This window comes from Paracoccus jiaweipingae (assembly GCF_044335505.1).
Classification (GTDB): Bacteria; Pseudomonadota; Alphaproteobacteria; order Rhodobacterales; family Rhodobacteraceae; genus Paracoccus.
On record NZ_JBISBS010000003.1, the window covers coordinates 110,578 to 164,668 of the forward strand.

The 54,091-nt window shown below is 65.7% G+C and carries 58 protein-coding genes and 1 tRNA gene; 27 read left to right on the forward strand and 32 right to left on the reverse strand.

What is annotated here, in order from left to right; genetic code table 11:
- Positions 1-46 precede the first annotated feature (46 nt).
- From ACFXP9_RS06655 to ACFXP9_RS06675, 5 genes are all read left to right on the forward strand, one after another.
- Positions 47-679, forward strand: coding sequence for an ATP-dependent Clp protease proteolytic subunit (locus tag ACFXP9_RS06655; protein ID WP_397207252.1), 633 nt, complete (start codon positions 47-49; stop codon positions 677-679).
- Positions 680-802: 123 nt separating this feature from the next.
- Positions 803-2,071: an ATP-dependent Clp protease ATP-binding subunit ClpX gene (gene clpX, locus ACFXP9_RS06660; RefSeq protein WP_397207250.1), complete on the forward strand. Its 1,269-nt coding sequence runs from the start codon at positions 803-805 to the stop codon at positions 2,069-2,071.
- Between the two features lie 108 nt (positions 2,072-2,179).
- Positions 2,180-2,554, forward strand: coding sequence for an NADH:ubiquinone oxidoreductase subunit NDUFA12 (locus tag ACFXP9_RS06665; RefSeq protein ID WP_397207248.1), 375 nt, complete (start codon positions 2,180-2,182; stop codon positions 2,552-2,554).
- 10 nt (positions 2,555-2,564) lie between these two features.
- The gene (gene mlaD, locus ACFXP9_RS06670; RefSeq protein WP_397207246.1) at positions 2,565-3,023 is read left to right on the forward strand and encodes an outer membrane lipid asymmetry maintenance protein MlaD; all 459 of its coding nucleotides are present in this window, start codon (positions 2,565-2,567) and stop codon (positions 3,021-3,023) included.
- Positions 3,020-3,439, forward strand: coding sequence for a DUF2155 domain-containing protein (locus ACFXP9_RS06675; RefSeq protein ID WP_397207244.1), 420 nt, complete (start codon positions 3,020-3,022; stop codon positions 3,437-3,439). The genes mlaD and ACFXP9_RS06675 overlap by 4 nt, the downstream gene beginning before the upstream one ends.
- Here ACFXP9_RS06675 and aat read toward each other — a convergent pair.
- From aat to ACFXP9_RS06715, 8 genes are all read right to left on the reverse strand, one after another.
- The gene (aat, locus tag ACFXP9_RS06680) at positions 3,352-3,981 is read right to left on the reverse strand and encodes a leucyl/phenylalanyl-tRNA--protein transferase (RefSeq protein ID WP_397207242.1); all 630 of its coding nucleotides are present in this window, start codon (positions 3,979-3,981) and stop codon (positions 3,352-3,354) included. The two genes, ACFXP9_RS06675 and aat, sit on opposite strands and share 88 nt — an antisense overlap.
- A gap of 48 nt (positions 3,982-4,029) precedes the next feature.
- Positions 4,030-5,382 carry an acetyl-CoA carboxylase biotin carboxylase subunit gene (gene accC / locus ACFXP9_RS06685; RefSeq protein ID WP_397207240.1) on the reverse strand — a complete coding sequence of 451 codons (1,353 nt, stop codon included), beginning with the start codon at positions 5,380-5,382 and terminating at the stop codon, positions 4,030-4,032.
- Between the two features lie 7 nt (positions 5,383-5,389).
- Entirely contained in the window at positions 5,390-5,899 is a 510-nt protein-coding gene (gene accB / locus ACFXP9_RS06690) for an acetyl-CoA carboxylase biotin carboxyl carrier protein (protein ID WP_397207238.1), read from the reverse strand.
- 131 nt (positions 5,900-6,030) lie between these two features.
- Complete coding sequence (locus tag ACFXP9_RS06695; RefSeq protein ID WP_397207236.1) at positions 6,031-6,351, reverse strand: phosphoribosyl-ATP diphosphatase; 321 nt, start codon at positions 6,349-6,351, stop codon at positions 6,031-6,033.
- Entirely contained in the window at positions 6,348-7,109 is a 762-nt protein-coding gene (hisF, locus tag ACFXP9_RS06700; RefSeq protein ID WP_397207234.1) for an imidazole glycerol phosphate synthase subunit HisF, read from the reverse strand. The genes ACFXP9_RS06695 and hisF overlap by 4 nt, the downstream gene beginning before the upstream one ends.
- A 21-nt stretch (positions 7,110-7,130) precedes the next feature.
- Positions 7,131-7,493 carry a cell division protein ZapA gene (locus ACFXP9_RS06705; protein ID WP_397207232.1) on the reverse strand — a complete coding sequence of 121 codons (363 nt, stop codon included), beginning with the start codon at positions 7,491-7,493 and terminating at the stop codon, positions 7,131-7,133.
- 3 nt (positions 7,494-7,496) lie between these two features.
- Positions 7,497-8,114, reverse strand: coding sequence for a hypothetical protein (locus ACFXP9_RS06710; protein WP_397207230.1), 618 nt, complete (start codon positions 8,112-8,114; stop codon positions 7,497-7,499).
- Between the two features lie 107 nt (positions 8,115-8,221).
- A complete protein-coding gene (locus ACFXP9_RS06715) occupies positions 8,222-9,922 on the reverse strand; it encodes a BCCT family transporter (RefSeq protein ID WP_397207451.1) in 1,701 nt (566 codons plus the stop codon).
- Positions 9,923-10,117: 195 nt separating this feature from the next.
- On the opposite strand from ACFXP9_RS06715, the gene hisB reads away from it, so the two are divergent.
- A complete protein-coding gene (hisB, locus tag ACFXP9_RS06720) occupies positions 10,118-10,705 on the forward strand; it encodes an imidazoleglycerol-phosphate dehydratase HisB (RefSeq protein WP_397207449.1) in 588 nt (195 codons plus the stop codon).
- Positions 10,705-11,340 carry an imidazole glycerol phosphate synthase subunit HisH gene (gene hisH, locus ACFXP9_RS06725; RefSeq protein WP_397207228.1) on the forward strand — a complete coding sequence of 212 codons (636 nt, stop codon included), beginning with the start codon at positions 10,705-10,707 and terminating at the stop codon, positions 11,338-11,340. Before hisB ends, hisH begins: the two co-directional genes overlap by 1 nt.
- Positions 11,341-11,425: 85 nt before the next feature.
- On the opposite strand, the gene ACFXP9_RS06730 is transcribed toward hisH, so the two are convergent.
- Positions 11,426-11,809 carry a DUF2147 domain-containing protein gene (locus tag ACFXP9_RS06730; RefSeq protein WP_397207226.1) on the reverse strand — a complete coding sequence of 128 codons (384 nt, stop codon included), beginning with the start codon at positions 11,807-11,809 and terminating at the stop codon, positions 11,426-11,428.
- Between the two features lie 146 nt (positions 11,810-11,955).
- Here ACFXP9_RS06730 and hisA point away from each other — a divergent pair, with 146 nt between their 5' ends.
- Positions 11,956-12,672 carry a 1-(5-phosphoribosyl)-5-[(5-phosphoribosylamino)methylideneamino]imidazole-4-carboxamide isomerase gene (gene hisA / locus ACFXP9_RS06735; RefSeq protein WP_397207224.1) on the forward strand — a complete coding sequence of 239 codons (717 nt, stop codon included), beginning with the start codon at positions 11,956-11,958 and terminating at the stop codon, positions 12,670-12,672.
- A gap of 189 nt (positions 12,673-12,861) precedes the next feature.
- Here the strand turns inward: hisA and purF are convergent, their stop codons facing one another.
- The 3 genes from purF to radA all read right to left on the reverse strand — a co-directional run bounded on the left by purF (position 12,862) and on the right by radA (position 16,562).
- Positions 12,862-14,412, reverse strand: coding sequence for an amidophosphoribosyltransferase (gene purF, locus ACFXP9_RS06740; RefSeq protein ID WP_397207222.1), 1,551 nt, complete (start codon positions 14,410-14,412; stop codon positions 12,862-12,864).
- 136 nt (positions 14,413-14,548) lie between these two features.
- Positions 14,549-15,145 carry a CvpA family protein gene (locus tag ACFXP9_RS06745; protein WP_397207220.1) on the reverse strand — a complete coding sequence of 199 codons (597 nt, stop codon included), beginning with the start codon at positions 15,143-15,145 and terminating at the stop codon, positions 14,549-14,551.
- Positions 15,146-15,194: 49 nt separating this feature from the next.
- Positions 15,195-16,562, reverse strand: a complete 1,368-nt coding sequence (gene radA / locus ACFXP9_RS06750; RefSeq protein WP_397207218.1) for a DNA repair protein RadA — start codon at positions 16,560-16,562, stop codon at positions 15,195-15,197.
- A 147-nt stretch (positions 16,563-16,709) separates the two neighbouring features.
- Between radA and ACFXP9_RS06755 the strand changes: the two genes are divergently transcribed.
- The 3 genes from ACFXP9_RS06755 (at position 16,710) to ACFXP9_RS06765 (ending at position 19,132) form a co-directional block, all read left to right on the forward strand.
- Positions 16,710-17,996, forward strand: a complete 1,287-nt coding sequence (locus tag ACFXP9_RS06755) for a lipoprotein-releasing ABC transporter permease subunit (protein ID WP_397207215.1) — start codon at positions 16,710-16,712, stop codon at positions 17,994-17,996.
- The gene (locus ACFXP9_RS06760) at positions 17,989-18,648 is read left to right on the forward strand and encodes an ABC transporter ATP-binding protein (RefSeq protein ID WP_397207213.1); all 660 of its coding nucleotides are present in this window, start codon (positions 17,989-17,991) and stop codon (positions 18,646-18,648) included. The genes ACFXP9_RS06755 and ACFXP9_RS06760 overlap by 8 nt, the downstream gene beginning before the upstream one ends.
- A 79-nt stretch (positions 18,649-18,727) precedes the next feature.
- Complete coding sequence (locus ACFXP9_RS06765; protein ID WP_397207211.1) at positions 18,728-19,132, forward strand: c-type cytochrome; 405 nt, start codon at positions 18,728-18,730, stop codon at positions 19,130-19,132.
- Positions 19,133-19,186: 54 nt separating this feature from the next.
- Here ACFXP9_RS06765 and parE read toward each other — a convergent pair whose 3' ends face one another.
- Positions 19,187-21,145 carry a DNA topoisomerase IV subunit B gene (gene parE, locus ACFXP9_RS06770; RefSeq protein WP_397207209.1) on the reverse strand — a complete coding sequence of 653 codons (1,959 nt, stop codon included), beginning with the start codon at positions 21,143-21,145 and terminating at the stop codon, positions 19,187-19,189.
- Between the two features lie 65 nt (positions 21,146-21,210).
- Positions 21,211-22,473 carry a phosphoribosylamine--glycine ligase gene (gene purD / locus ACFXP9_RS06775; RefSeq protein WP_397207207.1) on the reverse strand — a complete coding sequence of 421 codons (1,263 nt, stop codon included), beginning with the start codon at positions 22,471-22,473 and terminating at the stop codon, positions 21,211-21,213.
- A gap of 63 nt (positions 22,474-22,536) precedes the next feature.
- Here purD and xseA point away from each other — a divergent pair, with 63 nt between their 5' ends.
- The gene (xseA, locus tag ACFXP9_RS06780) at positions 22,537-24,189 is read left to right on the forward strand and encodes an exodeoxyribonuclease VII large subunit (RefSeq protein WP_397207205.1); all 1,653 of its coding nucleotides are present in this window, start codon (positions 22,537-22,539) and stop codon (positions 24,187-24,189) included.
- Positions 24,190-24,234: 45 nt separating this feature from the next.
- Here the strand turns inward: xseA and ACFXP9_RS06785 are convergent, their stop codons facing one another.
- The 7 genes from ACFXP9_RS06785 to ACFXP9_RS06815 all read right to left on the reverse strand — a co-directional run bounded on the left by ACFXP9_RS06785 (position 24,235) and on the right by ACFXP9_RS06815 (position 32,868).
- Positions 24,235-25,446 carry an MFS transporter gene (locus ACFXP9_RS06785; RefSeq protein WP_397210098.1) on the reverse strand — a complete coding sequence of 404 codons (1,212 nt, stop codon included), beginning with the start codon at positions 25,444-25,446 and terminating at the stop codon, positions 24,235-24,237.
- Entirely contained in the window at positions 25,446-26,090 is a 645-nt protein-coding gene (gene eda, locus ACFXP9_RS06790) for a bifunctional 4-hydroxy-2-oxoglutarate aldolase/2-dehydro-3-deoxy-phosphogluconate aldolase (protein WP_397207201.1), read from the reverse strand. The genes ACFXP9_RS06785 and eda overlap by 1 nt, the downstream gene beginning before the upstream one ends.
- 185 nt (positions 26,091-26,275) lie before the next feature.
- Positions 26,276-26,926: a DUF1190 domain-containing protein gene (locus tag ACFXP9_RS06795; protein WP_397207199.1), complete on the reverse strand. Its 651-nt coding sequence runs from the start codon at positions 26,924-26,926 to the stop codon at positions 26,276-26,278.
- Positions 26,927-26,948: 22 nt separating this feature from the next.
- The gene (locus ACFXP9_RS06800) at positions 26,949-28,172 is read right to left on the reverse strand and encodes a glutathionylspermidine synthase family protein (RefSeq protein WP_397207197.1); all 1,224 of its coding nucleotides are present in this window, start codon (positions 28,170-28,172) and stop codon (positions 26,949-26,951) included.
- An 85-nt stretch (positions 28,173-28,257) separates the two neighbouring features.
- On the reverse strand, positions 28,258-30,294 hold the full coding sequence (locus ACFXP9_RS06805; protein WP_397207196.1) for a capsular polysaccharide biosynthesis protein: 2,037 nt from the start codon (positions 30,292-30,294) through the stop codon (positions 28,258-28,260).
- Complete coding sequence (locus tag ACFXP9_RS06810) at positions 30,294-31,385, reverse strand: polysaccharide biosynthesis/export family protein (RefSeq protein ID WP_397207448.1); 1,092 nt, start codon at positions 31,383-31,385, stop codon at positions 30,294-30,296. Before ACFXP9_RS06810 ends, ACFXP9_RS06805 begins: the two co-directional genes overlap by 1 nt.
- Positions 31,386-31,554: 169 nt before the next feature.
- The gene (locus tag ACFXP9_RS06815) at positions 31,555-32,868 is read right to left on the reverse strand and encodes a capsule biosynthesis protein (protein WP_397210100.1); all 1,314 of its coding nucleotides are present in this window, start codon (positions 32,866-32,868) and stop codon (positions 31,555-31,557) included.
- Between the two features lie 203 nt (positions 32,869-33,071).
- Here ACFXP9_RS06815 and ACFXP9_RS06820 point away from each other — a divergent pair, with 203 nt between their 5' ends.
- From ACFXP9_RS06820 to ACFXP9_RS06850, 7 genes are all read left to right on the forward strand, one after another.
- Positions 33,072-33,668, forward strand: a complete 597-nt coding sequence (locus ACFXP9_RS06820) for a riboflavin synthase (protein WP_397207192.1) — start codon at positions 33,072-33,074, stop codon at positions 33,666-33,668.
- 62 nt (positions 33,669-33,730) lie between these two features.
- A complete protein-coding gene (ribB, locus tag ACFXP9_RS06825) occupies positions 33,731-34,852 on the forward strand; it encodes a 3,4-dihydroxy-2-butanone-4-phosphate synthase (protein WP_397207190.1) in 1,122 nt (373 codons plus the stop codon).
- 4 nt (positions 34,853-34,856) lie between these two features.
- A complete protein-coding gene (locus ACFXP9_RS06830) occupies positions 34,857-35,369 on the forward strand; it encodes a 6,7-dimethyl-8-ribityllumazine synthase (protein WP_397207188.1) in 513 nt (170 codons plus the stop codon).
- A gap of 42 nt (positions 35,370-35,411) precedes the next feature.
- Entirely contained in the window at positions 35,412-35,888 is a 477-nt protein-coding gene (gene nusB, locus ACFXP9_RS06835; RefSeq protein ID WP_397207186.1) for a transcription antitermination factor NusB, read from the forward strand.
- A gap of 108 nt (positions 35,889-35,996) precedes the next feature.
- Positions 35,997-36,305, forward strand: a complete 309-nt coding sequence (locus ACFXP9_RS06840) for a hypothetical protein (RefSeq protein WP_397207184.1) — start codon at positions 35,997-35,999, stop codon at positions 36,303-36,305.
- 425 nt (positions 36,306-36,730) lie between these two features.
- The gene (locus ACFXP9_RS06845; protein WP_397207182.1) at positions 36,731-37,663 is read left to right on the forward strand and encodes a DUF481 domain-containing protein; all 933 of its coding nucleotides are present in this window, start codon (positions 36,731-36,733) and stop codon (positions 37,661-37,663) included.
- Between the two features lie 463 nt (positions 37,664-38,126).
- Positions 38,127-38,603 (forward strand): MmcB family DNA repair protein, encoded by a 477-nt coding sequence (locus ACFXP9_RS06850; protein ID WP_397207446.1) that lies wholly within the window; start codon positions 38,127-38,129, stop codon positions 38,601-38,603.
- On the opposite strand, the gene ACFXP9_RS06855 is transcribed toward ACFXP9_RS06850, so the two are convergent.
- Positions 38,584-38,799 carry a DUF6324 family protein gene (locus ACFXP9_RS06855; RefSeq protein ID WP_397207180.1) on the reverse strand — a complete coding sequence of 72 codons (216 nt, stop codon included), beginning with the start codon at positions 38,797-38,799 and terminating at the stop codon, positions 38,584-38,586. The genes ACFXP9_RS06850 and ACFXP9_RS06855 overlap by 20 nt on opposite strands.
- Before the next feature lie 112 nt (positions 38,800-38,911).
- On the opposite strand from ACFXP9_RS06855, the gene ACFXP9_RS06860 reads away from it, so the two are divergent.
- The 3 genes from ACFXP9_RS06860 (at position 38,912) to ACFXP9_RS06870 (ending at position 40,168) form a co-directional block, all read left to right on the forward strand.
- Positions 38,912-38,988: transfer RNA gene (locus tag ACFXP9_RS06860), tRNA-His, on the forward strand.
- A 144-nt stretch (positions 38,989-39,132) separates the two neighbouring features.
- Entirely contained in the window at positions 39,133-39,522 is a 390-nt protein-coding gene (locus ACFXP9_RS06865) for an ElaB/YgaM/YqjD family protein (protein WP_397207177.1), read from the forward strand.
- A gap of 4 nt (positions 39,523-39,526) precedes the next feature.
- Positions 39,527-40,168 carry a phage holin family protein gene (locus ACFXP9_RS06870; RefSeq protein WP_397207175.1) on the forward strand — a complete coding sequence of 214 codons (642 nt, stop codon included), beginning with the start codon at positions 39,527-39,529 and terminating at the stop codon, positions 40,166-40,168.
- A 74-nt stretch (positions 40,169-40,242) separates the two neighbouring features.
- On the opposite strand, the gene ACFXP9_RS06875 is transcribed toward ACFXP9_RS06870, so the two are convergent.
- From ACFXP9_RS06875 to ACFXP9_RS06900, 6 genes are all read right to left on the reverse strand, one after another.
- Entirely contained in the window at positions 40,243-40,620 is a 378-nt protein-coding gene (locus ACFXP9_RS06875; RefSeq protein WP_397207173.1) for a hypothetical protein, read from the reverse strand.
- A 128-nt stretch (positions 40,621-40,748) separates the two neighbouring features.
- Positions 40,749-41,117, reverse strand: coding sequence for a DUF1850 domain-containing protein (locus ACFXP9_RS06880; protein ID WP_397207170.1), 369 nt, complete (start codon positions 41,115-41,117; stop codon positions 40,749-40,751).
- Positions 41,114-43,201 (reverse strand): TRAP transporter permease, encoded by a 2,088-nt coding sequence (locus ACFXP9_RS06885; protein ID WP_397210102.1) that lies wholly within the window; start codon positions 43,199-43,201, stop codon positions 41,114-41,116. The genes ACFXP9_RS06880 and ACFXP9_RS06885 overlap by 4 nt, the downstream gene beginning before the upstream one ends.
- Positions 43,202-43,266: 65 nt before the next feature.
- On the reverse strand, positions 43,267-44,223 hold the full coding sequence (locus ACFXP9_RS06890) for a TAXI family TRAP transporter solute-binding subunit (protein ID WP_397210104.1): 957 nt from the start codon (positions 44,221-44,223) through the stop codon (positions 43,267-43,269).
- A gap of 151 nt (positions 44,224-44,374) precedes the next feature.
- A complete protein-coding gene (gene grxD / locus ACFXP9_RS06895) occupies positions 44,375-44,737 on the reverse strand; it encodes a Grx4 family monothiol glutaredoxin (RefSeq protein ID WP_397207164.1) in 363 nt (120 codons plus the stop codon).
- Positions 44,738-44,747: 10 nt separating this feature from the next.
- The gene (locus ACFXP9_RS06900; RefSeq protein WP_397207162.1) at positions 44,748-44,990 is read right to left on the reverse strand and encodes a BolA/IbaG family iron-sulfur metabolism protein; all 243 of its coding nucleotides are present in this window, start codon (positions 44,988-44,990) and stop codon (positions 44,748-44,750) included.
- A 194-nt stretch (positions 44,991-45,184) separates the two neighbouring features.
- Between ACFXP9_RS06900 and ACFXP9_RS06905 the strand changes: the two genes are divergently transcribed.
- The 3 genes from ACFXP9_RS06905 to ACFXP9_RS06915 are packed head-to-tail and all read left to right on the forward strand — an operon-like array spanning position 45,185 to position 46,865.
- Positions 45,185-45,736: a thioredoxin family protein gene (locus ACFXP9_RS06905; RefSeq protein WP_397207160.1), complete on the forward strand. Its 552-nt coding sequence runs from the start codon at positions 45,185-45,187 to the stop codon at positions 45,734-45,736.
- On the forward strand, positions 45,733-46,383 hold the full coding sequence (gph, locus tag ACFXP9_RS06910) for a phosphoglycolate phosphatase (RefSeq protein ID WP_397207158.1): 651 nt from the start codon (positions 45,733-45,735) through the stop codon (positions 46,381-46,383). Before ACFXP9_RS06905 ends, gph begins: the two co-directional genes overlap by 4 nt.
- A gap of 53 nt (positions 46,384-46,436) precedes the next feature.
- A complete protein-coding gene (locus tag ACFXP9_RS06915) occupies positions 46,437-46,865 on the forward strand; it encodes a protein tyrosine phosphatase family protein (RefSeq protein WP_397207156.1) in 429 nt (142 codons plus the stop codon).
- 78 nt (positions 46,866-46,943) lie between these two features.
- On the opposite strand, the gene ACFXP9_RS06920 is transcribed toward ACFXP9_RS06915, so the two are convergent.
- From ACFXP9_RS06920 to ACFXP9_RS06930, 3 genes are all read right to left on the reverse strand, one after another.
- Positions 46,944-47,291 (reverse strand): arsenate reductase family protein, encoded by a 348-nt coding sequence (locus ACFXP9_RS06920; protein ID WP_397207153.1) that lies wholly within the window; start codon positions 47,289-47,291, stop codon positions 46,944-46,946.
- 79 nt (positions 47,292-47,370) lie between these two features.
- Positions 47,371-50,865 carry a transcription-repair coupling factor gene (mfd, locus tag ACFXP9_RS06925; RefSeq protein WP_397207151.1) on the reverse strand — a complete coding sequence of 1,165 codons (3,495 nt, stop codon included), beginning with the start codon at positions 50,863-50,865 and terminating at the stop codon, positions 47,371-47,373.
- A gap of 41 nt (positions 50,866-50,906) precedes the next feature.
- Positions 50,907-51,473, reverse strand: coding sequence for a hypothetical protein (locus ACFXP9_RS06930; RefSeq protein ID WP_397207149.1), 567 nt, complete (start codon positions 51,471-51,473; stop codon positions 50,907-50,909).
- A 200-nt stretch (positions 51,474-51,673) separates the two neighbouring features.
- On the opposite strand from ACFXP9_RS06930, the gene hemB reads away from it, so the two are divergent.
- A complete protein-coding gene (gene hemB, locus ACFXP9_RS06935) occupies positions 51,674-52,669 on the forward strand; it encodes a porphobilinogen synthase (protein ID WP_397207147.1) in 996 nt (331 codons plus the stop codon).
- A gap of 58 nt (positions 52,670-52,727) precedes the next feature.
- Positions 52,728-53,360 (forward strand): lipid-binding SYLF domain-containing protein, encoded by a 633-nt coding sequence (locus tag ACFXP9_RS06940; protein ID WP_397207145.1) that lies wholly within the window; start codon positions 52,728-52,730, stop codon positions 53,358-53,360.
- Between the two features lie 55 nt (positions 53,361-53,415).
- On the opposite strand, the gene ACFXP9_RS06945 is transcribed toward ACFXP9_RS06940, so the two are convergent.
- Positions 53,416-54,060, reverse strand: coding sequence for a lytic transglycosylase domain-containing protein (locus ACFXP9_RS06945; RefSeq protein ID WP_397207444.1), 645 nt, complete (start codon positions 54,058-54,060; stop codon positions 53,416-53,418).
- Positions 54,061-54,091: the final 31 nt, after the last annotated feature.

Here is a 54,091-nt window from a genome sequence, read left to right on the forward strand (position 1 = left end):
TGGGCCCGAATCGCGAAGGACACAAGTTGCAGGCAGGAAGCGCAGAATGACCAATCCGGCAGAATTTTATATGAACACGCTTGTTCCCATGGTGGTCGAACAGACCTCGCGCGGGGAACGGGCCTATGATATTTTTTCGCGCCTGCTGAAGGAACGCATTATCTTCTTGTCGGGTCCGGTTCATGACGGCATGGCGACGCTGATCTGCGCGCAATTGCTGTTTCTTGAGGCGGAAAACCCCAACAAGGAAATCAGCATGTATATCAACAGCCCCGGCGGCGTGGTGACCGCGGGCCTGTCGATCTATGACACGATGCAATACATCCGCCCGCGTATCTCGACACTTGTCGTGGGGCAGGCGGCGTCAATGGGGTCGCTGTTGCTGGCGGCGGGCGAAAAGGGGATGCGCTATTCACTGCCCAACAGCCGGGTGATGGTGCACCAGCCCTCGGGCGGTTTTCAGGGCCAGGCCACCGACATCATGATTCACGCGCGCGAGACCGAAAAGCTCAAGCGGCGCCTGAACGAGATTTACGTCAAACATACCGGTCGCACCCTGCCCGAGGTCGAGGAGGCGCTGGAACGCGATCGCTTCATGTCCCCCGAAGAAGCCATGGACTGGGGCCTGATCGACGAGATCCTGTCATCGCGCGGCAAGGCCGAGGCGGAAAAGAAATAAACGGACCGTATTGTGACAGCGCCGCCGCCCCTTTAAACTGGGCGGGTCCGGCGCATGGCGCGGAACGGAACTGGGCCGGTGGGGCGCGCAGCGACGCGACGATCCGGCAAGCGAGGTAAATAGATGGCGGAAAAAAGCGGTGGCGACAGCAAGAACACGCTGTATTGCAGCTTTTGCGGCAAAAGCCAGCATGAGGTCCGCAAACTGATCGCGGGTCCGACGGTGTTCATCTGCGATGAATGCGTCGAATTGTGCATGGACATTATCCGCGAGGAAACCAAGTCCAGCGGCATCCGTTCGGGCGAAGGTGTGCCCACCCCGCGCGAGATCAGCCAGTTTCTGGATGATTACGTGATCGGGCAGGAACATGCCAAACGGGTGCTGTCGGTTGCGGTGCATAACCACTATAAGCGCCTGAATAACAGTTCGAAAAACGATATCGAACTGGCCAAGTCCAACATTCTGCTGATCGGCCCGACCGGGTCCGGCAAGACGCTGCTGGCACAGACGCTGGCGCGGATTCTGGATGTGCCCTTTACCATGGCCGATGCGACCACGCTGACCGAGGCCGGCTATGTCGGTGAGGATGTCGAGAACATTATCCTCAAGCTGTTGCAGGCCAGCGAATATAATGTCGAACGGGTGCAGCGCGGCATCGTCTATATTGACGAGGTCGATAAGATCACCCGCAAGTCTGACAATCCCAGCATTACCCGCGACGTCTCGGGCGAGGGGGTGCAGCAGGCGCTGCTGAAAATCATGGAAGGCACGGTTGCCTCGGTGCCACCGCAGGGCGGGCGCAAGCATCCGCAGCAGGAATTCCTGCAAGTCGACACGACCAATATCCTGTTTGTCTGTGGCGGTGCCTTTGCCGGGCTGGACCGGATTATCGCACAGCGCAACAAAGGCTCGGCCATGGGGTTCGGGGCCGATGTCAAGGATAATGACGATCGCGGCGTGGGCGAGCTGTTCAAACAGCTTGAGCCTGAGGATCTGCTGAAATTCGGTCTGATCCCCGAATTCGTCGGTCGCCTGCCGGTCATTGCCACGCTGACCGATCTGGATGAGGACGCGCTGATCACCATCCTAACCAAGCCTAAAAACGCGCTGGTCAAGCAATATCAGCGTCTGTTCGAGCTTGAGGACGTGAAGCTGACCTTTACCGAGGACGCGCTGAAAGCCATCGCCCGGCGGGCCATCAAGCGCAAAACCGGGGCGCGGGGCCTGCGGTCGATCATGGAAGACATCCTGCTGGATACCATGTTCGAGCTGCCTGGTATGGACAGCGTCGAAGAAGTGGTCGTCAACGAAGAGGCGGTCGATATGACCGCCGCCAAGCCGCTGATCATCCACGCCAAGACCGGCGCCAAGGAAAGCGCGTCGGCAGGCTGACCATGCATTTCCCGGCAGCGTTCACGCGCTGCCGGATCATCCGCGATGCTGGACCTTTCCATCCGGTTGGGGCATATCGCGGACAGCTAGCACTCGGAGGGCGTTGCCATGTTTCTCGTTGACCGTATCCTGACCTGGTGGAACAGCCAGACGCTGAACACGCAGGTCTGGACCTGGCTTTATGGCACCAGGGTCGGTGAGGACGCGCAGGGCAATATCTTTTACCAGAACAAAGACGCCACACGTCGCTGGGTGATCTATAACGGCGAGGCCGAGGCCAGCCGCGTGTCGCCAGACTGGCATGGCTGGCTGCACCACACGTTCGATCAGCCCCCCAGCAAGGAACCGCTGGCGCATCAGCCGTGGGAACAGCCGCATCACGAAAACCTGACCGGCAGCACCGCCGCCTATCGTCCCGAAGGCTCGCTGTATTTCGCTGAACCCAAAGCCCGCAAGGATTACGAAGCCTGGCAGCCGGAGTAAGCGGGTGTCGATGCCCGGACATCGTGCCGAGCTGATCACCGGCGGGCTGGTTCTGCTGGTGGCGGGCGGGTTTCTGGCATGGGCGCTTGGCGGGCCATCGGCCCTTGGCGGCGCGCGTTATCAGTTGCACGCGCGTTTTCCCGATGTGGACGGGATCGAACGCGGCACCGATATCCGCATCTCGGGCGTGCGCGTAGGCCGGGTGGCGGATGTGGTGCTGGACCCGGCGCAGAATTATCTGGCCGACGTGGTGCTGGACCTGCCGGCGGAGATTGTGCTGGCCTCGGACAGTGCCGCCATCATCGAAAGCGACGGCCTGCTTGGCGGCGCCTATATCGCGCTGCAACCGGGCGGCGCCCCCGACGATCTGAGGCCCGGTGACGAGATCGAGGATGTGCAGGGCGCGGTCAGCCTGATTTCGCTGATGATGAAATTTGTCGATTCCAAATCCGCCGGTGACGAATCATGAAAACCCTGTTCGCCAGTTGCCTGACGCTGACCCTTCTGCTTGTCCCGGCCCTTGGCCAGTCCGGGCTGACTGCGCGCGGGCAGGGGGCGATACTGCGCGGGCTGGACAAAGTGTCGGGTCAGACCACCGATCTGGCGCTGGCGGTCGGGGATACGGTCGATTACGGCCGGCTGCGGGTGCATCTGGCCGAATGCCGCTTTCCTGCCGACGACCCCAGCAGCGACGCCTTTGCGGAACTGACCATTGATGACCGCGCCGCGAACAAGACCGTGTTTTCGGGTTGGATGATCGCGTCATCCCCGGCCCTGTCGGCGCTGGATGATGCGCGTTATGACATCTGGGTAATGTCGTGCAGCAACGATTCCGCATCCGGTACTTCTGCTGCAAACCCCGCTGGCGACAGCGTCAGCGAATAGGCCAGCCGCGCGCGATAGGCATCGCGGCTGATCTGTTGCCCGCCAAGGCTGGCCAGATGCGGGGTCAGAAACTGGGTGTCGCACAGGGCGAACCCCCGCGCGCGCAGATGCTGCGACAGCCACAGCAGCGCCAGTTTCGAGGCATCGCTGCGGCGCGAAAACATGCTTTCGCCAAAGAAGGCGCCCCCTAGCGTGACCCCGAACAACCCGCCCGCCAGCGCGCCATCACGCCAGATTTCCAGCGAATGCGTATATCCGGCTGCGTGTAACTGGCGATACAGATCGGCCAGCGGCGCGTTGATCCAGGTCTCGGGGCGGTCGGCACAGCCCGCCAGCACCGCGTCAAAATCGCGGTTGATGCTGGCCGACCAGCCGCCCCGCCGCAGACTGCGCCGTAGCGAGCGCGAGGCATGGACACCCCCCACCGGCAACACCCCGCGCAGCGGCGGGTCATACCATGACAGGTCCGGGTCATCGGCGGAATCGGCCATCGGGAACACCCCGGCGGCATAGCCCGCCAGCATCTGCCGCGCCGTCAGCATGGGCAGACCGGGACGAAAAAGCCCGCCGTGCAGGCGGGCCGTTTCAGATCATTTTGCGGCATTCTGCGCGGCCAGCCAGCGTTCCAGCCAGTGGATCGAATAATTGCCGCTCAGGATATCGGGTTCCTCAAGCAGGGCGCGGAACAGCGGGATCGTGGTGTCGACGCCATCGACGATGATCTCGCCAAGGGCGCGGCGCAGGCGGGACAGGGCCTCGTCGCGGTCGCGGCCATGTACGATCAGCTTGCCGATCAGGCTGTCGTAATAGGGCGGGATCATATAGCCGTCATAAATGGCGCTGTCGATGCGCACCCCAAGACCGCCCGGTGCGTGATACTGGCTGATGCGGCCGGGGCAGGGGGTGAAGGCGGGAACTTTTTCGGCATTGATCCGCACCTCGATGGCGTGACCGCGAATCGACAGCTTGTCCTGATCGAATTCCATCGGCAGGCCAGCGGCAACGCGGATCTGCTGGCGCACCAGATCGACGCCATAGATCGCCTCGGTCACCGGGTGTTCGACCTGAAGGCGGGTGTTCATCTCGATGAAATAGAACTCGCCATCCTCGAACAGAAATTCGATCGTGCCCGCCCCGGAATAGCCGATCCGGGCCACCGCGTCGGAACAGATCTTGCCGATCCGGGCGCGCTGTTCCTCGGTGATGCAGGGGCCGGGGGCCTCTTCCAGCACTTTCTGGTGGCGGCGTTGCAGCGAACAGTCGCGTTCCCCCAGATGAACCGCGCGGCCCTGCCCATCCCCAAAGACCTGAATTTCAATATGACGCGGGCGGGTCAGGTATTTCTCGATATAGACATCGGGGTTGCCAAAGGCGGCCTTGGCCTCGGCGCGGGCGGTGCGGAAGGCAACCTCCAGCGCGGCCTCGTCCTGCGCAACCTTCATGCCGCGCCCGCCCCCGCCGGCAGTGGCCTTGATGATCACCGGATAGCCGATCGCAAGCGCGACGCGTTTGGCGGTGTCGATATCGTCCACCCCGCCATCGCTGCCCGGCACGCAGGGCACGCCAAGCGCCTTCATCGTGTCCTTGGCGGTGATCTTGTCGCCCATGATGCGGATATGTTCCGCCGAGGGGCCGATAAAGGTGATGCCGTGATCTTCCAGCATCTGCGCGAAACCGGCATTTTCGGACAAGAAGCCATAGCCGGGATGGATTGCCTGCGCGCCGGTGATCTCGCAGGCCGAGATCAGCGCCGGCATCGACAGATAGCTGTCGGTCGAGGGCGCAGGCCCGATGCAGACCGATTCATCGGCCATGCGCACATGCATCGCGTCGGCATCGGCGGTGGAATGCACCGCGACGCTGGCAATGCCCATTTCACGGCAGGCGCGGATCACCCGCAGCGCGATTTCGCCGCGATTGGCGATCAGGATCTTGTCGAACATCTGTGCCTCACTCGACCACCATCAGGGGGGCGCCGAATTCGACCGGGCTGCCATCCTCGACCAGGATGCGGCGGACGGTCCCGGCACGCGGGGCGGGGATGTGGTTCATGGTTTTCATCGCCTCGACGATCAGCAGCGTGTCGCCCTCGGCCACCTGCTGACCGACCTGCACAAAGGCCGCGGCACCGGGTTCCGGCGCCAGATAGGCCGTGCCGACCATGGGCGAGGTCACCGCACCGGGCAGGCTGGCGGGGTCTTCGGGGGTGGCGACGGCGGGGGCGGCAGGCGCAGCCGGTGCCGGGGCCGCGGCAGGGGCGGCCAGCGCCGGGGCGGCGGCCTGAACCATGACATGCTTGCCCTGCTTGGACAGGCTGACGGTCAGACGGTCGTTTTCGTCATATTCACGCTTGACCGACAATTCGGTCAGGTCATTGCGATTCAGCAGCTCGGCCAGCGCCTGAATGAAGGCGACATCGCCCTCGTGGGTCTGGTTGGTGGTCTTGGTGTCGTCGGTCATGCCGTCCTCTGCCATGTAAGGTGCCGCGTTCTGATCGCGCGGCGGATTGCGCCGGTTATAGCGTTAACGCTGCGGCAAGAAAAGCAAGGATGCGCCCCCTGGCCCCGTCCGCGCGGGGGAAGGCGCTGTCCTTAGCCCGGCTTGCGCGCGGCTTTTTCATCCAGACCCGACCGCCCCTCGCGACGGGTCAGTTCCGCCGCGACATCGGCCAGCGACAGGTCGCGCGCGGCCAGCATGACGGCAAGGTGATAGATCACATCCGCCCCCTCGGCCACCAGCCGGTCTCGGTCGCCGCGCACGGCCTCGATCACGGCCTCGATGGCTTCTTCACCGAATTTCTCGGCGCATTTCTCGGGGCCTTTGGCCAGCAGTTGCGCGGTCCAGCTGGTGCCGGTGCCGGCGGTTTTGCGGGCCGCGATGGTGGCGTCCAGACGGTCGAAAGCGGTGCTCATCTGTGCCTCACGGGGATGCCGGCGGCGGCCATGTGGTCCTTGACCTGACCGATGGTGAACGTGCCGAAATGAAAGACCGAGGCCGCCAGAACCGCGCTGGCATGGCCGTCGCGCACGCCTTCGACGAAATGGTCCAGCGTGCCCACCCCGCCCGAGGCGATGACCGGAATGTCGACCGCATCCGCGATGGTGCGGGTCAGATCAAGGTTAAAGCCCGCCTTGGTGCCGTCGCGGTCCATGCTGGTCAGCAGGATCTCGCCCGCGCCTTTGGCCGCGACCGTGCGGGCGAATTCGACCGCGTCGATGCCGGTGGGTTTGCGCCCGCCATGGGTAAAGATCTGCCATTGCCCCGGCGCCACGGTCTTGGCGTCGATGGCGCAGACGATGCACTGGCTGCCGAACCGGTCAGCGGCCCCGGCCAGCACATCGGGGTTGGCAACCGCTGCGGAATTGAACGACACCTTGTCGGCCCCGGCCAGCAGCAGGTCGCGCACATCGTGGTGGCTGCGCACGCCGCCGCCCACGGTCAGCGGGATGAAACACTGTTCCGCCGTGCGCGTCACCAGATCATACATGGTGCCACGGTTTTCATGGGTGGCGTGAATATCCAGAAAGCAGATCTCGTCCGCGCCGGCGGCGTCATAGGCGCGCGCGGCCTCGACCGGGTCGCCGGCGTCGATCAGGTCGACGAAATTGACGCCCTTGACGACGCGCCCGTCGGCCACGTCGAGACAGGGAATGATACGGGTTTTCAGCATGTCGGTCCTGTGCGGGGGCGCTTAGCCCTGAAGCTGTTCTTCGGCCTTGTCGGCAATCGCCTCGGCGCGGGCGGCCAGTTCGGCCAGCGCGTCCTGAAGGTCGGCGGGAATGACCGGCACCTGACGCTCCGGCGGGTTGGATTTCATCCGCGCCAGCGCGCGTTCGGCGGATGCGGCGCGGTCCTCCATCGCCGAGGCGCGGTCGGCCAGCATCAGCCCGGCCAGCAGCAGCAGGCGGGGTTCGGGCATCCGGCCGACCTGTTCCAGAATCGCCTGTGCCTCGGTGTCCAGCATGGTGGCGGCCCGGCGCAGCAGCTCTTCTTCGCCGGGCTGGCAGGACAGCGAATAATCGCGGTTGCCAATGCGGAAATCGACGTCGGGCATGGCTTAGTCCTTCTGGCTGTCGGCGGCGGTGTCGGGCGACACCGGTTCGGGCAGGGCGGGGTCGGTTTCAGGCAGCGGGCCGGTTTCAGGCAGCGAGCGGGGGGCCGCGACCGGGTCGGGGCGCTGGCGGCGCGACAGCAGATCCTCGAGCGCGGCCAGAACATCGCCCATTTGCGCAACCTCGGCGGCGCGGGCGGCGCGCAGGGCCTCGGCCTCGGCCTCCAGCGCGCTGCGCAGGGCGTCCAGCTTGTCATCGCCGGTCATCGCCTGCATCAGCGCGCGATTCGCGGCCATCAGATCCTCGTTCGCGGCGGCCAGACGGGCGGCCTCGCGCGTGGCCTGCGACAGCCGCGAGTCAACCTGTGCCAGCGCCCCGGCACCGGGTTTGGCCGCCGTCGCTTGCAGGGTCGCGTCCGAAAACCCCGGCAAGGTGGCCACGGCGGCCTCCAGCCGCTGGCGCAGATGGGCGTTTTCCGCCCGCAGCGCGGCGGTTTCATCGCCATCCGTATCCGCGGCGGGCATGGCGGGGCTGCCGCCCTGACGCGCCGCCATGTCGAGGGAATAGTCGATCCGGTCCAGCGCCGCGATCAGCCGCTGTTCGAAACTGGCAAGTTCGCTCATCCGTGTATCCATCCTTTTGCGCCCCTGTTTTGGCAAATGCCCGCCCCGAAAACAAGAACGGGCGGGACAAGCCCCGCCCGTTCCGTGTGTTTTTACCGCCCTGCGGGTCAGTCAAGCACCCGGCGTTCGCTGATCAGGCCCTTGACGATGGCATAGCACGCCCCCAGCAGCACGATGGTAAAGGGCAGCCCGGTCGAGACCGCCATGGCCTGCAACGCGGTCAGACCGCCCCCCAGCATCAGCGCCACGGCCAGCAGACCCTCGAAGCTGCACCAGAAGATGCGCTGGGGCACCGGCGCGTGCATCTTGCCCCCGGCCGAGATGGTGTCGATCACCAGCGACCCGGAATCGGACGAGGTGACAAAGAACACGATCACCAGAACAATGCCGATAAAGCTGGAGATCTGATGCAGCGGCAATTGTTCCAGCATCACGAACAGCTTCAGTTCCAGCGCCGCATCGGCAACACCGGTAAAGCCGCCCAGATATTGCGAAATCGCCGTGCCCCCCAGCGCCGTCATCCACAGAACCGAGATGAGAGCCGGGATCAGCAGCACCGCGATCAGGAACTGACGCACCGTGCGACCGCGCGAGACGCGGGCAATGAACATGCCGACGAACGGCGACCAGCTGATCCACCATGCCCAGTAAAACGCCGTCCAGCCCTGACGGAAATTGTCGTCACTGCGCCCGAACGGGTTCGACAGCGGCAGCAGATCCTGCGCATAGGCCCCCAGATTGGCGAAAAATCCGGTCACGATCTGCCATGTCGGACCGACCAGCATCACAAAGACCAGCAGCATGAAGGCCAGCACCATATTGGCCTCGGACAACAGCTTGACGCCTTTTTCCACCCCCAGAATGACCGACATCGTGGCCACGCCGGTGATCGCCAGAATCAGCAGGATCTTGGTCATGTTGGTGGCCGGAATCCCGAACAGAAAGTTCAGACCGGCGGTCGCCTGTTCGGCCCCGAACCCCAGCGAGGTCGCCAGACCGAAAATGGTCGCAAATACCGCCAGAATGTCGATGATATGGCCGACCCAGCCCCAGACGGCCTCGCCAAAGATGGGATAGAAAACCGACCGCATCGTCAGCGGCAAGCCCTTGTTATAGCTGAACAAGGCCAGCGCCAGCGCCACCACGGCATAAATCGCCCAAGGGTGCAGGCCCCAGTGAAAGATGGTCGCCGCCATCCCCAGACGCCGCGCGGCCAGCGGGTCGCCCGCCGCCCCCTCAAGCGGGGCCCAGTCGGTGCGCAGCCCGTCCTCGATGTCGATGCCCCCCAGCGCGCTTGAGAAATGGCTCATCGGTTCGGACACGCCATAAAACATCAGCCCGATGCCCATACCGGCGGCAAACAGCATCGCGAACCAGCCAAACAGGGTGAAATCGGGCGTTGCCTCGGGACCACCCAGACGCACGCTGCCAAGCGGGCTGATGATCAGGCCGATGCACAGCAGCACGAAAATATTGCCGGCCATCAGGAAGAACCAGTCCAGATTGCCGGTCAGAAAACCGCGCAGGCTGGTAAAGAAATTTTCAACCCCGCTGGGTTGGGCCACGCCATCAAGGGGCGGGTTGGCGGTGACGATTTGCAGGATCAGCGTGCCAAGCGTGAACACCACGATGGCGATGGCCGAGATGAAAAACACCGCTTTGTGGATATCGAATTCCAGCGTGATCGCGTGGCTGACATTGTCCTGCCCGATCTCGTAATCGGTGTCGATGACAGCGGTCGCGCCTTCTGGTTCGGGGATGGTCTCGGTCTCGGCATCCGGCACGTTTTCCGGGTGTCCGTCCAGAATGGGTTCCTCGTATCGCGGGTCGCCGGGGTGACCGGGACCGTGGATCGGGTCAGTCATTTAAATGCCTCGTTTTCGTCAATGATGGCGCTAAACTCTCACAAAAGCGTCAGAATGACCACCGCTGCGCCGAAAATCGGGTTTGGCAAGGCGGCGCGGGCTTTCTATAACCCGGCCAGCACAGGAAAGGATCGCCCCATGCGCAAGGCCTCTGTCAGCCGCAACACCTCGGAAACCCGCATCTCGGTCGAGATCGACCTCGACGGCACCGGGCGCTATGACAACAGCACCGGGGTCGGGTTTTTCGACCACATGCTGGACCAGTTGTCACGGCATTCGCTGATCGACATGACCATCCGCGCCGAGGGCGACCTGCATATCGACGACCACCACACGGTCGAGGATACCGGTATCGCGCTGGGGCAGGCCCTGCGCGAGGCGCTGGGGGACAAGCGCGGCATCCGCCGTTACGGTGCCTGCCTGCTGCCAATGGATGACACGCTGGTGCGCGCGGCGCTGGACCTGTCGGCGCGGCCGTTTCTGGTCTGGGGGCTGGACCTGCCGACGCAAAAGATCGGCAGCTTCGACACCGAACTGGTGCGCGAATTCTTTCAGGCCCTGTCCACCCATGGCGGCATCACCCTGCATCTGGACCGCATCCACGGCATCAACAGCCACCACATTGCCGAGGCCGGGTTCAAGGCCGTTGCCCGCGCCCTGCGCGAGGCGGTCGAACCCGACCCGCGCATGACCGACAGCCTGCCCTCGACCAAGGGGGCGCTGTGATGCGGGTGGTTCTGGTCGATTACGATTCGGGCAACCTGCATTCGGCGGAAAAGGCCTTTGCGCGGATGGGGCGCGATCTGGACGCGACGGTGGTTGTGACCTCGGACCCCGATCAGCTGCGCCGTGCCGACCGCATCGTGCTGCCCGGCGATGGCGCCTTCCCGGCCTGCCGCGCCGCGCTGGAGGGCGTTCCCGGCATGGTCGATGCCCTGCGCCAGCGGGTGCTGAATGATGGCGTGCCCTTCATGGGCATCTGCGTGGGAATGCAGATGCTGGCCACGCGCGGGCTGGAATATCGCGACACCGCCGGTCTGGACTGGATCGGCGGCACGATCGAGGCCATCCGACCGGCGGACCCGGCGCTGAAAGTGCCGCATATGGGCTGGAACGATCTGGTCATCGACCGCCCGCATCCGGTGCTGGCGGGCATCACCACGGGCGATCACGCCTATTTCGTGCATGGCTGGCAGTTTCATCCTGACAACCCGGCCCATCTGCTGGCCCATGTCGATTACGGCGGCGCGGTGACGGCGATTGTCGGGCGCGACAATATCATCGGCACCCAGTTCCACCCCGAGAAATCCTCGGATCTGGGGCTGCGGCTGATCGCCAATTTTCTGGCCTGGCGGCCCTGAGGCTGACAGCAGGCGCGGCGCAGGCAAAAGGCGGCCCGCATGGGGCCGCCCACTGTGTCGTGACGATGGGTAAGCGGCGCGGCGCTTACTGAACCTTGACCCAGCTTTGGCTTTTGCAGATCAGGCCACCGGCGACACAGCCCGACAGGCTCATGTTTTTGCCGCTGATCTGGGCCTTGCCGTTATAGATCTTGCCATTGGCCGGGCGCAGCACCTTGCCCTTGTAGGTGCCGCCACCTTGCGGGGCCATGCCGATGACGATCTGTTTGCCGACATTGGGCGATTTGTATTCTTCCTTGCCCTTGAAAGTGCGGGTGATGGTGCCGCAAAACCCGGCCCCGCAAGGCGCGATCTGGACATGGGCAAAAGACCCTTCGTCAGGCTGGGTCTGCCAGACCCCCTCGATCGGGTCGGCCATGGCGGCCCCCGCGCAAAGGGCCAGTGCCGTGGTGATGGCGGTCAGTTTCATGTGCTTTTCCTCCCCGGAATAGATGTGTTCATCCTGCGGCCCGCGCGCCGGACCTGTAAAGCATGACGTGGGGTCGCTGTTCATGGCTTTCCCACCGCGCTGGCCTGTGTCACATAGCGCAGAGCATTTTCAAGGGGGCCTGCACCATGATCCTTTATCCCGCCATCGACCTGAAAGACGGCAATTGCGTGCGCCTGCTGCGCGGCGAGATGGAGGCCGCGACCGTTTTCGGCACCGACCCCGCCGCGCAGGCCCGCGCCTTTCAGGATGCCGGGGCTAAATGGCTGCATCTGGTCGACCTGAACGGCGCCTTTGCCGGCCAGCCCGTCAATGCCGATGCGGTCGAGGCGATACTGTCAGCCACCGACATCCCGGCCCAGCTTGGCGGGGGCATCCGCGACATGGCCACCATCGAACGCTGGCTGGACAAGGGGCTGGCGCGGGTGATCCTTGGCACGGTTGCGGTGGAAAACCCCGATCTGGTGCGTCAGGCGGCACGCGCCTTTCCCGGCCAGATCGCGGTCGGCGTCGATGCCCGCAAAGGCCGTGTCGCCACCCGCGGTTGGGCCGAGGAAACCGAAATCATGGTCACCGATCTGGCCCGCAGCTTTCAGGATGCCGGGGTCGCGGCGATCATCTATACCGATATCGACCGCGACGGCGCCATGCAGGGCCCGAACATCCCCGCGACCGAGGCGCTGGCCCGCGCGGTGGATATTCCGGTCATCGCCTCGGGCGGTGTGTCCTCAATGGCCGACCTGATGGCGCTGCGCGAGACCGGCGTGATTTCAGGCGCGATTTCCGGGCGGGCGCTGTATGACGGGGCACTTGACCTTGGCGCAGCGCTGGCGGCGCTGGCCTGAGAGGGCAGGCCCACCCTGATGCCGCAAAGGTGGCAAGGTGCGGGTCACGGGTATTTGGACAACGAAGAAGCGGGCAGGCGGGCGCTGACCCATATCGGCACAGGCCCATGCCTCGCTTCTGTCTGAAATACCTTCGGGGGTGAATGGCCCGTCAGGGCCAGAGGGGGCGCGAGCGCCCCCTTGCCGCGACTATTCCGCCGCCTCGACCGGACCCAGCGTGTGGGCGACGGGGCGATAGCCGCTTTGGTCGGGCAGGGCCTCCATATCGCCGGAGCGGGTGTCGGGCTTCATGCGGAAACCGCGCTGCAACTGGTCGAAGGGCGCCACCGGATAATCGCCCGAGAAACAGGCATCGCAATATTGCGGGCAGCTGGCATTGCGGCCCCCGGCTTCGCCTGCGGCGCGATACAGACCGTCCAGCGTCACGAAGGCCAGCGAATCGACGCCGATCCAGTCGCGCATTTGTTCGGTGCTCATCTGCGCGGCCAGCAGCTTGTCGCGGTCGGGGGTGTCGACGCCGTAAAAGCACGGCCATGCGGTCGGTGGCGAGGCGATGCGGAAATGCACCTCGGCGGCGCCGGCATCCAGGATCATGTCCTTGATCTTGCGGCTGGTGGTGCCGCGCACCACCGAATCGTCGACCAGCACCACCCGTTTGCCTTTGATCAGCGCGCGGTTGACATTCAGCTTCAGCCGCACGCCCATATTGCGGATCTGTTCGGTCGGCTCGATGAAGGTGCGGCCCATATACTGGTTGCGGATAATGCCCATGCCATAGGGGATGCCGCTTTCATGGGCATAGCCGATGGCCGCCGGGGTGCCGCTGTCGGGGACGGGACAGACCAGATCGGCCTCGACCGGGGCTTCGCGGGCCAGTTCGACGCCGATCTGGCGCCGGGTTTCATAGACCGAGCGCCCGCCGATAATGGAATCGGGGCGGCTGAAATAGACATGCTCGAAAATGCAGAACCGGCCTTTGGACGGCCCGAACGGGCGCGAGCTTTCGACATGGCCCTTGGCGATCACCACCATTTCGCCCGGCTCGATCTCGCGCAGGAATTCGGCGCCGATAATGTCCAGCGCGCAGGTTTCCGAGGCCAGAACATAGCCATCCTCGCCAATGCGGCCCAGAACCAGCGGGCGCACCCCCAGCGGGTCGCGCACCCCGATCAGCTTGGTCCGGGTCATGGCGATGACGCTGAAGGCGCCCTCGATCCGGCGCAGCGCGTCTTTCATGCGTTCGGGGATCGAGCGCTGGATCGACCGCGCCATCAGGTGAATGATGCATTCGCTGTCGGACGAGGACTGGAAGATGCTGCCGCGCTCGATCAGTTCGCGCCGCAGCGCCGCCGCGTTGGTGATATTGCCGTTATGCGCGATGGCACAGCCGCCCATGCTGAATTCACCAAAAAAAGGCTGCACATCGCGGATTGCGGTGGCAGCCTTGGTTCCGGCGGTGGAATAGCGGACATGACCGATGGCCAGTGGTCCGGGCAATGTCTGCATCACGTCGGACTTGGTGAAGTTATCGCGCACATAGCCAAAGCGATGCGCGCTGTTAAAGCCGTGATCACTGTCATGGGCGATGATGCCGCCGGCTTCCTGACCGCGATGTTGCAGCGCGTGCAGGCCAAGGGCGACGAAATTTGCGGCATCGCTGACGCCGATGGCACCAAAGACGCCGCATTCCTCGTGCAGGCGGTCATGATCGAACGGATCGGCGATAAAGGGCTGGGTCATCGTCCGGGCCTTGGCTTGTCTGTGGCTGGGTCGCGTCCCGTCTACGCCGCCCGCGCCTGAAAGTCACGCCCCGAGGCGGCGATCGGGGCGAAAATCTGTCATCTGCCTGTCATGTGCGGGCGGGCCGCGCCAGCGTTCAGTTGGCGCTGGCGGGGGCCGTGCCGGCGGGGGCGGTCTGGGGCAGGGCGCAGCCGCGCACCAGTTGTTCGTAACGCTGCACCACCCAGCCCGGCGCGTCCTGCGGGATCTGCTGATCCATCTGGCCGCGCATCCGCTGGAACACCTGCGCCGAGCGCGAATTTTCCACCTGCGCCACGCCGTCGCCGGCAATCACACGGTCATAGACGATAAAGGCCACCGCCACCAAAAGGATGCCGCGCGCCACGCCGAACAAAAGCCCCATCCCCTGGTCGATCCCGCCAAGGGCCGAACGCTGGACGACGCCAGAAAACAGCGGCGTGATGATGGAAAACAGCACCAGCGCGATGGCAAACACCACCGCAAAGGCGGCAATCGTGGCCAGTTCGCAACTGTCATTCAGGAATTTGTCCAGAAACGGCACCTGCGCCACCATCGGGCGCACCGTCGGGGCAAAGATGAAGGCCAGCACCGCCGCCCCGATCCAGCCCAGAATCGACAGCGATTCGCGCACGAAACCGCGTGACCAGGCCAGAATGGCCGACAGGATGATAACGGCCGCAACAATGCCGTCGATAATGGTGAAACCGTCCATGAACCCGTTCCTAACCCCTGTTTCGCGCCGTTTTTCAGACTGTGGCTGATCACCCGGCGCCGAATGTCTCGCCCACGAAACGCGTCAGGTCGCCCATCCGGTCCAGCCGCATTCCATCCCCGCCCTCGACCTTTTGCGCCTCGGGCATGATTGCCCGTGAGAAACCAAGTTTCCGGGCTTCTTTCAACCTGTTTTCGGCCTGTGCCACCGGGCGCAGCGCCGCCGACAGCGAGATTTCACCAAAAAGCACCGCCTCGGGGGGCAGGGCGGTGTCCTCGCGCGCGGACAGAAGGGCACCTGCAATGGCCAGATCCGCCGCCGGTTCCAGCACCCGCATCCCGCCGGCGACGTTCAGGAACACGTCCAGCCCGGTAAACGGGATGCCGCAGCGGCTTTCCAGCACCGCAAGGATGGTGCTGACACGGCCCGAATCCAGCCCCACCACCGTGCGGCGCGGGCTGGCCAGGGTTGAGGGCGCGACCAGTGCCTGCACCTCGGTCAGCACGGGGCGGGTGCCTTCGATGCCGGCGAAAACCGCGCTGCCGGGGGTGGGCTGGCCGCGCTCGGACAGAAACAGCGCCGAGGGGTTGGCGACCTCGGCCAGACCGGCACCGGTCATCTCGAACACGCCGATCTCGTCTGCGGGGCCAAAGCGGTTCTTGACGCTGCGCAGAATGCGGAACTGGTGGCCGCGCTCGCCCTCGAAATACAGCACCGTGTCGACCATGTGTTCGACCACGCGCGGGCCGGCGATCTGGCCCTCTTTGGTGACATGACCGACCAGCACCACGGCAACGCCGCTGCGCTTGGCAAAGGTCACCAGCTCGTGCGCGCTGGCGCGGACCTGTGCCACCGATCCGGGCGCGGCCTCGACCGTGTCGGCCCACAGGGTCTGGATCGAATCGATCACCGCGATGTCGGGGCGCTCGCGGTCCAGCGTGGTCAGGATGTCGCGCAGCGCGGTGGCCGAACCCAGCCGCACCGGCGCATCGGCCAGACCCAGCCGCTGTGCCCGCATACGAACCTGTGCGCTGGCCTCTTCGCCGCTGATATAGATGGCGTTCAGCCCGGCGCGGGCAAAGGCCGCAGCGCCCTGCAACAGCAGTGTGGATTTGCCGATGCCGGGATCGCCGCCAACCAGAATGGCGCTGCCTGCGACCAGACCGCCGCCAAGCACGCGGTCCAGTTCCGACAGGCCCGACAGGGCGCGGGGGGGCGGGGCCTCGGTCGCGTTCAGGCCCGACAGGGCCACCGCCTTGCCCTTGGCCGCCCCCAACCCCTTGCCCGCCGGACCATGCGACAGGGGGGCCTCTTCGACGATGGTGTTCCATGCCCCGCAGGCGTCACAGCGCCCCGCCCATTTGCGGTGGCTGGCGCCGCAGGCGGTGCAGGTAAAGGTGGTAAGGGCTTTGGCCATGAACGGTCCTGTCGCTGCGCCGGGGATTGGGTGCCCACTGATAACAGGCAAATCACATCCCTTCCAGCAATGCGACTTGGCCTTGCGCCGGGGCGCGGTTGCGGTCAGGTTGCGCCCAAGCACAGCCAGCCACCAACCCGAGGCCCGATGTCCAGCCCCGCGCCGTTTTCCCGATACGAATTCCTGATCGCCTGGCGTTACCTGCGCGCCCGCCGTGCCGAAGGCGGCGTCAGCGTGATGACCTGGATCAGCCTGATCGGCATCGCGCTGGGGGTGATGGCCCTGATCGCGACGCTGGCGGTGCGGGCCGGGTTCCGGGCTGAATTCGTTGACACCATCCTTGGCGCCAATGCGCATTCCAGCGTCTATCTGGGACCGCAGGTGATTGCCGATGACGTGGTGGTGCCGGGGCGGATCAGCGATTACGACGCCATGACCGCCCGCATTGCGGCGGTGCCGGGCGTCACCCATGCCGCGCCGGTCATCCGCGGGCAGGTGATGGCCACCAATAACGACGCGTCCAATGTGGCCGAGGTTTACGGCATCACCCGCGACGCGCTGAATGATTTGTCGCGTATCGTGAACCCCGGCACGTCGCAGGGCAATCTGGACGATTTCGACAGCGGCATCGCCATTGGCAGCGGCATCGCCCGCGAATTGGGCGTCACGGTGGGCGACCGGATCAAGCTGATTTCGCCCAACGGCGCCAAGACACCCTTCGGCGTCACCCCGCGCGTCAATGCCTATCAGGTCAGCTTTATCTTCAGCGCCGGGCGCTATGACATTGACCGCACCCGCATCTATATGCCGCTGGCCGAGGCGCAGAGCTATTTCAACCGCGAGGGGGTGGCCGATGAAATTCAGGTGTTCGTCACCGACCCCGAACATGTCGATAACTGGACCCTGCCGCTGATTCAGGCCGCCGCCGAAGGCGCGCAGGTCTGGACCTGGCGCGACAGTTCCGGCTCTTTCCTGGCAGCGCTGGATATGGAGGATGACGTGATGTTCGTCATCCTGTCGGTGCTGGTGCTGATTGCGTCGATGAATATCACCTCGGGGCTGGTGATGCTGGTCAAGAACAAGGGCCGCGATATTGGCATCTTGCGCACCATGGGCCTGACCGAAGGCGCGGTGATGCGGGTGTTTTTCCTGTGCGGGGCCTTTACCGGCGTGATCGGCACGATTGCGGGCGTGGCGCTTGGCGTGCTGTTGGCGGTCAATGTGGACAATATCATGGCGCTTCTGAACGGCGCCACCGGCGGCAATGCCTGGCAGCCCGAGGTGCGCGGCATCTATCGCCTGCCGGCGGAATTGCGGGCATGGGATATTTTCCGCGCTGTCAGCCTGTCGCTGGTGCTGTCCTTTATCGTCACCATCTTTCCGGCACGGCGCGCGGCGCGCATGAACCCGGTCGAGGCGCTGCGTTATGAATGATGTTTTAATCCTCGACTCCATTTCCAAAACCTATGGCCGCAACGGCGCCGCCCCGGTCGAGGTGCTGCGCGACCTGTCGCTGACCGTCAAACGGGCCGAGGTGGTGGCGCTGGTCGCCCCCTCGGGCGCGGGCAAATCGACGCTGCTGCATATTGCCGGGCTGCTGGACACACCTGACCGCGGGCGCGTCGTGGTCGGGGGCAGGGACATGACCGGCCAGCCCGACCGCGCCCGCACGCTGGCGCGGCGTCAGGATCTGGGCTTTGTTTACCAGTTCCACCACCTGCTGCCGGAATTTTCAGCCGCCGAAAACATCATCCTGCCGCAACTGGCCAATGGCGTGGCGCAGGCGCAGGCGCGCGACCGCGCGCGGATGCTGCTGGACCGTGTCGGCCTTGCCGGGCGGGCCGATCACCGCCCCGCCGCGCTGTCGGGGGGCGAACAACAGCGCGTCGCCTTTTGCCGCGCGCTGGCCAATGAACCGGCGCTGCTGCTGGCGGATGAACCGACCGGCAACCTTGACCCGGAGACCTCAGACCGGGTCTTTGCCGTGCTGATGGATCTGGTGCGCGAAACCGGCCTGTCGGCGCTGATCGCGACGCATAACCACGATCTGGCGGCGCGCATGGACCGGGTGGTCAGGTTGGGTTAGCGGACGCGGCCCCGCCTGCGGACTTGCCTGCGGGCGCCGGACGGGCCAGTCTGGCGCAAAGACAAGAGGGACCCCCGACATGCTGAAAGCGATTCCTGCCATCTGCGCCCTGGCGATCCTGTCTATTGCGGCGGCCTGCACCCCCGAGGCGCAGATCACCACCGGCGCTGGCGATTACGCGCAATATTGCGCCACCTGCCATGGCCCTGCCGGCAAGGGCAACGGCCCGGCCAGTCAGGGCCTGACGCCCCGTCCCACCGACCTGACGCTGCTGGCGCGCAAGAATGGCGGCACCTTCCCCCGGCTGCGGGTGATGAGCCGCATCGACGGCTATACCATGGGCAAAAGCGAAAGCCCGATGCCCGCCTTTGGCGACCTGCTTGAGGGCAAGACCGTCATGTATGATGCGGGCGACGGCATCGAAACCCCAACCCCGTGGCGGCTGGTGGCGCTGGCCGAATATGTCGAAAAGATGCAGAAATGAAACAGGCGGCACCCCGGTGCCGCCCTTTTCCATCTGACCTGATGTGACGTTACCTCAAACATCCAGCTCCTCGACGAAGCGCGCGTTTTCGCTGATATACTGGAACCGCAGTTCCGGCTTCTTGCCCATCAGCCGTTCCACCAGATCGGCGGTTTCGCCGCCGGCCTCGTCGTCGATGCCGATGCGGATCAGCTTGCGGCTGGCGGGGTCCATCGTGGTGTCTTTCAGATCCTTGGCGTCCATCTCGCCAAGGCCCTTGAAGCGCTGCACGTCGATCTTGCCCTTGCCCCCCAGACCTTTGGCCAGCAAAGCATCCTTTTCTGCATCATCGGCCACATAGATGCGCCGCGCGCCCTGCGTCAGGCGATACAGCGGCGGGCAGGCCAGATAAAGATGCCCCTTGTCGATCAGCGGGCGCATCTGGGTGAAAAAGAACGTCATCAACAGGCTGGCAATATGGGCGCCGTCAACATCTGCGTCGGTCATGATGATGATCTTGTCGTAACGCAGATCGTCGATATTGAACCTGGTCCCCAGCCCCACGCCAAGCGCCTGGCACAGATCGTTGATCTCCGCGTTCTGACCCATTTTCGAGGATGCAGCCCCCAACACGTTCAAAATCTTGCCTTTCAGCGGCAACAGGGCCTGTGTCTTTCGGTCGCGCGCCTGCTTGGCGCTCCCGCCGGCGCTATCACCCTCGACGATGAACAGCTCGGTCCCGTCGCGATTGGTGGCGCTGCAATCGACCAGCTTGCCGGGCAGGCGCAGCTTTTTGGTCGCGGTCTTGCGCGCGGTTTCCTTTTCCTGACGGCGGCGCAGGCGTTCCTCGGCCCGCAGGACCAGAAAATCCAGAATGGCGCCCGCCGATTTGGTGTCGGCGGCCAGCCAGTTGTCGAAATGGTCGCGCACCGCGCCCTCGACCAGCCGCGCGGCCTCGACCGTGGCAAGGCGGTCCTTGGTCTGGCCGACAAATTCCGGCTCGCGGATGAAACAGGACACCAGCGCGCAGCCGCCGGTCAGCAGGTCGTCGCGGGTAATCTGCGCGGCCTTCTTGTTGTTGACCAGCTCGCCATAGGCGCGCACGCCTTTCAGCATCGCGGACCAGAACCCGGCCTCGTGCGTGCCGCCTTCGGGGGTGGGGACGGTGTTGCAATAGCTTTGCATGAAGCCATCGCGCGACGGCGTCCAGTTGATCGCCCATTCCACCTTGCCGGGGCGGTTAAAGCGTTCCCCGAACTCGACCAGACCGGCGAAGGGGCGGTCGGCATAGGTGCTGGCGCCTTCCAGCGTTTCGGTCAGGTAATCGGCCAGACCGCCGGGGAAATGGAATGTCGCCTCGCGCGGGGTTTCGCCGTCATCCAGCGCGGTTTTCCAGCGGATTTCCACGCCGCTGAACAGATAGGCCTTGGATTTGACCATCTTGATCAGCCGTGCGGGCCGGAAGCGGTGATGGCCGAAGATCTGTTCATCGGCATGGAAAAACACGCTGGTGCCGCGCCGGTTGGGGGCCTGACCGACCTGTTCGACCGGCCCCAGCGGCACGCCCCGGCTGAAACTTTGCCGCCACAATTCGCGGTTGCGGGCGACCTCGACCACCATCGAATCCGACAGCGCGTTCACGACCGAGGCCCCCACGCCATGCAACCCGCCCGAGGTCTGATACGCATCGCCCGAGAATTTCCCCCCCGCGTGCAGGGTGCATAAAATCACCTCCAGCGCCGATTTTCCGGGGAATTTCGGATGCGGGTCGATGGGAATGCCGCGCCCGTTATCGCGGATGGTAACCGACTGGCCGTCATGCAGTTCCACCTCGATCCGGGTGGCGTGACCGGCGACGGCCTCGTCCATGGCGTTGTCCAGGATCTCGGCCACCATGTGATGCAGCGCGCGTTCATCCGTGCCGCCGATATACATGCCGGGCCGCTTGCGCACGGGTTCCAGCCCCTCCAGCACCTCGATCGAGGCGGCGGAATAGTCGCTGGTCTCAGCGGCGGAAAGCAGATCGTCGGACATGGTGTGCTCGTTCTTGTTCTGACAGCCACAGATAGCGGGCCGGGCGGTGGCCCGCAACCGGTGGGTTACAGCGCCCGCCAGCCGATATCGCGGCGGTAAAAGCCCTGCGGCCAGTCGATCGCATCGGCCAGCGCATAGGCCCGCGCCTGCGCGATGGCCAGCGTGTCGCCGCGCGCGGTGGCGGCCAGAACCCGGCCGCCGGTGGCCACGATCTGGCCGTCGCGCAGGGCGGTGCCGGCGTGAAAGACCATGTGGTGGCTGTCCTCGGGCAGCTTGTCCAGACCGTTGATCGCGGTGCCTTTTTCGTAATCGCCCGGATAACCCTGCGCGGCCAGAACCACGGTCAGGGCGTGATCGTCGGCCCATGTCACGGCGGTCTGGTCCAGCCGCCCCTCGGCGCAGGCCTGAATCAGGTCCAGCGCCTGCGCGCCAAGCCGCATCATCAGCACCTGACATTCGGGGTCGCCAAAGCGGACGTTATATTCCACCAGTCGCGCCTGACCGTCCCGGATCATCAGCCCGGCATACAGCACGCCCTGAAAGGGCATCCCGCGCGCCGCCATTTCGGCCATGGTGGGGCGGATGATCCGGTCCATCACCTGATCCTGCAATGCCTGCGTCAGCACCGGCGCCGGGCTGTAGGCCCCCATGCCGCCGGTATTAGGACCGGTATCGCCATCGCCCACGCGCTTGTGGTCCTGCGCGGTGCCGATGGGCAGGCAGGTGTCGCCGTCGCACAGGATGAAAAAGCTGGCCTCTTCGCCCGCCATGAATTCCTCGATCACCAGTTCGGCGCCCGCATCCCCGAAAGCGCCGTCAAAGGCGGCGTCGATGGCGTCGATGGCCTCGGCCTCGGTCATGGCGACGGTGACGCCTTTGCCCGCGGCCAGACCATCGGCCTTGATGACAATGGGCGCCCCCTGCGCGCGGACGTAATCGCGGGCGGGCTGTGCCTGTGTGAACCGTGCCCAGGCGGCGGTGGGTGCCCCGCAGGCATCGCAGATTTCCTTGGTAAAGGCCTTTGACGCCTCAAGCTGTGCCGCGCCCTGCGACGGGCCAAAGGTGCTGATCCCGGCCGCGCGCAGCGTATCGGCCACGCCGGCGGCCAGCGGCGCCTCGGGGCCGATCACCACCAGATCAATGGCGTTTTCGGCGCAAAACCCCGCAACCGCCGCCCCGTCCAGAATATCCAGATCGGCGCAGCGCGCGATTTCCGCGATACCGGCATTGCCCGGCGCGACGATCAGCCGGTCGCATTTCGGGTTTTGCCGGATGGCCCATGCCAGCGCATGTTCGCGCCCGCCGCCGCCAAGGATCAGGATATTCATGGATCGCCCCTTTCGTCTGCCTGCCCCGCGTTCTAGTGTCGCGCGCAAAGAGGAACAAGCACCATGACCCTGTTCGAGGATGACGCCCCCGCGCCGCCGGGCAGCAACGCGCATGAATTCACCGTGTCCGAGATCTCGGGCGCGGTCAAACGCGTGATCGAGGGGGAATTCGCGCGCGTCCGCATCCGTGGCGAGGTCGGGCGCGTGGCACGGCCCGGATCGGGGCATCTGTATTTCGACCTCAAGGATGACCGCGCGGTGCTGGCGGCTGTGTGCTGGAAAGGTCAGGCCGCGCGGCTGGCCCATCGCCCCGAAGAGGGGATGGAGGTGATCGCCACAGGCCGCCTGACCACCTTTCCCGGCCAGTCGAAATACCAGCTGATCGTCGATCAGATCGAACCGGCGGGGCTTGGCGCGCTGATGGCGATGCTGGAAAAGCGCCGCAAGGCGCTGGCCGCCGAGGGGCTGTTCGACGCGGCGCGCAAACGCCCGCTGCCGGTGCTGCCACGGGTGATCGGGGTGGTGACGTCGCCGTCCGGCGCGGTGATCCGCGATATCCTGCACCGGCTGCGCGACCGCTTTCCGACCCGCGTGGTGATCTGGCCCGTTGCGGTTCAGGGCGATGCCTGCGCGCCGCAGGTCAGCGCCGCGATCCGGGGGTTCAACGCCCTGCCGCAGAACGGCCCGGTGCCGCGCCCGGACCTGATCATCGTCGCGCGCGGCGGTGGCAGTATCGAGGATCTGTGGGGCTTTAACGAGGAATCGGTGGTGCGCGCGGCGGCGGACAGCGCCATCCCGCTGATTTCCGCCGTGGGCCACGAAACCGACACCACGCTGATTGACCACGCCGCCGACCGCCGCGCCCCCACGCCGACCGCCGCCGCCGAAATGGCGGTGCCGGTGCGCGCCGAACTGGCGCAGCGTCTGGCCGAGGCCGGTTTGCGCATGGCCCGCGCCAGTCAGCAGCGCATCGACCGCCCGCGCCAGCGGCTGCGCGATCTGGGGCGCGCAATGGGCCGCCCGCAGGCGCTGACCGATGGCGCGCGCCAGCGGCTGGACCTGTTTGGCGACCGGCTGGAACCGGCGCTGCGCGGCTTCATGCGCGCCCGCCGCGACCGGCTGGCGGCGCAATCCATGCCGGCCTCGGCGCTGCGGCGCTTTACCCGCGATTCCCGCAGCCGCTTTCAGGGATGGGCCGCCCGTCTGGCCCCGGCGGTCAGCCGCGCCAATGGGTTGCGGGGTGAACGGCTGGCCGATCGGGCCAAACGGCTGGAAGGGGCGCTGGCGCGGGCGCGCGGCCAAAGCCGCCGCCAGATCGTCGATGACCGTGCCCGGCTGGCGGGGCTTGACGCGCGGCTGGTCCCGGCGCTGACCCGCGCGCTGACCATTCGCCGCGAACGGCTGGACCGGCTGGACCGGTTGCGCCAGACGCTGGGGCATCAGGAAACGCTGAAACGCGGCTTTGCAGTGGTGCGCGACCTTGATGGCGGCGTCATCACCGGGGCCGCAAAAGCCCGCGCCACCCCCCTTTTCGAGGTCCAGTTCAGTGACGGTCGGGTGCTGGCCGCGCCGGTGGACAGCCCTGAAACGGGTGGGGCTGCCAAGGCGGGGCCAGACGCGACCGGGGCGGGCGACCTGCCCCCGCAACCGGCCAAAGCGCCGGCGCGCAAACCGCGCAAACCCCAGCCCAAACCCCGGCAGAAATCGTTGTTCTAGGTCGCCCCCCGCGCGCCCGGTGCGGCGCGCGGGGTGATCGCGGCCTCAATCCTGTTCGGGCCGCAGCACCAGCCAGATCAGCGCGCCGCCGGCCAGGATCAGGAACGGCACCATCGCCAGATTGACCGCGTTCCAGCCAAACTGTGCCGAGCCACCCGAACAGTTCATCAACCCGCCCGAGGCCAGCGAGGCCAGAAACACCCCGCCAAACAACAGCGTGTCGTTCAGGCCCTGCACCTGCGCGCGCTCGGCCGGGCTGTGGGCCGAGGTCAGCATCGCCGTGGCACCGATATAGCCGAAATTCCAGCCCACCCCCAAAAGGATCAGCGCGCCAAAGAAATGGCTGATTTCCACCCCGGACAGCGCCACCGCCCCCGCCAGCGCCAGAATGACCAGCCCCAGTGCCACGATCCGCGTTGCCCCGAAACGGGCGATCAACATGCCGGTGAAAAAGCTGGGAACGAACATCGCCAGCACATGGGCGCTGACAATATCAGCGACATTTTCGGTGCCAAAGCCACAGCCCACCACCGCCAGCGGGGTCGAGGTCATGACCAGATTCATCAGCGCATAAGACACCATTCCGCAGATGATCGCGACGACGATGCGCGGGCGCGACAGGATGTCACGCAGCGGGGTGCGGGGGGCCTCGTGCGCGCTTGGGGCGGGCGGGCGCGGAATATCAAGAAAGGAAAACAGCAGCGGCCCGCACAGGTTCAGCAGCACGATCACGCCGTAACTGGCCAGAAACGGAATGGCCGTTGCCTCGCCGGTAAAGCGCACAATGGCGGGACCGATGATCGCCGCCGCCAGCCCCGCCGCCATGACCCACGAGATCGCCTTGGGGGCAAACCCCTCGGGGGCGGTGTCGGTCACGGCAAAGCGGTAAAAGCCCTGCGCCGCCATATACAGCCCCATCAGCATCGACGCGCCGGAAAACAGCCAGAACGACCCGATCCACATCGCCCACATGCAGGCCCCGGCACCCACCGCGCCCACCAGCGTGGCCAGCGTGAACCCGGCCCGGCGGCCATGGCGCTGCATAAAGCCCGCCAGCCAGCGCGCCGAGACCACATTACCCAGAATGATCATCGAGGCGGGCAGGGTGGCAATGCAGGGATTGGGCGCCAGCGACATGCCAATCAGCCCGGCGCTGATGAACATCACCGACATCTGCGCCCCAAGCAGCGCCTGCGCCCCGGCCAGCACCGCCACATTGCGCCATGCCCGGCGCATATCGGTCGCCGCGACCTGCATCAGCGCGCCCGCAGGGCCGAGGCCGCCTTGGCCAGCGCCGTCACCTGATCCCAGTCACGATCCGCGATCAGGCCCGGCGCGCAGACCCAGCTGCCGCCCACGCATAACACATTGGGCAGGCGCAGGTAATCGGGGGCGGTGCTGGCGCTGATGCCGCCAGTCGGGCAAAATCGCAGATCCGGCAGCGGCCCGCCGATGGCCCCGATCGCGGATGCGCCCCCATAGGCCGCGGCAGGAAAGAATTTCAGCATGTCATAACCCATGGCCGCGGCGTGCATCATCTCGGTGATGGTTACGGCGCCGGGCAACAGCGGCAATGCCGCGTCCTTGCAGGCGGCGGCCAGTTCCTCGGTCAACCCCGGAGAGACGGCAAAGCGCGCCCCGGCTTCTTTCGCGCGATACACATCGTCGCGTTTCAGCACGGTTCCGGCACCGACCACGGCACCCTCGATCCGTGACATTTCGCGGATGGCGGGCAGGGCGGCCTCGGTGCGCAGCGTTACCTCCAGCACGCGCAGCCCGCCCCGGACCAGCGCCTGCCCCAGATCGGCGGCCACACCGGCCTCGGGGACGACGATCACCGGGATCACCGGCGCAAGGGCGCAGATCTCGCGGGTGCGGGCGGATTGGCTGGCTGGCAGCATGGTGAACCTTCCTGTCTGGTCATCTGCCGCGACTGTGCCGCCCCGCAGGGCGCGACGCAAGGGGGGCGGGCGCATCCGCGTGCCCCGGCGTTGCGGCAGACCCCGCCGCGCGGCCCGGCTCAGGGGGCGGTGTCACGCCCCGCTGTTACCTGCGCACAGGGCCGAAACGTGATGCCGCCCGGCCCTTACCCCCCGGCGCGGATGCCGCCGGTCCGGCCCGTGGCGGCGCTGCGGCTGGCACCAAAGCCGCCGCGCGATGCCACCTGCGCCCGCGTCATCGGCGCCTTGCCAAGCGTCGTCGGCGCGCGGTTGAATGTCGTCGGGGCGACCTTGCCTGCGGCATTATTGCTGGAAAAGCGCTGCTGGCCATTGGGCGTGGCATAGCCGCCATCGGCGGTGCGCGACAGCGGCTGGCTGAAGACCCCGCCGCCGCGCGACAGCATCGACCCCATCAGATAGCCCATCATCAGCGGCATGAACACCGACCCCATGCCGCCCCCCGATGCCTGTGCCGCCGGGTCGGCCTGACAATTGCCCTTGCCATGTTCCTGTTCGCACAGCGCCAGCCCGTCATAGCGGGGCGCGGTTTCGGCATGGTTTTTACCGGCCTCGGCAAAATTGTTGCGACAATCCTCTTCGGAAAACCACAACCCGTTTTGTTGTGCCGCCGCGATGCAGGATTGCAGGTCGGGAAATGCCTGCGCGTCGACCCGGTCCTCTTTACAGCCGGCCAGCGCCAGCGTGGCCGTTCCCGCCAGCACCAGCGCGACATGGCGCGAGCGTTTGCGGCGGGCGGGCGTTGCGGTGGCAGATGGGGCAGGGCGGGCGGCGGTCATGGCGGGCCTCGTGTCTGGTGGGTCAGGGGGTGATGAAATGCGGCTTGAACCGCGACAGGTTGTGGGTGATGCGGGCGCGGTCCTCGCGCAGGCCAAGGCCCACGCAGGCATCGCCCACCACCCATGCGCCAAGCACCGGGTGCCAGCCGTCGAAATCGGGCAGCGGCGCCAGCGCCTGAATGACGCGCGGGTGCTGGTCATAGCTGGGGTCGGATGTGGCCTCGGTCTGGTGACCGGCCTCGATGATGCGCACCCCCGCCCCCTCGCGCGAGAAGATGGGCTTGCTGACATGGCCCCGCATCAGGGCGTCGCGGGCGGCATCAAAAGCCGGGCCGATATGCGGGGCCGGGGTGCCGCCGGTCAGGGCATCGGCCAGATCGCGTTCGAAAAACGCGGGCAGCAGGTTGGGATGGCCGGGAAACATCTCCCACAGCAGCGGCAAAAGCGCCTTGTTCGACACCAGCGCCTTCCAGGCCGGTTCGATGAACTGCGTGCCCGACCCGGCCAGATGCGCGGCGAAATCGTCGCGCAGCATGTCCTCCCACGGATACAGCTTGAACAGCGTGCCGATCACCCGGTCCTGATCGTCGGTGAACTGGCCGTCCTGCGACAGGCCGATGCCGGACAAGGCGGTGAAATGCGCGCCCAGACCGGCCTCGCGCGCGGCCCATGCCAAGGCCTCGACGGTGGCGTAATCTTCGGGGTTGTCGGGATCGGCGGCGAAATGGATGTCGCCGCCCGGCGCGGCAATCTGACGCCAGCGTTCAACCAGCGCTTCGTGGATGCCGTTGAACTGGTCGGCGCCCGCGGGCAGCACACCGGCGGCCTGCTGATCCTCGAACCACAGCCATTGAAAGGAGGCCGATTCATACAGCGATGTCGGGGTATCTGCGTTGTATTCCAACAGCTTGGCCGGGCCGTTGCCGTCATAGGACAGATCCATCCGGCCATACAATCCGGGCGCCGCGTCGCGCCACGAAGCGGCGACGAAATCCCAATGCTCGGGCGGGATGCCCATGCGGTTCAGCCAGTCCTCGGACCCGGCGGCGCGATCGACGGCGGCGCGGGTCATGGCGTGCAGTTCGGTCGCGGGGTCTTCGATACCGGCCTCGATCTGGTCCAGCGTAAAGGCATAGGCGCTGGTTTCATCCCAATAGGGCTGACCCGACATATCGGCAAAGGTGAAGCCCAGTTCCTGCGCACGCGCGCGCCAGCCGGGACGTTCGGGCAGGGAAAGACGTTTCATTGCTGTCCTTTCGTCGCGGGGCCTTGCGCGCTTTGGTCGCCCTGGGGGTGATGTGGCGCCGCGCGGCGCGATTTGCAAGCGCCCCTCAGCGCCACAGCCACGCCGCCCCCGCCAGCCAGCCCTGCGCCTTGGCCAGCAGCCGCAGCGCGGGCGGGCGCGGCGCATCGCCCTGTCCCAGCCGCCACAGCGCGGTTTCGGGCGGGCAGGGCAGGCCCGCCACCGGGTCGTGATAGCGCGGCACCGCGATCAGCGCGGCATGGGTCAGCTGGTCCAGACTGGCCGGTCCCAGCGCCTGCCGCCGGGCCGGAATAGGGCCGCGATCATCGGTCAGCCCCCAACCGGCATAAAACGGCGCCCCCAGCGTCACCACCGGCACCCCGCGCAACAGCGCCTCGAACCCCAGGGTCGAGGTCATCGTCCACACCGCATCGGCCCGCGCAATCAGCGCCAGCGGGTCGGCATCACGCGCCACCAGATCGGCCAGCGCCGCCTGACCGGGGGTCAGCGCACCGGGGCGCAGCCCGGCCTCGACATCGGGATGCGGCTTGTAGATGATGAAAGCACCGGGGTTATCGGCCCGCACCCGCGCCAGCAGCGCGGCATTGTCGCAGACCGACCCCGCCCCCAACCGCGCGCCCAACAGGACCGAGGCATCATCGGCCACCTGACCCGGCACCAGAATGACCGCCCGCCCCGCCGCCCCCGACAGGTCGGGCGCAGCGGCAGCGGCCGTGGCGGTCAGGTTGTATTTGCTGACCCGCTGCGCCACCAGCCGGGCGCGCAGGGCGCGGGCGCGGGCGGCCTGATCGGGGCGCAGCGGCTGTGCGATCCGGGTTTCCAGCCGGCTGGGTCGGGTCGGGTCGTAATAGATCCCCAGATCATCGGCCATCAGCGACAGCGGCGGGGTCAGGGCCGCCCCCAGACCGGCGCTGCGGATCAGCCCGTCCTCGACCCGCAGGGCGGTGGCGGGGGCGTCTTTTGCGCGGCTGGCCCAGACCAGCGTCACATCCGGCTGTGGGCGGTCGGTAAAGCGCACCCGCCCGCCCTGACCAAAAAACCGCGCCACGGCGGGCCGTTTCCACAGCCGCATCCCCAGCGCCAGATGCCCGGCATGGTCCTGACGCCAGGCGCGGGCCTCGGCCTCGATCTGGTTCAGGGCGCCGTCGAAATCGGTCAGCGCGTCGCGGCAGGGGTCATACCAGCAGGGCGCCAGCAGATGCGTCGCGGCGAAAAGCTGTGCAGCGGTCAGCGGGCGGCGGCGGGGGTGCGGTTCCTGATCGTCGCTTAAGCCCCATCCGGCATAGCAGGGCTGGCCGAACAGGCGCGGGCGGTGCCCGGCCAGCAGCGCCTCGTAGCCCAGTTGCGAACTGACGGCATAGACGCGGTCGGCATTTTCGACCAGCGCCCAGGGCGAAACGGGCGTGTCGCAAAAAACCTCGCCGGGGTGCAGATCGTCAGGGGTGAAATGGCCGGGGCGCAGACCGGCCGTGGTTTCGGGATGGCTGCGGATGACGATGCGGGCGGCGGGGTTTTCGTCGCGCGCAGCCTGAAGCATCGCCAGAAACCGCGCCCGCCCCGCACCGCGCAGCGCTGCATCGCCACGGGTCTGGTCGACCACCAGCACATAGCCCGCCTTTGGCGGGCGCGCGTCTGGCAGATGGGCGTTATATTTCGACAGATCGGCATGGCGCAGCCGGTCCAGCGCCTGCGCGGCCCGGTCCCGCAGCGCCGCGGCGCGGGGCGAGGCGGCCAGATCCTCGATCAGGCTGGGGCGGTCAGGGTCGAAATGCAGCCCCAGCGGGTCGATGATCAGCCCCACCGGCCCGCGCCGGGCCATCGGGTGACGCGCCCGCCCCGGCAGGACGGATCGCAAAAACGCGTCCTCGATCCGCAGCAATGGCGCGCCGCGCCGCGCGGCCACCGCCTGACCGCGGCGGGCATAGGCGGATTGCCCCCAGACCCCCACGGCATCGCCCGGCCCCGGCAGGCCAAGCGCCAGATCCCAGCCCGCCAGCGACAGGATGCGGCGCAGGCGCGGCTGGCGCCAGAACCCGGCCGTGTAAACAAACAGCCGCCGGGGGGGTGCCCCGGCGGCTGACGGTTCGGGCAAGCCTGCGGCCATCAGTTCCCCAGTTTGGACAGGGTGTTGGCCTGTGTCGCGGGCTGGATGATCGAGGCGATGGTTTTGCTCCACTGAACATAGGGGGCCTCGGTCACATAGACGGTATCGCCGTCGCGGATGACGAAATCGCGCGCCAGGAACATGCCGTTGGGCCGGGTCAGGTCCAGCACATAGGCGACCCGCTGATCGCCAATGACCGGCTGGCCCGGCAGAATGCGCCGCGCGACCGATTCCGGTTCCTCGCGCAGGACGAAGACGCCGGTGGGGTCGGCAGTGCTGCTGGACAGGCCGCCGACCATGGCGATGGCCTCCAGCGCGTCGACCTCTTCATTGCCAAGCGGCACCTTGGTCTGGCCGCCAAGCGCACCAAGGGCGGTAAAGTTGCGGGAATCTTCCTCGACCAGAACCACGTCGCCGGGGCGCAGGGCAATGTCGTTGCGGGCATTGGCATAAAGGTCGCGCAGCCAGACCTTGCCGCTGTTGCCGCCGCGCTTGACGGTGATCACCGCGACCTCGGGTTCGATGGTGACGCCGCCGGCCTTGGCCAGCATCGCCGACAGGGTGCGGGTCGGGCGTTCGATCGGATAGACGCCCTGACCGCCGACCTTGCCGACCAGCGACACGGTGGCCCCGTCACCGGCCATGCGGGTGACCATCACCTGCGGGTCGGGGGTCTGGGTGCCAAGGCGCTGGGTGATGATCTGGCGCAGCTGTTCGGGGGTGTTCCCGGCGGCCTTGACCCGCCCGGCATAGGGCACAAAGATATAGCCCTTGCTGTCGACCTGAAGCTGCTGCAACTGGGTAGAGCTGGCGCCAAGCCCGGTCAGCAGCCCGTCATCGACGTTTTCCCAGATCATCAGCCCCAGCGTGTCACCGGCGCGGATGTCATCGGCGCCGACCTGACCGGCGGCCTGGAACGCGTTGGAAAAGCCGTAACTGGGCTGGAACCGCGTCGCCCGCGCCACCGCGTCGCTGACATAAACGATATGGGTGTTTCCACCCTTTTCGACCGAGCCGGAAAGGATTTCCTTCTTGGTCGGACCCGAGCGCGGCAATCCGCAGCCCGCGACCAGCGCCACCAGACCCAGCATGGCGACCTTTCCGGCGATGACGCTTATGCCGCGGCCGCGCGCCGCCGCTGCGAGGGGGGTGTTTTGGGTGGCCAGCATGTCTACTCCTGTCCCGTGCCGATTCGGCGGCTTTGTGTTGTCGCGGGCAACTTACCCGCAAGGCGATCTTTTTTCTATCAAAGCGTCATGTCTAATCGTCGCGATGGGTGATTTGTGGGCGGTAATGCGCCTGCCCGCAGGACAGCGCCGCGTAAGGCCCCTCGGGGGCCAGCATCATGTTGACCACCAGCCGCAGCGCATGGGCGCGGGCGCGGGCGGCGTAAAACCCGCCGGGGATCTGCGAGGTTTCCAGCAGGTAATCGCGATAAATACGGTATGCCTCGGGGTCGGGGCGGCGGGGGTTGCGCATGAAATCGGCCAGCCCCTGATCCGAGACCAGTTCCGGCTTGTCATACACCGCCCGCCCCAGCGCCTTGACCGGCAGCCCGCGCCACAGCGCCTGTTGCGCGGCGGTGGAATTGACCGTCACCACCGACCGCGCCAGCGACAGCACCCGCGCCAGCTTGACCGCATGCAGGTAATGCACCCGGCCCGACACCCCCAGTTCGGCGGCGATCCGGGCAATGCTGCGGGCATCGCCGGCGCGCCCGTCCTCAAGCGGGTGGGCCTTGAAGACGATATGGTGATGGCGCGGTGCGTGGCTGGCAAAGGCGGTCAGGCAGTCGCGGATAAAACCGCGCTGGCTGGTGTAATCGGAATGGCTGCGCAGGCTGGAATCGTGATCCAGCTGCATCAGCACCAGCACGAAGGGCCAGCCCCGGCGGCGGATGCGTGCGCCTTCGGCACGGCTGTGCAGCGACAGCAGCGGCCCGACCAGCAGCCGCCGAAGGTTCAGCCGGAATTCCTGCATCACCCCGATATTGCGGTGACTGCGGAAATGCGGGAAATCGCGGCGCCCGGCCATCAGCACGAAATGATACAGCGCCCCGTAAAACCGGTGCTGGCGCAGATCGCCCCAATGCGAGGGCGGGCGCGGCAGATCGACGCGGGCATGGCGCAGATCGCGGCACATCCGGTCCAGCCCGATCTGCATCAGCGCCGAATGGCCATTGGCGCCGTCACGTTCATAACTGATCCAGAAGGGCCGCAGATAGCCCTCTTCAAAGACATGCAGCACAAGCCCGTGCCGGCGCGCGGCGGCGCGGGCGGCCTGATGATGGGCACGGGTGTCGCCGTAAAGCGCAATATCGGTAACACCCTTGTCGCGGATCAGCCGGTCCAGATGCGTGGGCCAGTCCTGCGGCGGGCCGTCATGGGCAATAAAGCTGGCGCTGTCGGACCAGAAAAACCGGTCCCCGGCATTAAAACCCACCCGCCAGACCCGCGCGCCCGCACTGCGCAGATGCCCGGCCAGACGGTCGAAAAACGGCCCATGCGGTCCCTGCAACAGCAGGAACACGCGACCGGCGGCATCGCCTTTGAACAGGGGGTGGATCTTGGTCATCCGCAGGCATCAATCATTCTATTCAAGCTATTTGCATATCATCACGGATTTGTCACCTGCTGTCCGTCCCGATGCTGAAAGCTGCGTTAACCAATCCCGCCTGCCGTGGCGTCGGGGCGGGCGCGGCTTGCGGCAGGGCGGCGGATTGACTAGTGAGGCGGGAAACGCCGATCACACCGCACAGGCCTTGGGGGGAAATCCGCATGTTTACCGGCATCATCACCGATATCGGCACCGTGCGCAGCACCGAGCTGCGCGGCGATCTGCGCGCCCGCATTGGCTGTGGCTATGACATGGCGGGGGTGGCGATCGGGGCCTCGATCGCCTGTGACGGGGTCTGCCTGACGGTCATCGCCAAGGGGGCGGACTGGTTCGATGTCGACATTTCCGCCGAAACCCTGTCGAAAACCAATATCGGTGCCGATGGCTGGGTGAAGGGGCAGCGGCTGAATCTGGAACGCGCGCTGAAACTGGGCGATGAACTGGGTGGTCATATCGTGTCGGGTCATGTCGACGGCGTGGCCCTGATCCTGTCGATCACCCCGGAAGGCGACAGCCACCGCTTTACCTTTCGCGCCCCTGATGCGCTGGCGCGGTTCATCGCGCCCAAGGGGTCGGTCGCGCTGAACGGCACCTCGCTGACGGTGAATGCGGTTTCGGGGGCTGAATTCGGCGTCAATATCATCCCCCATACCCAACAGGTGACGACCTGGGGGCTGGCCCGGCCCGGTGACCGGGTCAATCTGGAAATCGACACGCTGGCCCGCTATGTGGCGCGGCTGGCCGAGGCCGGGGCGTAAGGTCCGGTCAGGCAGATGCATAACCAGCCCGTCACCACGCGGGCAGCGGAAGGATCGCAGGCATGAGCCAGTATGAAAAACCCGGCCCGGTGGAACGCGACCTGCGGGACGCCATCTCGCCCATCGAAGAAATCATTGCGGATGCCCGCAATGGGCGGATGTTCATTCTGGTCGATCACGAGGACCGCGAAAACGAGGGCGATCTGGTCATTCCCGCACAGATGGCCACGCCCGATGCGATCAACTTCATGGCCACCCATGGCCGCGGGCTGATCTGTCTGTCGCTGCCCGGTCCGCGCATCGACGCGCTGGGACTGACGCTGATGAGCCCGAAGAATTCGTCGCGCCACGAAACCGCCTTTACCATGTCGATCGAGGCGCGCGAGGGCGTGACCACCGGCATTTCCGCCCATGACCGCGCCCGCACCGTCAGCGTGGCCATTGACCCCACCAAGGGGCCTGCCGATATTGCCACGCCCGGCCATGTCTTTCCGCTGCGCGCGCGCGAAGGCGGGGTGCTGGTGCGCGCCGGCCATACCGAGGCCGCGGTCGATGTGGCGCGGCTGGCGGGGCTGAACCCCTCGGGCGTGATCTGCGAGATCATGAACGAGGACGGCACCATGGCGCGGCTGCCCGATCTGGTCGGTTTTGCACAGCGTCACGGGCTGAAGATCGGCACGATTTCCGACCTGATCGCCTATCGCCGCCGCCATGACAACCTGATCGCGGAACGCGCGCAGCGCCCGGTCACCAGCCGCTTTGGCGGCGAATGGATGATGCGGGTCTTTGCCGATGAAACGCAGGGCGCCGAACATATCGTGCTGACCAGGGGCGATCTGTCCGCCCCCGGCCCGGTGCTGGTGCGGATGCACGCGCTGGACCCGCTGCATGATGTGCTGGGGATTGGCCGCGAAAAGGCCGGCGATGTCGCCGGTGCCATGCGCGCCATCGCCGCCGAGGGGCGCGGCGTGGTGGTGCTGATCCGCGATCTGACCAATACGCTGCCCGCCGCTGGCGAGGACGCGCCGCGCAAGCTGCGCCAATACGGGCTGGGGGCGCAGATCCTGTCGGCGCTGGGGCTGTCGGATCTGGTGCTGCTGACCAATTCGGCGCCGGTTTCGGTCGTGGGGCTGGACGCTTATGGCCTGCGCATCACCCAGACCCGCCCCATCGAGACGGAGTAAACCCATGGCCGGTTCCGAAACCCATTACCAGTTGCCGCTGCCGCGGTTCGACCAGCCCTGCAAGCTGTTGATCGTGGTGTCGCCCTATTACCGCCAGATCGCGGACGGGCTGATCGCGGGCGCGCAGGATGTCGCCGCGCGCTGTGGCGCCGTGACCGAAACCATCGAGGTGCCGGGCGCGCTGGAAATTCCCACCGCCATCGGCATGGCCGGGCGCATGGGCGATTATGACGGCTTTGTCGCGCTTGGCTGTGTGATCCGGGGCGAGACGACGCATTATGACACGGTCTGCAATGACAGCTCGCGCGGGTTGACGCTGCTGGGGTTGCAGGGGCTGTGCATCGGCAATGGCATCCTGACCGTGGAAAACATGGCGCAGGCGCAGGTTCGCACCGACCCTGACGGGCAGAATAAAGGCGGCGGCGCTGCGGCAGCGGCCTTGCATCTGATCGCGCTTTCCCGCAAATGGGCGGATCAGCGCGCAGAGATGGGGTTTCGCCCGGCGCCGCTGTCCTGACCGCCAGACGCCACCCGCAGACGCCACCCAAGGACCACGACGATGACAGACGCCAAGCCCACCAAACCCTCGCGCCGCGACTTGTCCTCGGCGGCGCGGCTGTATGCGGTGCAGGCGCTGTTCCAGATGGAGGCGATGAACCAGTCCGCCGACCGCGTTGCACTGGAATTCCGCAACTGGCGCATCGACACCCAGACCGAGGATGGTCCCACCCCGCCCGCGGATGAGCGGCTGTTCCAGCGCATTATCGACGATGCCGTGACCTGGCAGTCCAAGGTCGACCAGATGACCGACCGGGCGCTGGTGGCAAAATGGCCGATCGACCGCATCGACCCGGTGCTGCGCGCCGTGTTCCGCGCCGCCGGGGCCGAGCTGGTGACACCGGCAACGCCGCCCCGCGTGGTGATCTCGGAATATGTGCGCATCGCCGAGGCGTTCTTCCCCGAAGGGCGCGAGATCCGCTTTGTCAACGCGGTCATCGACCATATGGCGCATGAGGCGCGGCCCGACGGGTTCTGATACCCGCCACGCCCGGCCATCGCGACCCCGCCCGGACCTGCGGCAACTGGCCCCTTGGAATATGCCCGCAAGATGTTAGCTTGGGGCAATCCAATCCAAGAGGTTCCCATGCCCGAACTGGTCCGTCTTTACATCCGCAATATCATTATCGGCTTTGTGCTGGCGCTGATCTTTACCGCCACGCTGATCGCGCTGGATGTGGCCAGCCTGCGGCATCTGGTGACCCACACCCAGGGTGGTGTCATTGCGGTGATCATGCTGGTGGTGTTTAACACCATCGTCTTTGCCGGGGTGCAGTTCGCCATCGCCGTCATGCGCATGGCCGAGGATGACAGCCCGCCGCGCGGCGGGCGTCGCATCCGCGTCGGCGGCGCGCAACCCGTCATCGCCCCCGCGACCAAGGCCCGCACGCGCTGATCCAGGCCCCCCAAAGCCACAATGCCCCCACGCCCCGCGGTCCGATTGATCGCGGGGCGTGGTCGTTTTGCAACATCGGCCTGAATGCGCCGGGGCGTTATTTCCGGCTTTCGTGATCGGATCGTGAACGCGCAGGCAAATCTTGCAAAAACGTCACGTTGTGTGAGGTCGGCAGGTTGAAGTAAACATTTGTTTTTCAACCATAACCGGGGCAGGCGCGGCGTGCCCTGCCGGAACCGATCACGAAACCCGGAATCAGGGCCATGCGAGAGCCCTGACTTTCACAGTTCCATCACGAATGCGTGACCATACAATCCGACCCCGCCCCGGTTCAAAACCATCGGGGCGGGCGTTAGATCACCGTCACACGGATGCTTGGCGCCCAGAAGGGGGGCTGACCATCGGGAACTTGAAAGGAACGAGTTATGAAAGCTGTTGCTCTTCTGGCTGGCGCCTCGGCCATTGCCACTGCACTGTCTCTGCCGGCCTTCGCGCAGACCGAAATCGCCACCGGTGCTGACGCCGTCGGCGTTACCAAGCTGAATGACCGCATCGAGGACATCGAAGACAACGTCAAGGACGACTTCGCCCGTTCGCAGGACAAATACCGCTTTGGTCCGAACGACCAGCGTCAGGGCCTGTTCGGCGGCGTCTCGCTGACCTATGCCGGCTCGACCGGGAATGACGAATCGCAGGACTTCGCCCTGGCGGGCCGCGTGTCCTACAACCAGGGCCAGCTGGCCCAGTCGGTTGCGCTGGCCATGGAATTTGGCGAGGATGACAACGGCGACAAGGACAAAGAAAACGTCTACGCGATCTATGACGCGCAGTACTATTTCAACGACCAGTTCTATGCCTTCGCGCTGGGTCGTGTCTCGGTTGACGGTCTGGTCAATGACGACATCAACTCGTGGAAAGCGGGCACCCTGTCGGCTGACGACACCAAGGATCTGCAAGGCCGCCTGAAGCGTGACGCGTTCCTCGGCTTCGGTCCGGGTTACCGCGTGATCAACAACGACAGCACCGCATGGCGCGTTCAGGCCGGTGTGGGTGTGCGTTACACCCAAAAAGCCGACCTGCTGAGCACCGAAGAAGACAAGCTGGTTTCGAACACCGAAACCGCCTATATCGCTTCGTCGCGCTTCTACCACAAGTTCAACGAGAACGTGTTCGTCACCAACGACACCGACTATCTGACCTCGGACGAGGGTGGCGACACCATCACCAACGAGTTCGGCGTGAACTTCAAAATGTCGGACGCCTTCGCGACCCGCGTGTCCTACCGGACCCAGTACGAGTCCGAGCGCGAGATCCGCACCGACAACCGTCTGGGCGTTTCGCTGGTCTACGGCTTCTGATCCTGACGGATCATCTGCCAGAAAGGGCGGCCTTCGGGTCGCCCTTTTTCGTTTCGGCCCGATGTTGCGGACATGATGTTGCGGCCATGAAAAAACCGCCCCCGAAAGGGCGGTTCAAGGCGGCGGGAACCGCAGCGACCGTGATGGCGTCTGATTTCCCGAAAGCCTGAATATTCAGGTGGGTGCCAGGTAACGAAACCAGGGCCTCGACAGAGCCAGCCCCCTCGGAAAAGTTATAGGCCAGTGGAAAAAAGGCCACGCACGGGAAGAGCAGAAACCCGCCAGACACAGCAGATAAGGCCGCGCGCGTCCTGCGACAAGGGGTGGGGCGGCAAATTCACCACGCCCATGGCCGGCACCCATGGTCGGGCGCAGGGACCGGGCGGGCGAATGCCGGGGGCGACAGGGGTATCTGGCGGGGCAGGGGCTTGCGAAATGTTTCTGCTTCGTTCACATTCGCCCGATGCACAGCCTGACCCAAGCCCCGGATGACAGCTTACCCGCACAAGCCGGGCAACGCCTGGCGCGCGGGGTGTGCCGGTTGCTGGACAGCCTTGGCCACGCGGCGCTGACCGAATTTTCCCCGGCCCGCGGCCTGCGTGTCGATGTCATATCCGTCGGCCCGAAGGGCGAGGTCTGGGTGGTCGAATGCAAAAGCTGCCGCGCCGACTTTGTGGCCGACCGCAAATGGCAGGGCTATCTGGACTGGTGCGACCGGTTTTTCTGGGCGTGCGACAGCGGCTTTCCACAGGATCTGTTGCCAAAGGATGCCGGGCTGATTCTGGCCGATGCTTACGGCGCGGACCTGCTGCGGATGGCGCCAGAGGTCCGGCTGGCCGGGGCACGCCGCACCAGCCTGACCCGCCAGATAGCCCGGACCGCCGCCCGCCGGGTGCAGGCGCTGACCGACCCGCAGGGCGTCAGCGGCGGGGCTTTTTAGGCTTGGCCCCGCTGGCCATGTCACGCGCAGCTTCGGCGGCGGCCATCAGTTCCTCGGCAATTTCGGCGGCCTCTTCGGGGTCGAAATCAAGTGGCAGGTCCACGCCGTCCCCCTCGACATAGATGCGCACCATGCCCTGATCGGTCGGCCCGATTTGCAGATTCGCGGCGATATCGCTTTCGCTGTTGATGCCCATGGTGCGGCCCTTTCATTTTTTCTGCACAAACCTGTATCCTGCGGGCGATTTCGCGGCAAGTCGGGCTTGCATCCCCGCGCCTGCGGCGATAGACACCGCCTCACCCTGATGTGCCGCCTTAGCTCAGTTGGTTAGAGCGCTAGATTGTGGATCTAGAGGTCCCCCGTTCGAGCCGGGGAGGCGGTACCATCCCCCCACATATCACACCCGCAAATCGGCCCGCCCGATGGAACGTCATCTGTCGCGGTGAAATATCCTTGCCGCGGCGCGGAACAAAGCCGCGCGGCTGTCGTTACTGTCCCATACGGATCACACCGATGAAAGGACAAGATCATGGCTACTGCTGACGACATCAAGAAAGACGCCAAAGCCGCCGCGACAGAGGCCCGCGACGACATCAAGCACGGTGCCGAACGCATTGCCGCCGCTGCGCGCGACACCATGGACGACCTGCGCCACAACGATTCGGTCGAACGCATCCGCCAAAGCGGTGCCGAACTGGCCGATGCGGCGCGTGAAAAGGGTCAGGAATATGTCGACCGCGCCCGTGACGAGGCCGACCGCCTGTATCGCGCCGGTCAGCGCCGCGCAGGCGAGGTGGCCGACTATGCCGGCGAATATTACGACGAGGTCTCGGACATGGTGCGCCGCAAACCGGCACAGGCGCTGGGGATCGCGGCGGGTGTCGGCTTTCTGGTCGGGCTGATTCTGGCGCGTCGCTGACATCATGCTGGACTATGCCCGCAACCTGAAACTGGCGCTTGGCGATCAGGCCCGCCGCCTTGGCATGAAGGCCGGGGCGGGGGTGGTGATCGCCATCGGCGCGGGGTTCCTGCTGGCCGCATTATGGAGCTGGCTGGCCACCGGCCTTGGCTGGGGTCCGGTCTGGGCATCACTGGCCGTCGGCGGTGGTTTCGTCGTCATCGGCGTGGCGGTCATGGCGCTTGCGTCCAAGCCGCGCCATGTCGCGCCAACCGCCGATGATCTGAAAGCCGAGGTCGAGGCCCGGCTGTCGCTGGCTGCTGATGCAGCGGGCGACAAGCTGCGGCAGAAGGCGCAGGAACTGGCCGGGCTGGCACAAAACCGTGCCCACAGCCTGTCCGACGATCTGGCCTTTCGCGCCAACAAGCTGGCCGACGATGCCGAAACCCGCGCCCGCAGCGTCATTCACGACGCGGCCGAGGCCGTGGGCCTTGACCGCACCCGCCGCGCACAGGTCCACACCGCGCTGTCCGAGGCGCGCAAGACCAACGCCGGCACGCTGGCACCGGTGATGGGCGCTTTCGCGGTGGGTCTGGTGCTGGCCAGCCGGATGTCGCGGCGGCGCAACGATGCGGCCGATGACGATCTGTTTTACGACGATTACTGACGCAGTCGTGGCATATCTGCTGCACGCAAAGGGCCGCGACATCGCGGCCCTTTCGCATTGCGCGGACGGGCGGGTCAGCCCTCGCGGTGCCGGGTCAGCGTCTGGACCAGTTCGGCCAGCGCGTCATCGGTAAACGGGTTGGCCAGCGTCAGCCAGCCCTTGTCGCGCACCGCCTGATTGCTGTCAGCGCCCTCGCGCAGGACCAGACGCCCGCTGACGCGCGCCACCATCTTGTCCAGCCCGGTCTGTTCGACCACCTCAATCCGGCTGGCGGTGATGACGACCAGATCGTGACGGTCATCTGGCAGCGCGTCCAGCGCGCCCTGCAACCGGGTCACCGCCGACACGACCAGAGTGTCACAGCCCGGCGCGGCGCCGGTCAGCCCCATGCACATATCCTGCGCGATAAACGCGTCTTTTTCGATAATGACAAAGCGCAACTGATCGGGCATAGGGGTATTTCCTTTCGATCTGTGCGCCATAACAAGCTGTTATAAAAAATCAATATGATTTTTGTGACTTGGTCACAGGACCGGTTCCCATCCGCACCGCAACCGGGCAGGGCAAGCGCGCCTCGCGGTCAGGGGCAGGGGCGCAGATGCAGCGCCGCGCCCGGCTGCGCGGCCAGCAGGTGGCAATGCCCGGCACTGTCGCACAGATGCCAGCCATCCCCCGTCGCCCCCGAGGCCGCCAGCACCAGTTCCGGCAGCGGCGGCAGCGCCGGTTGCCAGTGCCACCAGCCATCGCGCAGCACGGCGCCGTCACCGGCCTCCATCCCGGCGCCGGACCCTTGCACGGCGGCACCGGTCAGCACCAGCGCGTGATCGGTGACGCGCCAGTCCTCGTGCCAGGTGATGCGTTCGACCGAATGCGTCCAGTCCAGCGTGAACTGTGGCGAGGCCAGCGCGATCATCGTCGCACCAGCCATCAGGCAGGCGCCCGCGCTCATCCCTGGCGGGCCTTGCGCCACCACAACAGCGCAAACACCAGCGCCAGCCCCAGCCCGATCTCATCGGTCAGCGGCAGCGCGGCAATCAGCGTAAAGGCCGCCGCCACCGCCAGCAGCCGTTCCCAGACCGCCAGCCGGTGCCCCATCCAGCCGATCACCGCCGCCCCCCACAGCAGGATCGCCACCGCGCATTTCAGCAGGATATAGCCCACCGCCGGGGCATAGCCGATGCTGGCCGCCAGCGGCCCGCCATCCTGCAACATCAGCGCCGGGGTATAGACCGCCATATAGGGAATGACGAACCCCGCCGCGGCGACCTTGATCGCCTGAAAGCTGATGCGCAATCCGCTTTCGCGGGCAATCGGCGCTGCGGCAAAGCAGGCCAGCGCCACCGGCGGCGTCAGGTCGGCCAGAATGCCAAAATAGAACACGAACATATGGCTGACGATCAGCGGCACCCCCAGTTCCAACAGCGCCGGGGCGGCAATGGACGAGGTGATGATGTAATTGGGGATGGTCGGAATCCCCATCCCCAGCACGATACAGGTCACCATGGTCAGCACCAGCGACAACAGCAGGCTGTTCTGGCCGACGCTGACGATATACATGCCAAAGGTATTGGCCGCCCCGGTCAGCGTCATGGTGCCGATGATCACGCCCACCAGCGCACAGGCCACCCCGACGGGCAGGGCGGTCTTGGCGCCCTCGGCCAGGCTGTCGATGACCTGCCAGATCGTGGCCCGGCCACCAGCGACCAGCAGGTTCGCCGCCACCAGCGCCAGCACCAGCCCCCACAGCACCATATTGCCAAACTGGGTAAAGCTGGCCGCCATCAGCCCCAGCCCGACCCAGAAGATGATGCGCAGCACCCCTTGGGGCAGCCCCAGCGCGACCGAGGCGCCAAGGATCAGCATCATCGTCAGCGCCAGCCCGACCGTGCCCGCAAACAGCGGCGTATAGCCGGAAAACAACAGCCAGACCAGCACCGCCAGCGGCACGATCAGATACCAGCCCTCGATCAGCGCCTGTCGGGCCGATGGCATCTGGTCGCGCGACATACCGCGCAGCCCGGCCCGCCCGGCCTCAAGATGGACCATCCAGAAGGCGCTGGCGAAATACAGGATCGCGGGAATGATCGCGGCGCGCACGACCTCGATATATTCGACGCCAAGGGTTTCGGCCATGATAAAGGCCACAGCCCCCATCACCGGCGGCATGATCTGTCCGCCCATGCTGGCCGTGGCCTCGACCCCGCCGGCAAAGGCCGGGCGATAGCCAAAGGATTTCATCAGCGGAATGGTGAATTGCCCGGTCGTGACCACATTCGCCACGCCCGAGCCGGAAATCGTCCCCATCAGCCCGGAACTGACCACGCTGACCTTGGCCGCACCCCCGGTGCGGTGCCCGACCAGCCCCAGCGACACATCGGTAAACAGCCTGATCATCCCGGCCTTTTCCAGAAACGCCCCGAACAGGATGAACAGGAAAATATAGGTCGCGCTGACATAAAGCGGCGTGCCATAGATGCCCTCGGTGCCATAGGCCATCTGTTCCACCACCTGCGCCAGATCATAGCCGCGGGTTTGCAGCGGGCCGGGGAAATACTGGCCAAACAGCGCATAGATCAGAAACAGCCCGGCGACGATGGGCAGGGCAGGGCCCATGACCACCCAGGCAGCGGCAAAGACGGTGATCAGGCTGATGATCCCCACGATCACATCCACCCGGTTCATATCGCCCGAGCGCAGCATCAGCGGCACATATTCAACCCACTGATAGGCCGCGACCGCAACGCCCGCCAGCGCCAGCAGCCATGACAGCACCATGACCGCGCCGCCACGGCGATGCAGTAACGCCAGCAACGGGAATGCCAGCAGCGTCAGAAACCCCAGATGCAGCGCGCGCTGGATCTGGCTGGACAGGGTGATCAGATGCGCGGCAATGGCGATCTGATACAGCGAAAACGCCACCGCCACCCAGAACAGGGCGCGGCCTTGCAGGGTGGCGGGAAAGCTGTCGGCCAGCGGGTCATGCAACCCCAGATCCGAATCGCCCGCAGGGGCGGAATGATTGGGCACGGTCATGTCAGATTATCCGGCAAAAGCAGAAACACGCGGGCCGGCGATCACCGGCCCGCAGGGGAATGGCATCATTCGGTCTTGATGCCCTGCTCGTCGTAATATTTCTTGGCCCCCGGATGCAGCGGCACCGGCATCCCCGCGACCGCATTGGCGGGGTCGATATCGGCGGCGGCGGCATGGGCAGCCTTCAGCGCATCCAGATTTTCATACATGGATTTGGTCATGGCATAGGCCATCCCGTCGCTGACATGGGTGCTGGATACCAGGAAATTGATCACCGCCACCGTCGGCACATCGGCGTCCTGACCGTCATAGGTTCCGGCCGGAATGTCTTTGGCGACATAGGGCGCCCCCAGCTTTTCGGCCACATCCGCCGGGACCGACACCACGCTGATCGGGATCGAGGTCGACAGATCCTTCAGCGAAGCCACGCCAAGCCCCGCCGATTGCAGCGTGGCGTCCAGCTGGCGGTTGTTCATCAGCTCGACCGATTCGCCAAAGGGCAGGTATTCCACCTTGCCAAGATCGTCATAGCTCATGCCCGCTGCGGCCAGAATGGCGCGGGCGTTCAGTTCGGTCCCCGATTTCGGCGCCCCGACCGAAACCGCCTTGCCCTTCAGATCGGCCAGCGTGGTGATGCCCGATTCCTTGCTGGCGACGATCTGGATAAAGTTCGGATACATGGCCGAAATGCCGCGCAGCTTGTCCAGCGGCTGTGCGAAACCGACATCGGCGTCCCCCTCGACCGCCAGCTTGACACTGTCGCCAAGGGCGATGCCGATCTCGCCCTTGCCCTGTTGCAGCAGGTTCAGGTTCTCGACGCTGGCCTTGGTCGACTGGACCTGCACCTTGGCATCCGGCATCGCCCCGGCATAGATTTTCGACAGCGCCACCCCGATCGGATAATAGACCCCGGATGTCCCCCCGGTCAGAATATTCACGAATTCCGCGGCAGATGCCCCCACCGGCAGCACCGCCAGTGCCGAGGCCGTCGCGAAAGCGGCGATTTTGGTGCGAATTGTCATTTGGCTAACCCTCCCAGTTCAGCAAACCCTGAAAGCCTAGGGGCAGGGCGCGACAAGGTAAACGAAAAAAGCCCCGACCAGCGGCGGGGCTTTCATCGGCATCCGACCTGCCCATGAAACGGGCAGGTGCCGCATGATCAGGCAGGGGGGATCAGGCGTTGGCCTCGCGGATCTTTTCCGCCGCGTCCTTGCTGTAACCGACGCCTTTCTGGTCGAACAACTGGTCCAGTTCACCCGAAAGCGTCATCTCGGTGACAATGTCGCAGCCGCCGACGAACTCGCCCTTGACGTAAAGCTGCGGAATCGTCGGCCAGTCGGAAAAATCCTTGATTCCCTGACGGATATCTTCATCCGCCAGCACGTTCACGTCGCGGTAATCGACGCCCATATAGTTCAGGACACCGGCCACGCGGCTGGAAAACCCGCATTGCGGCATTTCCTTGGTGCCTTTCATGAACAGCACCACATCGCTGTCCTCGACAATGTCCTGAATCTGTTTTTGCGTATCGCTCATCACGGGGTCCTTATTCCGGTGCCTTGGTGGTCAGCGCCAGCGCGTGCAGGTCGCCATTCGAACCAGCCATCTGATCCTTCAGCGCGGCATAGACGGCGCGCTGTTGCTGAACGCGGTTCTGGCCGCGAAAGCTTTCGTCGATCACCTCGGCGGCCCAATGATTTCCGTCGCCAGCCAGATCGGTGATGGTGATCTGTGCGTTGGGAAAAGCGGCACGGATCAGTTCTTCGATGTCATGGGCTTCCATGGCCATGTCGCGTTCCTTTCAGTTCCTGATGCCGATTTAGGCCAAGCCCATGGCTGCCGCAAGGGGACCGGCGCGGACCAAAATGGATGATAATCTGTATTATGTAAACTAACTGATGGATTCGCGGTCATCCGGGGCTGGTTCACCGCGCTGACGGTTCTATACTGTCCGTCAACGACATGCAGCAGAAAGGCAGCGTCATGGCCGTCTCTACGCCCGTTTGCGATTTTGGTGCCCCGGCGCCCGATTTCGATCTGCCCAATCCCGATGGCGGTCGCGTCCGCTTGGCCGATATTGCCGGTCCCAATGGCACGCTGGTGATGTTCATCTGCAATCATTGTCCTTACGTTCAGGCGGTTATGGACCGGATCGTGCGCGATGCGCGCGACCTTCAGGCGGCGGGCATCGGGGTTGTGGCGATCTCGTCCAATGACGTGACCGAATACCCGCAGGACAGCCCGCAGAACATGGCGGCCGAGGCCCGGCGCCATGGCTTTACCTTTCCTTATCTGTATGACCAGACACAGGATGTCGCGCGCGCCTTCGGGGCGCAATGCACGCCTGACTTCTTTGGCTATAACGCTGATGGGCAGCTGCAATATCGTGGCCGGCTGGATGCGTCGGGCCGCACGCCCGGACCGGCGGATGCCCGGCGCGAGCTGTACGAGGCCATGTTGCAGATTGCCCGCACCGGCCACGGCCCGCGCGATCAGGTGCCTTCCATGGGCTGTTCCATCAAGTGGATCGCATGAAACCCGCGCTGTTATTCGACCTTGACGGCACGCTGATCGACAGCGCGCCCGACATTCATGCCAGCGTCAATGCGGTGCTGCGTGACAAGGGCCTGCAACCGCTGTCCTTTGACCTGATCCGCAGCTTTATCGGCGGCGGCGTTCCGGTGCTGTGGCAACGGGTGCTGGCACATCTGGGGATCGGCGCCGATCAGCGCGCGGCTTTTGTCGCGCCCTTCATGGCGCGCTATGAAACCGCCACGGCGCTGACGCGGCTTTATCCGCATGTGCTTGAAACGCTTGGCGTTCTGGCCGATGCCGGTTATCCGCTGGCGCTGTGCACCAATAAGCCACAGGCGCCGACGCGGCATCTTCTGGACCATTTCGGGCTGGCCGCGCTGTTTGGCAGCGTGGTCTGCGGCGACACCCTGCCCCAGCGCAAGCCAGACCCGGCCATGCTGATGCTGGCGCAGCGCGAATTGGGTGCCGATAATGCGCTGTTCATCGGTGACAGCGAAATCGACGCAGCCGCTGCGCAAAACGCCGACATGCCGTTGTTTTTATTTACAAAAGGCTATCGCCGCGGGGCCATCGCGGCCATGCCGCATCAGGCCGCTTTCGACGATTTCGCTGACCTTCCCGCGTTGATTGACGCATTCAGCCCTTGAAATATCCGTCATTCGCCGGAATAAAAACCGCCTGACCCGTATCGGAGCGTGACATGGACATCCGCCAACTGACCCCGGATCTGGCCGTTGGCCCGCAAATCACCCCGCAGGATGTTGCGGCGCTGGCCGAAGCCGGGTTCCGCACCCTGATCAATAACCGCCCGGATGACGAGGTCACGCCCGACCTGTCCAGCGCTGCAATACAGGCGGCGGCCAGCGCGGCGGGGATGGATTACCACTATATCCCGTTTCCGCCCGGTCAGATCACCCCGGATATGGTGGCGGCCACGGCGCGGGCCTTGCAGGGCGCGCATCCGGTCATGGCCTATTGCCGGTCCGGCAATCGCAGCACCGTGCTGTGGGCCTTGTCCGAGGCCGACCGCCGCCCAAGCGCCGAACTGGCCGAGATCGCGGCGCGGGCCGGTTATGACCTGTCGCCGGTCATGCCGCTGATCGGGGCGCTGGCCCGTCAGCCCGGATAACCACCCTGCCCCTGACCACCCCGCCCCGGCGATGCCGCGCCCCTGACGCGGCCCGCCATGGTGCTGGTCTGGCTGCGGTCAGGCCGCAACCCCCAGCGCGCGTTTGACATTCGCGGTCCAGCCCAACAGCCGCAGATCGCCCGCCGCAATGGCCGGACGTTTCATCAGCGAGGGCTTGTTCATGATCTGCGTCACCGGGTCAGCCGCGCGTTCGGCATCCGACATGCCGCGCCAGGTCAGGCTGGCCCGGTTCACCAGCTTGTCGCCATAATCGGCCAGCATCTGGTCAAGCTGGTCCTTTGCAAGCGGCGTGTCGCGCACATCCACGAAATCGACCGCCCAACCGGCATCGCGCAAGGCCGCTTCCGCCTTCTGGCAGGTCGAGCATTTGCGCAGCCCATACATTATCAGCGTTTTTTCAGACATTTCCGGTCCTTTCAGATCAGCGGCACCAGCGGGACATTACACCCCGCCAGCGCCAGAATGGCCATGATGGCAACCCATTTCATGCTTTCCCCCTTGCCTGTTTTTCCCCGTCGCGGATCTTGGCCGCCAGGTCGCGGGCGATGGCGAAACTGCCCTTGATACGGTCGCTGTCCGACCCCCAGTCGCGGCGGATGACGATCTTGTTGTCCTGAACCTTCGCCGTGCCGCGCTGTTCGGTCAGGTATTCGACCAGCCCGGCGGGGTTGGGGAATTTATCCATGTGGAACTGAACCGTGGCGCCTTTCGGTCCGGCATCCAGCCGCGCGATATTGGCGCGTTTCGCCATCGCCTTGATGCGGATCACCAGCAGCAATGTGTTCACCTCGCGCGGGAGGGGGCCGAAACGGTCGATCAGCTCGGCGGCAAAGCCCTCCAGCTCGACCTTGGTGGTCAGGCTGGAGAGGCGCCGGTAAAGCCCCAGACGGACATCGAGGTCCGGGACGTAACCCTCTGGAATCGTGACCGGAACGCCAAGGTTCAGGGTCGGCGCCCATTCATCCTCGGGGGTGCCCTCAATCTCGCCGGATTTCAGCTTGGCGATGGTTTCCTCAAGCATCTGCTGATACAGTTCGAACCCGACCTCTTTGATATGGCCGGACTGTTCCTCGCCCAACAGATTGCCGGCACCGCGAATATCCATGTCCTGCGATGCCAGATTAAATCCGGCCCCCAAGCCGTCGATATTGCCCAGAAATTTCAGTCGCCGCATCGCCTGTGGTGTCAGTGGCGCGCGCGGTTTCGTGGTCAGGTAACAATAGGCCCGCGCCCGTGAACGCCCGACCCGGCCGCGGATCTGGTAAAGCTGCGCCAGCCCGAACATATCGGCCCGCCACACCACCATCGTGTTGGCGCTGGGAATATCCAGCCCGCTTTCGACAATCGTGGTCGCCAACAGCACGTCGTGGCTGCCATCGTAAAAGGCGTTCATCCGCTGGTCCAGATCGCCCGCCGCCAGCTGGCCATGGGCGGTGATCACGCTGACCTCGGGGACGTGTTCGGCCAGCCAGTCCTGCACCTCGGGCAGATCGGCCAGACGCGGCACCACAAAGAAGGACTGCCCGCCGCGGTATTTTTCCCGCAGCAGCGCCTCGCGGATGGTGACGCTGTCAAATTCCGACACATAGGTGCGGATCGCCAGACGGTCGACCGGGGGCGTGCCGATAACCGACAGATCGCGCACCCCGGTCAGCGACAGTTGCAGCGTGCGCGGAATCGGCGTCGCGGTCAGGGTCAGGACGTGGATGTCGCTGCGCATTTCCTTCAGCCGCTCCTTATGGGCGACGCCGAAATGCTGTTCCTCGTCGATAATCAGCAGGCCAAGGTCATGAAACCGCACCTGTTTGGCCAGCACGGCATGGGTGCCGACCACGATATCGACACTGCCATCGGCCAGCCCCTGCCGGGTGGCGCTGGCCTCTTTGGCGGGAATGAACCGCGACAGGCCGCGCACCGTCATCGGCGTGGCCCGGAACCGTTCGGCAAAGCTTCGGTAATGCTGACGCGCCAGCAGCGTGGTCGGCGCCACCACCGCCACCTGCTTGCCCTGACTGGCGACGATATAGGCGGCGCGCATCGCGACCTCGGTCTTGCCAAAGCCGACATCGCCCACGATCAGCCGGTCCATCGGGCGACCGGCGGCCAGATCCTCGGTCACGTCCTCGATCGCGGCCATCTGGTCGTCGGTTTCGGTATAGGGGAAGCGGGCGGAAAACGCCTCCCATTCGTGATGGGCGGGTTCCAGAACCGGGGCGGCGCGCAGGGCGCGCTCGGCCGCGATGCGCATCAGCTTGTCGGCAATGCGGCGGATGCGTTCCTTCAGCCGCGCCTTGCGGGCCTGCCACGCCCCGCCCCCCAGCTTGTCCAGCAGCCCCTCTTCATGGCCGTATCGCGACAACAGTTCGATATTCTCGACCGGCAGGAACAGGCGGTCGCCGCCGGCATATTCCAGCGCCACGCAATCATGCGGAACACCTGCGGCGGTGATGGTTTCCAGCCCGGTATAGCGCCCGATGCCATGTTCGACATGCACCACCAGATCGCCGGGTGTCAGGCTGGTGGTGTCTTGCAGAAAATTCTCGGCGCGGCGGCGCTTGCGCGCCCCCCGGATCAGCCGGTCCCCCAGCACATCCTGTTCCGAGATCACCACCAGCGGCACCGCGCCCACGGCCTGACCGCGCGCCTCGAAGCCCTCTTCCAGCGGCCAGACGGTCAGCGCCAGCGCCCCCGCCTTGCCCGGCAGGTCGCGCATGGTGGCGATCTGGCTGGCGCCGGTGATCCCCTCGTCGGCCAGCAGCCCCGCCAGCCGGTCGCGCGCCCCGTCCGAAAAGCTGGCGATCACCACCTGCCCGGTTTTCAGGTGGTGCCGGACATGATCGGCCAAAGCCCCGAACAGGTTCAGCTGTTCGGCCTGACGTTCCGGGGCGAAACTGCGCCCGCCCTTGCCGCCGGCATCCAGCACCCCCGGACCCGGCGGCTGCGCCAGGGCCGACAGGCGCAGCACCCGCCGGTGCGACAGCCAGCCCGCCCATTCGTCCCCATCCGCGAACAGCGCCGCGGGGGGGACCGGTTTGTAAACGGTGTCGGCGCGGTTTTTATGTGTCAGCGCCTCGCGCCGGGCGTCATATTGTTCGGTGATGGTTTCCCATTTGGCACGGCGGACCTGATCCAGATGATCATCCAGCATCACGCTGGCCTGCGGCAGGTAATCGAACAGGCTGTCCATGCGGTCGTGAAACCACGGCAGCCAATGTTCCATCCCCGCCATCTTGCGCCCGGCGCTGACCGATTCATACAGCGGGTCCGCCGCCCCCGCGCCAAAGGCCGCGCGATAGGACTGGCGGAAACGGGTGATCGCGTCCTCGTCCAGAATGACCTCGGACATGGGGGCCAGATCGACGGCATCCAGCTTTTCGACGGTGCGCTGGGTCTCGGGGTCGAACCGCCGCGCCCCGTCCAGCACATCGCCAAACAGGTCCAGCCGCACCGGCCCGCCGCCACCGGGGGAAAAGATGTCGATAATGCCGCCGCGAATGGCGTAATCGCCCGGCTCGGTCACGGTGGGGCTTTGGGCGAAACTCATCCGCGCCAGATAAGCGCGCAGCGCCCCCTCGTTCACGCGCTGGCCGACGCGGGCGGAAAAGCTGGCCCCAGCAACCGTGTCACGCGGCGGCACCCGCTGGATCGCCGCCGACAGCGTGGTCAGCAAAATGAACGGCCCGCTGAACGCGCCCTGCGCCAACCCCGCCAGCACCGCCATGCGCGCCGCCTGAAGCGAGGCCGAGGGCGAGACCCGGTCATAAGGCGTCGTGTCCCATGCCGGAAAGTCCACCACCACCGCATCGGGGGCGAAAAACGCCAGCGCCTGCCGCATGGCGGCCATGCGGCGGTCATCGCGGGCAATGTGAATGACCGGCTGGCCACGGGACAGTTCGCGCGCCAGCAGCGCGGCGTCAAATCCCTCGGGGGCGCCGGAAAGGGTCAGGTGGTCGGGGGCTTGGGCATATGTCGCAGGCATGAGGGATCAGATAGCGCAGCGCCGCGCAAGGTCAAGCAAGCTTACAGCCCGAACGGGTGCATGATCTGCCAGATCGTGCCCCACAGCGCACTGACCGACACCGCCAGCACCGAAATCACCGTCAGCCAGATCCGATAGGCACGCATCTGCCCGGCGATCCGCATCGCCGCCTGCGCCGGATCGGCCTGACCAGCCAGCACCGCCGCCATGACCGGCGCCAGCCTGCGCGCCAGCCACAGCCGCAGCACCTGCACCAGCGCGAAAGGCACCGCGATCAGCGCCATTTCCTGCCCGTAAACCCAGCCAAGCACCACCAGACCGGCCAGCGCGAAACTGGCCAGCGCGGTCAGCACCGGGCCTTCGGCCCCACCCGGACGCCAGCGCGGCAGGGTCAGCGACAGCCAGTCCAGCAACAGCGCCGCCTGCCGGGGCATACTGCCCTGCGGCGCCACCCGCAGCGCCTGCCGCGCCCGCGCGATCACATCCCACGGCACCCCCAGAACGCTGCGTCCGGCCAGTGTCCACAGGCTGACCACCGCCAGCCAATACCAGACCGACCCAAAGCTGCGGCTGCCCAACAGCGCCCAAAACCCGTCGATCTGTGGCATTGCCGCCCCCTGTTGCCTTATCCGCGCCCGCGCCGGCGCGCCCTGTGACCGCGACGGGTCCTGCCCGCGCCCTGCACTAACACCGCCCCGGCGCGATGCAAATCCCCGCCCGGCCCCGCTGCCAGTGCCAGTGCCAGCGCCATCCTTGCAGGGCCGAAGCTGCGGGTCTAGGTTGCGCCAAACAGCAGAAAGGCACCCCCATGGCCACGCCCATCGTCGCCCCCTTCCCCGCCACGCGTCTGCGCCGCCTGCGCCGCACCCCGGCCCTGCGCGCCATGACCGCCGAGGTGAACCTGACCGCCGCCAACCTGATCTGGCCGGTTTTCGTCACCGAGATCGAGGGCGGCGCCGGCGAGGTCACCTCGATGCCGGGGGTGCAGCGGCTGACGCTGGACGGGGTGCGGCGGGCGGCGGAACGTGCGGCCAGCCTGAATATCCCCGCGATCTGTATCTTTCCCCATGCCGATCCCGACCGCAAGAACGAGACCTGCGAACGTGCCTGGGACCCCGACAATATCGGCAACCGTGCCATCCGCGCGGTGAAAGAGGTCGCGCCCGAGCTGACCGTGATGACCGATATCGCGCTGGACCCCTATAACGTGAACGGCCATGACGGGCTGGTGCGCGACGGGGTGATCCTGAATGACGAAACCGTCGAATGTCTGGTCCGCATGGCCCTGGCGCAGGCACAGGCGGGGGCCGATATTCTGGGGCCGTCGGACATGATGGACGGCCGCATCGCGGCGCTGCGCGGGGCGCTGGAACGCGAAGGCCACAAGGATGTCGCGATCATGTCCTATGCGGCGAAATATGCCAGCGCGTTTTATGGTCCGTTCCGCGATGCGGTCGGGGCCTCGGGGCGGCTGGTGGGTGACAAGAAAACCTATCAGATCAACCCCGCCAACCGTGACGAGGCCCTGCGCTGTGTCGCCCGCGATCTGGCCGAGGGCGCCGATATGGTCATGGTCAAGCCGGGGATGCCCTATCTGGATATCTGCCGCATGGTCCGCGACCAGTTCGCCGCGCCGACATTCGCCTATCAGGTCAGCGGCGAATACGCGATGATCGAAGGCGCCATCCGCAATGGCTGGCTGTCGCGCGACGTGATGATCGAAAGCCTGCTGGCCTTCCGCCGCGCCGGTTGCGACGGGGTGCTGACCTATTTCGCTCCCGAAGTGGCCCAGATGCTGGCCTGACCGGTCAATTTGACCTATCGTGCCGGAAAAAGAAGCAACATTCAGGGACCGGATGACCATGACCAGCACCTTCTTGACCCGCCGCGGCTTTCTGGCCGCCAGCGCCGCAACGGCCGGTCTGGCGGCCTGTGGCGATCAGGCCATCAGCTTTGACGGCACTGGCCGCATCGACGCCCGCGTCAACGCCATCCACGCACAGCTGTTGCGCAGCGTGCCAACGGCGCAGGGGCTGATCGGCAATGCCAAAGGGGTGCTGTATATGCCGCTGGTCACCGAGGCCGGATTTGGCGTCGGCGGCGCCTATGGCGAGGGCGCGCTGCGGATCGCCGGGGCGACGGTCGATTATTATTCCGCCAGCAAGGCCAGCGTCGGGTTTCAGGCCGGGGCACAGCAATATGCCCATGTTCTGGTGTTCCAGACCGATGCCGCACTGGCCGATTTCCGGCGTCTGCCGGGCTGGGTCGCGGGGGCCGGGGCCTATTACACCCTGCCGGCCACCGGCCAGGAATTCGCCACGGACAGCCTGACCACGCAATACCCTGTGGTGGCGATGATCTTTGGCCAGTCGGGGCTGATGGCCGGCGCCGCGATCGAGGGCACCAAATACACCCGCATCCACCCCTCGGCCTCGGGGTGGAAACTGGCCATGCCGCAATGGCGCGGGCCGCAACCCGCCGCACAGCCGAAATGACGAAAGGGGCCGCAAGGCCCCTTTTCCCAACCCGCGATCACGGCCCCGGCAGCGATCAACTGCCGTGGATGATACGCACATAATTGGTGGTTTCGCGATAGGGCGGCACACCGCCATATTTCGCCACCGCCCCCGGCCCGGCATTATAGGCCGCAAGGGCCAGTCGCCAACTGCCGAACTGGTTATACATCATCCGCAGATAACGCGCACCGCCATGCAGGTTCTGCACCGGATCGCTGGCATTCACCCCCAGCTTGGCCGCTGTGCCGGGCATCAGCTGCGCCAGACCGCGCGCGCCCTTGTGGCTGCGGGCATTGGGGTTCCAGCCCGATTCCTGCTGGACCAGCCGCAGGAACAGATCCTCGGGGACGCCATATTTGCGCGCCGCGGCACGGGCATGGGGCATATAGGCGCTTTTGCGGCCGCGATAGACGGGGATGCGTTCGCTCAGCTGGATGGTCACCGACCGGTCGGCACCGCCCGGTTGCAGCCGGGCCGAGCGCTGATATTGCTTGGACAGACGGTTGTCGATCAGCCGGGTCTGGCGCTCGAACTGGGCCGCGCGCGATTTGCTGGACGCCCCTGCCAGCCGCAAACCATCCGCCTGAACCGGCGCGGCCAGCGCCAGCGCCAGAACGACCCCAACCCCGGCTTTCAGAATCCCGGCTTTCAGAACATGACGCAATCCCGGTGCGGTCATCAGCTTCATCTGCTGCCCCTCTTCGCCTTTG

Excerpts from the sequence above, each read along its gene's own strand:
- ACFXP9_RS06655 (WP_397207252.1), top strand. The coding sequence starts at position 47 with ATGACCAATCCGGCAGAATTTTATATGAACACGCTTGTTCCCATGGTG.
- clpX (WP_397207250.1), top strand. The coding sequence starts at position 803 with ATGGCGGAAAAAAGCGGTGGCGACAGCAAGAACACGCTGTATTGCAGC.
- ACFXP9_RS06665 (WP_397207248.1), top strand. The coding sequence starts at position 2,180 with ATGTTTCTCGTTGACCGTATCCTGACCTGGTGGAACAGCCAGACGCTG.
- mlaD (WP_397207246.1), top strand. The coding sequence starts at position 2,565 with ATGCCCGGACATCGTGCCGAGCTGATCACCGGCGGGCTGGTTCTGCTG.
- ACFXP9_RS06675 (WP_397207244.1), top strand. The coding sequence starts at position 3,020 with ATGAAAACCCTGTTCGCCAGTTGCCTGACGCTGACCCTTCTGCTTGTC.
- aat (WP_397207242.1), bottom strand. The coding sequence starts at position 3,981 with ATGCTGACGGCGCGGCAGATGCTGGCGGGCTATGCCGCCGGGGTGTTC.
- accC (WP_397207240.1), bottom strand. The coding sequence starts at position 5,382 with ATGTTCGACAAGATCCTGATCGCCAATCGCGGCGAAATCGCGCTGCGG.
- accB (WP_397207238.1), bottom strand. The coding sequence starts at position 5,899 with ATGACCGACGACACCAAGACCACCAACCAGACCCACGAGGGCGATGTC.
- ACFXP9_RS06695 (WP_397207236.1), bottom strand. The coding sequence starts at position 6,351 with ATGAGCACCGCTTTCGACCGTCTGGACGCCACCATCGCGGCCCGCAAA.
- hisF (WP_397207234.1), bottom strand. The coding sequence starts at position 7,109 with ATGCTGAAAACCCGTATCATTCCCTGTCTCGACGTGGCCGACGGGCGC.
- ACFXP9_RS06705 (WP_397207232.1), bottom strand. The coding sequence starts at position 7,493 with ATGCCCGACGTCGATTTCCGCATTGGCAACCGCGATTATTCGCTGTCC.
- ACFXP9_RS06710 (WP_397207230.1), bottom strand. The coding sequence starts at position 8,114 with ATGAGCGAACTTGCCAGTTTCGAACAGCGGCTGATCGCGGCGCTGGAC.
- hisB (WP_397207449.1), top strand. The coding sequence starts at position 10,118 with ATGCGCAAGGCCTCTGTCAGCCGCAACACCTCGGAAACCCGCATCTCG.
- hisH (WP_397207228.1), top strand. The coding sequence starts at position 10,705 with ATGCGGGTGGTTCTGGTCGATTACGATTCGGGCAACCTGCATTCGGCG.
- ACFXP9_RS06730 (WP_397207226.1), bottom strand. The coding sequence starts at position 11,809 with ATGAAACTGACCGCCATCACCACGGCACTGGCCCTTTGCGCGGGGGCC.
- hisA (WP_397207224.1), top strand. The coding sequence starts at position 11,956 with ATGATCCTTTATCCCGCCATCGACCTGAAAGACGGCAATTGCGTGCGC.
- purF (WP_397207222.1), bottom strand. The coding sequence starts at position 14,412 with ATGACCCAGCCCTTTATCGCCGATCCGTTCGATCATGACCGCCTGCAC.
- ACFXP9_RS06745 (WP_397207220.1), bottom strand. The coding sequence starts at position 15,145 with ATGGACGGTTTCACCATTATCGACGGCATTGTTGCGGCCGTTATCATC.
- radA (WP_397207218.1), bottom strand. The coding sequence starts at position 16,562 with ATGGCCAAAGCCCTTACCACCTTTACCTGCACCGCCTGCGGCGCCAGC.
- ACFXP9_RS06755 (WP_397207215.1), top strand. The coding sequence starts at position 16,710 with ATGTCCAGCCCCGCGCCGTTTTCCCGATACGAATTCCTGATCGCCTGG.
- ACFXP9_RS06760 (WP_397207213.1), top strand. The coding sequence starts at position 17,989 with ATGAATGATGTTTTAATCCTCGACTCCATTTCCAAAACCTATGGCCGC.
- ACFXP9_RS06765 (WP_397207211.1), top strand. The coding sequence starts at position 18,728 with ATGCTGAAAGCGATTCCTGCCATCTGCGCCCTGGCGATCCTGTCTATT.
- parE (WP_397207209.1), bottom strand. The coding sequence starts at position 21,145 with ATGTCCGACGATCTGCTTTCCGCCGCTGAGACCAGCGACTATTCCGCC.
- purD (WP_397207207.1), bottom strand. The coding sequence starts at position 22,473 with ATGAATATCCTGATCCTTGGCGGCGGCGGGCGCGAACATGCGCTGGCA.
- xseA (WP_397207205.1), top strand. The coding sequence starts at position 22,537 with ATGACCCTGTTCGAGGATGACGCCCCCGCGCCGCCGGGCAGCAACGCG.
- ACFXP9_RS06785 (WP_397210098.1), bottom strand. The coding sequence starts at position 25,446 with ATGCAGGTCGCGGCGACCGATATGCGCCGGGCATGGCGCAATGTGGCG.
- eda (WP_397207201.1), bottom strand. The coding sequence starts at position 26,090 with ATGCTGCCAGCCAGCCAATCCGCCCGCACCCGCGAGATCTGCGCCCTT.
- ACFXP9_RS06795 (WP_397207199.1), bottom strand. The coding sequence starts at position 26,926 with ATGACCGCCGCCCGCCCTGCCCCATCTGCCACCGCAACGCCCGCCCGC.
- ACFXP9_RS06800 (WP_397207197.1), bottom strand. The coding sequence starts at position 28,172 with ATGAAACGTCTTTCCCTGCCCGAACGTCCCGGCTGGCGCGCGCGTGCG.
- ACFXP9_RS06805 (WP_397207196.1), bottom strand. The coding sequence starts at position 30,294 with ATGGCCGCAGGCTTGCCCGAACCGTCAGCCGCCGGGGCACCCCCCCGG.
- ACFXP9_RS06810 (WP_397207448.1), bottom strand. The coding sequence starts at position 31,385 with ATGCTGGGTCTGGTGGCGCTGGTCGCGGGCTGCGGATTGCCGCGCTCG.
- ACFXP9_RS06815 (WP_397210100.1), bottom strand. The coding sequence starts at position 32,868 with ATGACCAAGATCCACCCCCTGTTCAAAGGCGATGCCGCCGGTCGCGTG.
- ACFXP9_RS06820 (WP_397207192.1), top strand. The coding sequence starts at position 33,072 with ATGTTTACCGGCATCATCACCGATATCGGCACCGTGCGCAGCACCGAG.
- ribB (WP_397207190.1), top strand. The coding sequence starts at position 33,731 with ATGAGCCAGTATGAAAAACCCGGCCCGGTGGAACGCGACCTGCGGGAC.
- ACFXP9_RS06830 (WP_397207188.1), top strand. The coding sequence starts at position 34,857 with ATGGCCGGTTCCGAAACCCATTACCAGTTGCCGCTGCCGCGGTTCGAC.
- nusB (WP_397207186.1), top strand. The coding sequence starts at position 35,412 with ATGACAGACGCCAAGCCCACCAAACCCTCGCGCCGCGACTTGTCCTCG.
- ACFXP9_RS06840 (WP_397207184.1), top strand. The coding sequence starts at position 35,997 with ATGCCCGAACTGGTCCGTCTTTACATCCGCAATATCATTATCGGCTTT.
- ACFXP9_RS06845 (WP_397207182.1), top strand. The coding sequence starts at position 36,731 with ATGAAAGCTGTTGCTCTTCTGGCTGGCGCCTCGGCCATTGCCACTGCA.
- ACFXP9_RS06850 (WP_397207446.1), top strand. The coding sequence starts at position 38,127 with ATGCACAGCCTGACCCAAGCCCCGGATGACAGCTTACCCGCACAAGCC.
- ACFXP9_RS06855 (WP_397207180.1), bottom strand. The coding sequence starts at position 38,799 with ATGGGCATCAACAGCGAAAGCGATATCGCCGCGAATCTGCAAATCGGG.
- ACFXP9_RS06865 (WP_397207177.1), top strand. The coding sequence starts at position 39,133 with ATGGCTACTGCTGACGACATCAAGAAAGACGCCAAAGCCGCCGCGACA.
- ACFXP9_RS06870 (WP_397207175.1), top strand. The coding sequence starts at position 39,527 with ATGCTGGACTATGCCCGCAACCTGAAACTGGCGCTTGGCGATCAGGCC.
- ACFXP9_RS06875 (WP_397207173.1), bottom strand. The coding sequence starts at position 40,620 with ATGCCCGATCAGTTGCGCTTTGTCATTATCGAAAAAGACGCGTTTATC.
- ACFXP9_RS06880 (WP_397207170.1), bottom strand. The coding sequence starts at position 41,117 with ATGAGCGCGGGCGCCTGCCTGATGGCTGGTGCGACGATGATCGCGCTG.
- ACFXP9_RS06885 (WP_397210102.1), bottom strand. The coding sequence starts at position 43,201 with ATGACCGTGCCCAATCATTCCGCCCCTGCGGGCGATTCGGATCTGGGG.
- ACFXP9_RS06890 (WP_397210104.1), bottom strand. The coding sequence starts at position 44,223 with ATGACAATTCGCACCAAAATCGCCGCTTTCGCGACGGCCTCGGCACTG.
- grxD (WP_397207164.1), bottom strand. The coding sequence starts at position 44,737 with ATGAGCGATACGCAAAAACAGATTCAGGACATTGTCGAGGACAGCGAT.
- ACFXP9_RS06900 (WP_397207162.1), bottom strand. The coding sequence starts at position 44,990 with ATGGCCATGGAAGCCCATGACATCGAAGAACTGATCCGTGCCGCTTTT.
- ACFXP9_RS06905 (WP_397207160.1), top strand. The coding sequence starts at position 45,185 with ATGGCCGTCTCTACGCCCGTTTGCGATTTTGGTGCCCCGGCGCCCGAT.
- gph (WP_397207158.1), top strand. The coding sequence starts at position 45,733 with ATGAAACCCGCGCTGTTATTCGACCTTGACGGCACGCTGATCGACAGC.
- ACFXP9_RS06915 (WP_397207156.1), top strand. The coding sequence starts at position 46,437 with ATGGACATCCGCCAACTGACCCCGGATCTGGCCGTTGGCCCGCAAATC.
- ACFXP9_RS06920 (WP_397207153.1), bottom strand. The coding sequence starts at position 47,291 with ATGTCTGAAAAAACGCTGATAATGTATGGGCTGCGCAAATGCTCGACC.
- mfd (WP_397207151.1), bottom strand. The coding sequence starts at position 50,865 with ATGCCTGCGACATATGCCCAAGCCCCCGACCACCTGACCCTTTCCGGC.
- ACFXP9_RS06930 (WP_397207149.1), bottom strand. The coding sequence starts at position 51,473 with ATGCCACAGATCGACGGGTTTTGGGCGCTGTTGGGCAGCCGCAGCTTT.
- hemB (WP_397207147.1), top strand. The coding sequence starts at position 51,674 with ATGGCCACGCCCATCGTCGCCCCCTTCCCCGCCACGCGTCTGCGCCGC.
- ACFXP9_RS06940 (WP_397207145.1), top strand. The coding sequence starts at position 52,728 with ATGACCAGCACCTTCTTGACCCGCCGCGGCTTTCTGGCCGCCAGCGCC.
- ACFXP9_RS06945 (WP_397207444.1), bottom strand. The coding sequence starts at position 54,060 with ATGACCGCACCGGGATTGCGTCATGTTCTGAAAGCCGGGATTCTGAAA.